The sequence below is a fragment of the Mycobacterium sp. NTMscope_MAC_12 genome, assembly GCF_976985675.1.
In genome coordinates this window covers 3,096,941-3,154,611 of record NZ_CDRJYY010000001.1, presented here as the reverse complement: position 1 = coordinate 3,154,611, position 57,671 = coordinate 3,096,941, and the positions used below count along the sequence as shown (strand labels likewise).

Annotated in this window: 22 protein-coding genes, 1 pseudogene and 1 riboswitch (2 of these 24 running past the window's edge); of the genes and pseudogenes, 18 read left to right on the top strand and 5 right to left on the bottom strand. The window is 69.4% G+C overall.

What is annotated here, in order from left to right; all coding sequences use genetic code 11:
• The 9 genes from AC0KS4_RS14275 to AC0KS4_RS14235 all read left to right on the top strand — a co-directional run.
• Positions 1-1,193: the final stretch of a non-ribosomal peptide synthetase gene (locus AC0KS4_RS14275; protein WP_238956207.1), read on the top strand. It extends 9,082 nt beyond the left edge of the window; 1,193 of the gene's 10,275 nt are visible here — the last part of the coding sequence; the start codon falls outside the window, past its left edge; its stop codon occupies positions 1,191-1,193.
• A 20-nt stretch (positions 1,194-1,213) separates the two neighbouring features.
• Positions 1,214-8,848: a non-ribosomal peptide synthetase gene (locus AC0KS4_RS14270; RefSeq protein ID WP_425326356.1), complete on the top strand. Its 7,635-nt coding sequence runs from the start codon at positions 1,214-1,216 to the stop codon at positions 8,846-8,848.
• 587 nt (positions 8,849-9,435) lie between these two features.
• Complete coding sequence (locus tag AC0KS4_RS14265; RefSeq protein ID WP_338341718.1) at positions 9,436-34,215, top strand: non-ribosomal peptide synthetase; 24,780 nt, start codon at positions 9,436-9,438, stop codon at positions 34,213-34,215.
• 122 nt (positions 34,216-34,337) lie between these two features.
• Positions 34,338-34,907 carry a carboxymuconolactone decarboxylase family protein gene (locus AC0KS4_RS14260; RefSeq protein WP_225327582.1) on the top strand — a complete coding sequence of 190 codons (570 nt, stop codon included), beginning with the start codon at positions 34,338-34,340 and terminating at the stop codon, positions 34,905-34,907.
• A gap of 75 nt (positions 34,908-34,982) precedes the next feature.
• Positions 34,983-36,107, top strand: coding sequence for an NAD(P)H-dependent flavin oxidoreductase (locus tag AC0KS4_RS14255; RefSeq protein WP_225327583.1), 1,125 nt, complete (start codon positions 34,983-34,985; stop codon positions 36,105-36,107).
• 80 nt (positions 36,108-36,187) lie between these two features.
• Positions 36,188-36,371, top strand: a riboswitch (M-box (ykoK) riboswitch).
• Positions 36,372-36,658: 287 nt separating this feature from the next.
• Positions 36,659-36,901 (top strand): Rv1535 family protein, encoded by a 243-nt coding sequence (locus tag AC0KS4_RS14250; RefSeq protein ID WP_225327584.1) that lies wholly within the window; start codon positions 36,659-36,661, stop codon positions 36,899-36,901.
• 276 nt (positions 36,902-37,177) lie between these two features.
• On the top strand, positions 37,178-40,294 hold the full coding sequence (ileS, locus tag AC0KS4_RS14245; protein WP_238956205.1) for an isoleucine--tRNA ligase: 3,117 nt from the start codon (positions 37,178-37,180) through the stop codon (positions 40,292-40,294).
• A gap of 101 nt (positions 40,295-40,395) precedes the next feature.
• On the top strand, positions 40,396-41,262 hold the full coding sequence (locus AC0KS4_RS14240; protein ID WP_238956204.1) for a DUF559 domain-containing protein: 867 nt from the start codon (positions 40,396-40,398) through the stop codon (positions 41,260-41,262).
• A 113-nt stretch (positions 41,263-41,375) separates the two neighbouring features.
• Positions 41,376-42,785: a DNA polymerase IV gene (locus AC0KS4_RS14235; RefSeq protein ID WP_238956203.1), complete on the top strand. Its 1,410-nt coding sequence runs from the start codon at positions 41,376-41,378 to the stop codon at positions 42,783-42,785.
• On the opposite strand, the gene AC0KS4_RS14230 is transcribed toward AC0KS4_RS14235, so the two are convergent.
• On the bottom strand, positions 42,750-43,676 hold the full coding sequence (locus AC0KS4_RS14230) for an asparaginase (protein ID WP_238956202.1): 927 nt from the start codon (positions 43,674-43,676) through the stop codon (positions 42,750-42,752). The two genes, AC0KS4_RS14235 and AC0KS4_RS14230, sit on opposite strands and share 36 nt — an antisense overlap.
• A gap of 70 nt (positions 43,677-43,746) precedes the next feature.
• Here AC0KS4_RS14230 and lspA point away from each other — a divergent pair, with 70 nt between their 5' ends.
• The 3 genes and pseudogenes from lspA to AC0KS4_RS14215 all read left to right on the top strand — a co-directional run.
• Entirely contained in the window at positions 43,747-44,361 is a 615-nt protein-coding gene (gene lspA, locus AC0KS4_RS14225) for a signal peptidase II (protein WP_238956201.1), read from the top strand.
• On the top strand, positions 44,354-45,280 hold the full coding sequence (locus tag AC0KS4_RS14220) for an RluA family pseudouridine synthase (protein ID WP_238956200.1): 927 nt from the start codon (positions 44,354-44,356) through the stop codon (positions 45,278-45,280). Before lspA ends, AC0KS4_RS14220 begins: the two co-directional genes overlap by 8 nt.
• A gap of 157 nt (positions 45,281-45,437) precedes the next feature.
• Positions 45,438-45,621, top strand: a pseudogene (locus AC0KS4_RS14215) (gamma-glutamyl-gamma-aminobutyrate hydrolase family protein); the annotation flags it as partial.
• Here the strand turns inward: AC0KS4_RS14215 and AC0KS4_RS14210 are convergent.
• The gene (locus AC0KS4_RS14210; protein WP_238956199.1) at positions 45,602-46,360 is read right to left on the bottom strand and encodes a class I SAM-dependent methyltransferase; all 759 of its coding nucleotides are present in this window, start codon (positions 46,358-46,360) and stop codon (positions 45,602-45,604) included. The pseudogene AC0KS4_RS14215 and the gene AC0KS4_RS14210 sit on opposite strands and share 20 nt — an antisense overlap.
• A gap of 45 nt (positions 46,361-46,405) precedes the next feature.
• A complete protein-coding gene (locus AC0KS4_RS14205) occupies positions 46,406-46,813 on the bottom strand; it encodes a group I truncated hemoglobin (RefSeq protein WP_225327592.1) in 408 nt (135 codons plus the stop codon).
• A gap of 221 nt (positions 46,814-47,034) precedes the next feature.
• Here AC0KS4_RS14205 and AC0KS4_RS14200 point away from each other — a divergent pair, with 221 nt between their 5' ends.
• The 4 genes from AC0KS4_RS14200 (at position 47,035) to dnaE (ending at position 53,051) form a co-directional block, all read left to right on the top strand.
• Positions 47,035-48,075, top strand: a complete 1,041-nt coding sequence (locus tag AC0KS4_RS14200) for an SDR family NAD(P)-dependent oxidoreductase (RefSeq protein ID WP_225327593.1) — start codon at positions 47,035-47,037, stop codon at positions 48,073-48,075.
• Between the two features lie 3 nt (positions 48,076-48,078).
• The gene (locus AC0KS4_RS14195; protein WP_238956198.1) at positions 48,079-48,882 is read left to right on the top strand and encodes an SDR family NAD(P)-dependent oxidoreductase; all 804 of its coding nucleotides are present in this window, start codon (positions 48,079-48,081) and stop codon (positions 48,880-48,882) included.
• 82 nt (positions 48,883-48,964) lie between these two features.
• The gene (locus AC0KS4_RS14190; protein ID WP_238956197.1) at positions 48,965-49,396 is read left to right on the top strand and encodes a type II toxin-antitoxin system Rv0910 family toxin; all 432 of its coding nucleotides are present in this window, start codon (positions 48,965-48,967) and stop codon (positions 49,394-49,396) included.
• Positions 49,397-49,517: 121 nt separating this feature from the next.
• On the top strand, positions 49,518-53,051 hold the full coding sequence (gene dnaE / locus AC0KS4_RS14185) for a DNA polymerase III subunit alpha (protein WP_238956196.1): 3,534 nt from the start codon (positions 49,518-49,520) through the stop codon (positions 53,049-53,051).
• Between the two features lie 99 nt (positions 53,052-53,150).
• Here dnaE and AC0KS4_RS14180 read toward each other — a convergent pair whose 3' ends face one another.
• Entirely contained in the window at positions 53,151-53,687 is a 537-nt protein-coding gene (locus tag AC0KS4_RS14180; RefSeq protein ID WP_238956195.1) for a MarR family winged helix-turn-helix transcriptional regulator, read from the bottom strand.
• Positions 53,688-53,772: 85 nt separating this feature from the next.
• On the opposite strand from AC0KS4_RS14180, the gene AC0KS4_RS14175 reads away from it, so the two are divergent.
• Positions 53,773-54,903, top strand: a complete 1,131-nt coding sequence (locus tag AC0KS4_RS14175) for a spirocyclase AveC family protein (RefSeq protein WP_238956194.1) — start codon at positions 53,773-53,775, stop codon at positions 54,901-54,903.
• A gap of 161 nt (positions 54,904-55,064) precedes the next feature.
• Here the strand turns inward: AC0KS4_RS14175 and AC0KS4_RS14170 are convergent, their stop codons facing one another.
• The gene (locus AC0KS4_RS14170) at positions 55,065-56,708 is read right to left on the bottom strand and encodes a GMC family oxidoreductase (RefSeq protein ID WP_238956193.1); all 1,644 of its coding nucleotides are present in this window, start codon (positions 56,706-56,708) and stop codon (positions 55,065-55,067) included.
• A 421-nt stretch (positions 56,709-57,129) separates the two neighbouring features.
• Here AC0KS4_RS14170 and AC0KS4_RS14165 point away from each other — a divergent pair, with 421 nt between their 5' ends.
• On the top strand, positions 57,130-57,671 hold the start of the coding sequence (locus tag AC0KS4_RS14165) for an MCE family protein (protein WP_225330618.1). Its footprint extends 661 nt past the window's final position; the window shows 542 of its 1,203 coding nt (coding positions 1-542); the start codon lies at positions 57,130-57,132; its stop codon lies beyond the right edge, outside the window.

Sequence of the window (57,671 nt, the reverse complement as noted above, 5' to 3'; positions counted from 1 at the left end):
ACTCCGAAGACCTCTACGCCGTGCAGCTCGACATCTCGGTGAGCGGCGCCATCGACCCCGAGCGGCTGCGCGAGGCCGTGCGGACCGTCATCACCCGCCACCCCAACGTGGTGGCCCGGTTCAGCGAGGACTTCGGCGAGCCGGTGCAGATCATGGCGGCCGCCCCGGATCTGGCCTGGCAATACGTCGAGCTGGACTCCGGCACCGGCTTGGACCAACAAGACGAGCAGATCGAGGCGCTCTCGGCCGCCGAACGCGTCGCCGTCTGCGACCTGGCGGGCAAGGCGCCGTTCCGGGCCGCGCTGATCCGCACCGGCGACGACAGCTACCGGTTCGTGCTCACCAACCACCACATCGTGCTCGACGGCTGGTCCAAGCCCGTCCTGCTGCAGGAGATCTTCGCCAGCTACTTCGGGGTGCGGCTGCCCGCGCCGGTGCCCTACCGCAGCTTCATCACCTGGCTGTCCGAGCAGGACCGCGCCGCCGCCCAGGCGGCCTGGCGCGAGGTGCTGGCCGGGTTCGACACCCCCACGCTGGTGGGTCCGTCGGGCCGGATGGGCCTCGGCCCGCGCGGCGTCGCCGAGTTCCAGGTGTCCGCGGAGACCAGCCGCCTGCTCGGCGAACTGGCCCGCTCGTGCCGCACGACCGTCAGCACCGTGCTGCAGGCGGCCTGGGCGCAGCTGCTGATGTGGCTGACCGGCCAGCACGATGTGGTGTTCGGCACGGCGGTTTCGGGTCGGCCGACCGAATTGGCCGGTGCGGAGTCCATGGTCGGCCTGCTGATCAACACCGTGCCGGTGCGGGCGACCATCGGCGCCGAAACCACCATCGCCGACCTGCTTGACCAGCTACAACGCACCTATACCAGCACCCTCGACCACCAGCATCTGGCGCTCAATGAAATCCATCGTGTAACGGGACACGACCAAATATTCGACACAATGTTCGTGTACGAGAACTATCCCCTCGATACTGCCGCGCTATCGGCCGTGGACGAGTTAACTATTAGGGGATTCACGAATCGGGAATACAACCATTACCCGCTTTCGGTGCAAGCCGTGCCGGGCCATGAAATTGGTCTTCGCGTCGAGTTCGATACCGACGTCTTCGGCGAGGCGAGGATCGAGAAGCTGGTCGAGCGTTTCAAGCGGGTGCTGGAAGCCATGACCGTGGACTTGGAGGAGCAGTCATGACCGTCGGTGCGGGACGGCGATTGTTGTCGATTGATCTACTGGATGGCGGCGAGCACGACCGACTCGACGAGTGGGGTAACCGGGCGATATTGACCAAGCCGGTCAAGGCGCCGGCGTCCATTTCCGAAATGTTTGCGACCCAGGTGACGCGCACCCCCCAGGCGACGGCGCTGAGTTTCGAGGGTCGCTCGATGACGTACCTGGAACTCGATGAGGCCGCCAACCGGCTGGCGCACCTGCTGGCCGAGCAGGGCGCGGGCCCGGGCGAGTGCGTGGCGCTGCTGTTCTCCCGCTCGGCCGAGGCCATCATCTCGATCCTGGCGGTGCTGAAGACCGGCGCCGCATACCTGCCGATCGACCCCGCCCTGCCGGCGGCCCGCATGGAATTCATGCTCGGCGACGCCACGCCGATCGCCGCGGTCACCACCGCCAGCCTCCGCACCCGGCTGGAGGGCTTCGACCTGCCGGTCATCGACGTCGACGAGGCCGCGGCGTACAGCCAGCCCAGTAGCGCGCTGCCGGGGCCGGAGCCCGAGGACATCGCCTACATGATCTACACCTCGGGGACCACGGGCGTCCCCAAGGGGGTGGCCGTCACGCACCGCAACGTGACCGAATTCCTGAAGACCCTGCACGCCAAGCTGCCGTCCGGCTCGGGCCAGGTGTGGTCGCAGTGGCACTCGCTGGTGTTCGACGTCTCGGTGTGGGAGATCTGGGGCGCCCTGCTGCACGGCGGGCGCCTGGTCGTCGTCCCCGAATCGGTCGCGGCCTCGCCCGACGACCTGCACGACCTGCTGGTCGCCGAGAAGGTCACCGTGCTGAGCCAGACCCCCTCCGCGGTGGGGATGCTCTCGCCCGAGGGCCTGGACTCGACGGCGCTGGTGGTGGCCGGCGAGGCCTGCCCCGCCGAGGTCGTCGACCGGTGGGCGCCCGGACGCGTGATGATCAACGCCTACGGCCCGACCGAGGCCACCGTCTACGCCGCGATGAGCGCGCCGCTGGCGGGGGATTCGGGCGCGCCGCCGATCGGATCGCCGGTGCCCGGCGCGGCGCTGTTCGTCCTGGACAAGTGGCTGCGGCCCGCGCCCGAGGGCGTGGTCGGCGAGTTGTACGTGGCCGGCCGCGGCGTGGCCACCGGCTACGCGCGCCGCTCCGGCCTGACGGCGTCGCGCTTCGTGGCCTGCCCCTTCGGCGGCCCCGGGGCGCGGATGTACCGCACCGGCGACCTGGTGCGCTGGGGCGCCGACGGGCAGCTGCAATACCTGGGCCGCGCCGACGAGCAGGTCAAGATCCGCGGCTACCGCATCGAACTCGGCGAGATCCAGTCGGCCCTGGCCGCGCTGGACGGGGTGGACCAGGCCGCGGTGATCGCCCGTGAGGACCGTCCCGGCGACAAGCGCCTCGTCGGCTACATCACCGGCACCGCCGACCCGGCGGAGCTGCGCACCCAGCTGGGCAAGCGGCTGCCCGCCTACATGGTCCCCGCCGCGGTGGTGGTGCTCGAGGCGCTGCCGCTGACGGTCAACGGCAAGCTCGACAAGCGCGCCCTGCCCGCGCCGGAGTACCACAAGCGCGCCGGTGAGTATCGCGCCCCGTCCAACCACACCGAGGAGATCCTGGCCGGCATCTACGCCCAGGTGCTGGGCGTGGAACGCGTCGGCGTCGACGACTCCTTCTTCGACCTCGGCGGCGACAGCATCCTGTCGATGCAGGTGGTGGCCCGAGCCCGCGCCGCCGGCGTGATGTGCCGGCCCCGCGACGTGTTCGTCGAGCAGACCGTGGCCCGGCTGGCCCGCGTGGCCACCGACCGCGACGACGAGGAGGACGTGGTCGACGAGGGGATCGGCCCCGTGGTGGCCACCCCCATCATGCGGTGGCTGCAAACCGTTGACGGCCCGATCGACGACTTCAACCAGACCATGGTGCTGGCGGCGCCCGCGGGCGTCACCGCCGACGACGTGGCCGTGGTGCTACAGGCCCTGCTGGACCGCCACCCCATGCTGCGGCTGCGCGTCGAGGACGACGGCTCCGGCGGCTGGAACCTGCAGGCGCCCGACCCGGGCTCGGTGCAGGCCGGCGACTGCCTGCAGTCGGTCGACGCGCTGAGCGACGCGACGCTCGTCGAGGCGCGGTCGCGGCTGAACCCGGGCGCCGGTGTGATGGTGAGCGCCGTATGGACAAGCGAGACAAGCCAATTGGCGTTGATCATCCACCACGTGGCCGTCGACGGTGTGTCGTGGCGGACCCTGATCGAGGACCTCAACATCGCCTGGGCGCAGCACCACAGCGGCCAGCCGGTGGCGCTGCCCGTGGGCGGGACCTCGTTCGCCCGGTGGTCGTCGCTGCTCGCCGAGCACGCGCAGAGCCCGGCCGTCGTCGAGCAGGCCGACGCCTGGCGCGAGGTGGTGTCCACCCCGGCCGTGCTGCCGGCGGTGCGACCCGAGGAGGACACCTACCAGACGGCCGAGCAGTTGTCGGTGTCCCTGGACGTCGAGACCACCCGGCTGTTGCTGGGTGAGGTGCCCGCGGCGTTCCACGCCGGGGTGCAAGACATCCTGTTGATCGCGTTCGGGATGGCCTGGACGGAATTCCTCGGTTCCAAGGCTGCTGGCACCCCGATCGGCATCGACGTCGAGGGCCACGGGCGCCAGGAAGAGCTGGGACCGCACGTCGACCTGTCGCGCACCGTCGGCTGGTTCACCACCAAGTACCCGGTGGCGCTGACCATCGACGGCCTGGACTGGGCCGGCGTCGTCGGCGGTGACGACGCGCTGGGCGCGATCGTCAAGGCCGCCAAGGAGCAGCTGCGCGCGCTGCCCGACGGGCTGACCTACGGCCTGCTGCGCTACCTGAACCCCGACATCGAGCTGGGTGGATCCGACCCGGTGATCGGCTTCAACTACCTGGGACGGCTCGGCGCGGCCGCGGACCTGCCCGGCGAGCTGTGGCGGCTCAGCCCCGACAGCCTGTCGCTCAGTGGCGCCGCCGCGGCGGTGGCGATGCCGCTCATGCACACCGTCGACCTCAACGCCGGCACCATGGACACCGAGGACGGCCCGCACCTGCACGCCAACTGGACGTGGGCGGCTTCGGCGATGGACCGCGAGCAGATCAGCCGGCTCAGCCAGCTGTGGTTCGAGGCCCTGGCCGGAATCTGCGCCCACGTGCAAGGCGGTGGCGGCGGGCTGACCCCGTCCGACATCGCGCCGGCGCGCCTGAACCAGAAACAGATCGACGAGCTGAGCAAGCAGCACCAGATCGCCGACATCCTGCCGCTGACCCCGCTGCAGCAGGGCCTGCTCTTCCACGCCAGCTTCGCCCAAGACCCGGGCGACGACGTCTACGCGGTGCAGCTCGGCATCACCGTGACCGGCGCCCTGGATTCGCACCGGCTGCACGAGGCGGTGCACACCGTGGTGAACCGCCACCCCAACCTGGCGGCCCGGTTCTGCCCGCAGTTCGGCGAGCCCGTGCAGGTGATCCCGGCCGACCCGGTCATGGCGTGGCGCTACATCCAGCTGGGCCCCGAAGACCTCGACCCCGAAAAACGGGTCGAGGAGCTGTGCGCCGCCGAGCGCGCCGCGGTGAGCGACCTGGCCAACCGGCCGGCGTTCCGGGCCGCGCTGATCCGCACCGCGGACAACCGCTACCGGTTCGTGCTCACCAACCACCACATCGTGATGGACGGCTGGTCGCTGCCCATCCTGCTGCGCGAGATCCTGGCCAACTACTACGGCGACCAGCTGCCCGCGCCCGCGACCTACCGCAGCTACCTCACCTGGCTGGCCGGCCAGGACCGCACCGCCGCGCAGGCCGCGTGGCGCGAGGTGCTCGACGGCTTCGAGGCGCCCACCCTGGTGGGCCCGGCGGGCCGGATGCGCCTCGGCCGGCGGGCCGTGGAGTCCTACCGGCTCTCCGCGGAGACCACCCGCGCCCTGGGCGAGCTGGCCCGCTCCTGCCACACCACCGTCAACACCGTGCTGCAGGCGGGTTGGGCGCAACTGCTGATGCGGCTCACCGGCCAGCATGACGTGGCGTTCGGCACCGCCGTCTCGGGCCGGCCCGCCGACCTGGCCGGCGCCGAATCGATGGTGGGCCTGCTAATCAACACCGTCCCGGTGCGCGCCAACATCGACGCGGAGACGACCGTCGCCGACGTGTTGGAGCAGCTGCAGCAGCACCACAACGACACCCTCGAACACGAGCATCTGGCGCTGAGCGAGATCCACCGCGTGACCGGTCACGACGCGCTGTTCGACACCCTGTTCCTGTACGAGAACTACCCGATCGACACCAGCGTGCCGCTGGGCTTCCACGAGTTGGCCATCACCGATGTCACCAACCGCGAGTACAACCACTACCCGCTGTCGGTGATGGCGCTCCCGGGCCGCGAACTGGGCCTGCGCGTCGAATACGACACCGACGTGTTCGACGCGGCCGGCATCGAGAAGATGACCGAGAGGTTCCAGCGGGTGCTCTCGGAGATGACCGTCGATCCCACCCGACGGCTGATGGCGCTCGACGTGGTCGACGAGGCCGAGCACGAGCTGCTCGACGCGTGGGGCAACCGGCCCGTGCTGAGCCAGCCGGCGACCGGCAAGTCGATCCCGGGGTTGTTCGCCGCGCAGGTGGCCCGCACCCCGGACGCGGCGGCGCTGACCTTCGAGGGCCGCTCGATGACCTATCGGGAGCTCGACGAGGCCGCAAACCGGTTGGCGCACTTGCTGATCGAAGAGGGCGCGGGCCCCGGCGAGCGCGTCGCGCTGCTGTTCTCCCGGTCGGCCGACGCGATCGTCTCGATCCTCGCGGTCCTCAAGACGGGGGCGGCGTACCTGCCCATCGACCCGGCGCTGCCCTCCGCGCGGATCGAGTTCCTGCTCACCGACGCCGAGCCGGTCGCCGTGATCACCACGACGGGCCTGCGGTCGCGGCTGGAGGGCTGCCGCCCGACGGTCATCGACGTCGACGACCCGGCGCTGGACACCCAGCCCAGCGCGGCGCTGCCGATCCCGTCGTCGGACAACATCGCCTACCTCATCTACACGTCGGGCACCACCGGCGTCCCCAAGGGCGTGGCCGTCACCCATGACAACGCCACCCAGCTGGTGGAGTCGCTGCACGCCGAGCTGCCGGAGGCGGGGGTGTGGGCGCAGTGGCACTCCCTGGTGTTCGACGTGTCGGTGCACGAGATCTGGGGCGCGCTGCTGCACGGCGGCCGGCTGGTCGTGGTGCCCGAATCGGTCGCGGCCTCCCCGGACGAGCTGCACGCGCTGCTGGTCTCCGAAGGCGTCACCGTGCTGAGCCAGACCCCGTCGGCGGTCGGCATGCTCTCGCCGGAGGGCCTGGACTCGACGGCGTTGGTGGTGGCCGGTGAGGCCTGCCCGGTCGAGGTCGTCGACCGGTGGGCGACGGGCCGCGTGATGATCAACGCCTACGGCCCGACCGAGGCCACGGTGTACGCGGCGATGAGCGCGCCGCTGCAGGCCGGGGCGGGGTCCGCGCCGATCGGTTCGCCGGTGCCGCGGGCCGCGCTGTTCGTGCTGGACCGGTGGCTGCGCCCGGCGCCCGAGGGCGTCGTCGGCGAGCTGTACATCGCCGGTCACGGTGTGGCGACGGGATATTCGCGGCGGTCCGGCCTGACGGCGTCGCGGTTCGTGGCCTGCCCGTTCGGCGGCCCGGGCGCGCGGATGTACCGCACCGGCGACCTGGTCCGGTGGGGCCACGACGGCCAGCTCGAGTACCTCGGCCGCGCCGACGAACAGGTCAAGATCCGCGGCTACCGCATCGAACTCGGCGAGGTGCAGGCGGCCCTGGCCGGGCTGGACGGCGTCGAGCAGGCGGCCGTGATCGCCCGCGAGGACCGTCCCGGCGACAAGCGGCTGGTGGGTTACATCACCGGCACCGCCGACCCGGTCGGCATCCGCATCCAGCTGGCCGACCGGCTGCCGGCCTACATGGTGCCGGCCGCGGTCGTCGTGCTCGACGCGCTGCCGCTGACGGTCAACGGCAAGCTCGACAAGCGCGCCCTGCCCGCACCGGAATACCAGAAGCGCGGCGGCGAGTACGTCGCCCCGTCCAACCCCACCGAAGAGACCGTCGCCGGCATCTTCGCCCGGGTCCTCGGGATGGAACGTGTCTCGGTCGAGGACTCCTTCTTCGAGCTCGGCGGCGACTCGCTGTCGGCGATGCGGGTGATCGCCGAGATCAACACCGCCGTGGACGGCGCCCTGTCGGTCCGCACGCTGTTCGACTCGCAGTCCATCCGGGGCCTGGCCCAGCGGATCACCAGCGGCTCCGGCACCGAGAACGCGGCGGGCCCCGGCTTCGCGGCGGTGCACGGCGCCGACGCGACCGAGGTGTACGCCCGCGACCTCACGCTGGACAAGTTCATCGACGCGACGACGCTGGCCGCCGTGCCGTCGCTGCGCGCACCGAGCTCCGAGGTGCGGACGGTCCTGCTGACCGGCGCCACCGGTTTCCTGGGTCGCTACCTCGCGCTGGAATGGCTCGAGCAGCTGGAACAGGTTGAGGGCAAGCTGATCTGCCTGGTGCGGGCCCGCACGGATGAAGAGGCGAGGACTCGCCTCGAGAAGACCTTCGACAGCGGTGACCCCGAATTGCTGCGGCACTTCCGGGAACTGGCCGAAGACCACCTGCAGGTGGTCGCCGGCGACAAGGGCCAGGCCAACCTGGGCCTGGACGAACAGACCTGGCAGCAGCTGGCCGACACCGTCGACCTGATCGTCGACTCCGCGGCCGTCGTCAACGGTGTGCTGCCCTACAACGAGCTGTTCACGCCCAACGTCGGGGGTACGGCCGAGCTGATCCGGTTGGCGCTCACCACGAAGATGAAGCCGTACGCGTACGTGTCGACTTCGGACGTGGGGCGCCAGATCGAGCCGTCGGCGTTCACCGAGGACGCCGACATCCGGGTCATCAGCGCCACCCGCGTCATCGACGGCAGCTACGCCAACGGCTACGGCAACAGCAAGTGGGCGGGCGAGGTGCTGCTGCGCGAGGCCCACGACCTGTGCGGCCTGCCGGTCTCGGTGTTCCGCTCCGACATGATCCTGGCCGACACCAGCTACGCCGGCCAGCTCAACGTGGCGGACATCTTCACCCGGATGATCCTGAGCATCGTGGCCACCGGCTGCGCGCCCAAGTCGTTCTATCAGCTCGACGCCGACGGCAAGCGGCAGTGCGCGCACTTCGACGGGCTGCCCGTCGAGTTCGTCGCCGAGGCGATCGCCAAGCTGGGCGCCCAGGTGATGGAGGGGTTCGAGACCTACCACGTGATGAACCCGCACGACGACGGCATCGGGCTCGACGAATACGTCGACTGGCTCATCGACGCCGGCTACCCGATCGAGCGCGTCGGCGACTTCGGGGAGTGGCTGCAGCGCTTCGAGACCGGCCTGCGCGGCCTGCCGGAACGGCAGCGGCAGAACTCGGTCCTGCAGATGCTGCTGTTGCTGCTGCGCGACCCGAAGAACCTGCAACCCGCCGAGCCGGCCCGCGGCGCGTTCGCGCCGACCGAGCGGTTCCGCGCCGCCGTGCAGGAAGCGAAAGTCGGTCCGGACAACGACATCCCGCACGTGAGCGCGCCGGTGATCGTCAAGTACGTCACCGATCTGCAACTGCTCGGCCTGCTCTAACCCGTCGAGGAACTCCAGCGCGGCGCGGTCCCTACGGACCGCGCCGCGCTGCTGTATGCGCAATGCCTGTTGTGGTCCGACGGCGCGCCGCCTATCACGCGCCGATAACGGTCGCCGCCGCAATGGGCGCCATTAGAACGGCTGAACACCGCGAACCAATCAATACTGTATGTAGCCGGACTACCCTCAATCAGTACTAGAGGTATCTTAAGTGAGGCGATTGACAGGTCTAGTCTACGATTTTGGGTAATTCACAGGACATTAAGTTTGGATAAACCTGGACTACCGGGGTTCTCGTCTACTAGCCTTCCCAACTGTTGCACTCATGTCGACTACGAGAATTTTCGGGGTCGGTGAGCGTCGGCGTTCGATAGCGACACCCGCCGGCTTCGTCGTCTCGGTCGACGACGAACTGCAACGACGGTCGCGGTCGGTCTTTGCCGACGCTCCACCCGATTGCTCGGTGGGGCGCCGGGAAGCAGGTCGCGCCGGCGCGGGGACAACGAGCGGAAGCGGACCGGGCTTCCGTGCGAGCGGTACCAGACAACCGGGGGGTTGAAAGGAAGACCCTGTGGTTGGGGCGTGGGATGCAGCTTGATCCTCAAGCACTTCCGCTGACGCGCGGACAGCTGGACATCTGGCTGGCGCGCGAAACCGGTCACTCCGACACCGAGTGGCAGCTGGGGCTGTTCGTGCGGATCGACGGCATGGTCCAGCGCGACGCCCTGCAGTGGGCGATCCGGCAAGCGGTGCGGGAAGCCGAACCGGCCAGGGCCGCCTTCTTCGAGGTGGACGGCCAGGTTTTCCAGCGGGCGGTCGACTACCCGAACGTCGAGCTGACTTTTGATGACTTGCGCGACGATGCCGATCCCGTGCAGGAAGCGCGCCGGCGAGCGTTGGCGATCCAGCGCACGCCCATGCCGCTCACCGGGCCGCTGTTTCGGTTCGTCCTGTTCCAGACCGGGCGCACCGAGTTCTTCTTGTTCGCCTGCTGCCACCACATCGTCATCGACGGGACCGGCGTCGCGCTGGTCGGCCATCGCATCGCCTCGATCTACTCCGCGATCGTGTCCGCCGGGCCCATTCCCACGGCCGTCTTCGGCTCCTTGCAGGAGCTGATCGACTGCGAAGCGCAGTACGAACGGTCCGGCGACTACCGGGACGACGAGGCGTATTGGACGGCGAACCTTCCCCCGGACAGCCACGGGCACCATCGGCCGCCCGGGGGAGCCGCGGAGCGCGACCCGTGGCCGTCCGCCCCGACGGCCCTGGACCCCGCGGTGCTGCGCCGGGTACACCGGTTCTGCGAGGCGTGGGGGGTGTCGGTGACCTCGGTCATCACCGCCGCGTGCGCCCTGCTGGTGCGCGGCTGGTCCGCCGGGGGCCCCGACGTCGTGCTCGATTTCCCGGTCAGCCGGCGCGTGCGTCCGGAGCAGAAGACGCTTCCCGGGATGGTCGCCGGCGTGGTGCCGCTGGTGTTGAGCGTCTCGCCGCAGTCCACGGTCGCCGCGTTCTGCAAACACGTCGAGACACGAATCGACGAAGCGATCCAGCACCAGCGCTTCCCGGTGCACGCGCTGGAGCGCAAGGTCCGGGGCCTGACGCAACCGCCCGAACGGGTCAGCGTCAACTTCATCCCGTCGGCGTTCACGCTGCCCTTCGGCGGTGTCATGGCGTCGGCGTCGTACACGAACTCCGGTCAGGCGGACGGCTTCGGGCTCATCTTCTCCGGCGACGGCGACGACCTCGTCCTCAGCACGGCGGGCATGTGGGAACCGTGGGCCCACCTCGACGCCGCCGACCTGGCGGGACGGCTGCAACAGCTCTTGGTGGCGATGACCGCCGATCCGACCCGGCGGCTGCTGTCCCTGGACGCCGTCGATGCCGACGAGCGCGCCCGGCTCGGCGAATGGGGCAACGCGTCCGCGTTGGGCCGGCCGGCGGCGCCGGTGTCGGTGGTCGAGCTGTTCGCCGTGCAGGCGGCGCGGTCCCCGGATGCGGTGGCGTTGAGCTTCGGGAATCGGTCGATGACGTATCGGGAGCTCGACGAGGCCGCCAACCGGTTGGCGCACGTGCTGGCCGGTCGTGGGGTGGGTCCGGGTGCGTTTGTGGCGCTGGTGTTTTCGCGCTCGGCCGAGGCGATCGTGGCGATCTTGGCGGTGCTCAAGTCCGGGGCGGCGTATCTGCCGATCGATCCGGCGCTGCCGGCGGCCCGCGTCGAGTTCATGCTCACCGATGCCGCGCCGCGGGCCGCGGTCACCACCGCGGCGCTGGCGCACTTGCTGGACGGCTTCGATGTGATGGTCATCGACGTCGCCGACCCGGCGGTGGCGAGCGCGCCCGGCACGGCGCCCCCGGCACCGGCCCCGACCGATCTGGCCCACCTGATCTACACCTCGGGGACCACGGGCGTGCCCAAAGGTGTTGCGGTGACGCAGCATAACGTGGCGCAGTTGTTTGATGACCTGCGGATCGGGTTCGCGTTGTCGGGCGAGCAGGTGTGGACGCAGTTCCATTCCTATGCGTTCGACTTCTCGGTGTGGGAGATCTGGGGTGCGCTGCTGCACGGCGGGCGACTGGTGGTCGTGCCGGATGCGGTGGCCCGCTCGCCAGAAGAGTTCCACGCGTTGTTGGTCGACGAGGGCGTCACGGTGCTGACCCAGACGCCGTCGGCGGTCGGAATGCTTGCCACCGAGGGGTTGGACGCCACGGCGTTGGTGATCGGGGCCGAGCCGTGCCCGCCCGAGCTGGTGGATCGCTGGGCGCCGGGCCGGACGATGGTCAATGTCTACGGCCCGACCGAGACCACCATGTGGGCGTGCAAGAGCGCGCCGTTGCGGGCGGGGTCGGGGTTCCCGCCGATCGGAGCGCCGGTGACCCGCGCGGCGTTTTTCGTGCTCGACGAGTGGTTGCGTCCGGTGCCGGCCGGGGTGGTCGGTGAGCTGTACCTGGCCGGCCAGGGCGTCGGCGTCGGCTATTGGCGCCGCCCGGGTCTGACCGCGGCGCGGTTCATGGCGTGCCCGTTCGGCGAACCCGGAACGCGCATGTACCGCACCGGCGACCTCGTCCGCTGGGGCACCGACGGGCAGTTGCAGTATCTGGGGCGCGCCGACGAGCAGGTTAAGGTTCGTGGGTATCGGATCGAATTGGGGGAAATCCGCGCCGCGCTGCTCGATGTGGAGGGCGTTGAACGCGCGGCGGTGCTCGTCCGTGAAGATCGTGCCGGCGATAAGCGTCTCGTCGGCTATGTGACAGGAGCCGTCGACCCGGCCGATATTCGGGCCCGGTTGGGTCGGCGGCTCCCCACCTACCTGGTGCCGTCGGCGGTGGTGGTGCTCGACGCGTTGCCGCTGACGGTCAACGGCAAGCTCGACGTCCGGGCCCTGCCCGCGCCGGACTACCAGGGCGGCAACGGATATCGCGCTCCGGAAAACGCCATCGAGGAAATCCTGGCCGGCATCTTCGCCCAGGTCCTCGGTGTCGAACGTGTCGGGATCGACGACTCCTTCTTCCACCTCGGCGGCGACTCGCTGTCGGCGATGCGGTTGGTGTCCGCGGTCAACACCGGCCTCGACGCCCACCTCGGGGTGCGGGCGCTGTTCGAGTCGCCCACGGTCGCCGAGCTGGCGCCGCAGGTGTGCGGCGGGGGAAGCAAGCTCGCGCGGGTGGTGGCGGCCGAGCGGCCGGCCGTGGTGCCGTTGTCGTTCGCGCAATCCCGGCTCTGGTTTCTCGACCAGCTGCACGGGCCGTCGCCGGTGCACAACATGGCGGTCGCACTGCGGCTGCGCGGCCCCCTGGCCACCGACGCGATGGGCACCGCCCTGGGCGACGTGGTGGCCCGCCACGAAAGCCTGCGCACGGTGTTCGTCGTCGCCGAGGGCACCCCCCAGCAGGTGGTGCTCCCGGCCGATAGGGCCGAGGTCGGTTGGGAGGTCATCGACGCCGCCGGGTGGCCGGTAAGCCGGCTGAGCGTGGCCATCGAGACGGTCGCGTGTCACCGATTCGATCTGTCCAACGAGATCCCTTTGCGGGCAAAGCTTTTCCGGCTCGCCGAGGACGACCATGTGTTGGTGGCGGTGGCCCACCATATCGCCGCGGACGGGTGGTCGCTGACCCCGCTGGTGCGCGACCTCGGGGCGGCCTACGTGCGCAGGTCCAGCGGGCAGGCCCCGGATTGGGCGCCGCTGCCGGTGCAATACGTCGATTACACGCTGTGGCAACGCGCCCAATTCGGTGACCTCGACGATCCGGGCAGCCCCATCGCCGCGCAGCTCAGGTACTGGCGGGACGCGCTGGCCGGGATGCCCGAACGCCTTGAATTGCCGACCGATCGCCCCTATCCGTTGGTCGCCGACCACCGCGGGGCCCGCATCGATGTGGAGTGGCCGGCCGAATTGCAGCACCAGGTCGCCGAGGTGGCGCGGGCCCACAACGCGACCACCTTCATGGTCGTCCAGGCCGCCCTGGCCCTGCTGCTGGCCAAGATGAGTGCGAGTTCCGATGTGGCGGTGGGGTTTCCGATCGCCGGCCGCGGCGATCCCGCGCTCGATGACGTGGTCGGTTTTTTCGTCAACACCCTGGTCCTGCGGGTCGACCTGGGCGGCGACCCGACCGTCGCCGACCTGGTGTCCCGGGTTCGCCAACGCAGCCTGGCGGCCTACGAGCACCAGGACGTGCCCTTCGAAGTGCTGGTGGACCGCCTCCATCCCACCCGCAACCTGGCCCATCATCCGCTGGTCCAGGTGGTGTTGGCCTGGCAGAACCTGCCCTGGCAGCACGACGGGCCCGCCGCCGGGCTGGAGCTGGGGGATGTGCGGGTCACCCCGCTGCCGGTCGACACCCAGGTCGCGCGCATGGATCTGGTGTGGTCGCTGGCCGAACGGTGGGACGAGGATGGCCGGCCCGCCGGCGTCGGCGGCATGGTGGAGTTCCGCACCGACGTGTTCGACGCGGACAGCATCGAGACGTTGATCGAGCGGCTGCGCCGGGTGCTGGCGGCGATGACCGCCGCTCCCGCGCAACGGCTTTCGTCGATCGATCTGCTCGATGCCGCCGAGCACGCGCGGCTCGACGACATCGGCAACCGGGCGGTGTTGGCCGTGCCGTCGATGTCCCTGGTGTCGATTCCGGCGTTGTTTGCCGCGCAGGTCGCCCGCGCCCCGGGGGCGGTGGCGATCACCTGCGGCGGGCGGTCGTTCAGCTACCGCGACGTGTACGAGGCCACAAATCGATTGGCGCACTTGCTCGTTGGGCAGGGCGCGGGCCCGGGCCGGCGGGTGGCGGTGGCGATGCCGCGGTCGGCCGAGGCGATCGTGGCGATCCTGGCGGTGCTCAAGACCGGGGCGGCCTATGTGCCGATCGACCCGAGCGTGCCCGCGGCGCGGCTGCAGTTCGTGCTTGGCGATTCCGCCCCGATCGCGGCGGTGACCACCGCCGAGGTGCGCCCGCAGCTGGACGGGTTCGCCGGGCGGATCATTGAGATCGACGACCCCGCCGTGCGCACCCAACCGGCCACCGGCCTGCCGGTGCCGGAGGCGGACAGCATCGCCTACATCATCTACACCTCGGGCTCGACGGGCGTTCCCAAGGGGGTGGCGGTCACCCACCGCAATGTCACCCAGCTGCTGGAGTCCATCGATGCCCAACTCGATGTCGGGCAGGTCTGGACCCAGTGCCATTCCCTGGCTTTCGACTTCTCGGTGTGGGAGATCTTCGGCGCCCTCCTGCATGGCGGGCGCCTGGTCGTCGTACCCGATGACGTCGTTCGATCACCAGAAGACTTGCACGCCTTGCTGGTTGCCGAGAACGTCAACGTGTTGAGCCAGACCCCGTCGGCGTTTTATGCGCTGCAGAGCGCCGATGCGTTGGCGCCGGAGCTCGGTGAGCAGTTGAAGTTGCAGACGGTGGTGTTCGGTGGGGAAGCCCTTGAGCCGCGCCGGTTGTCGACGTGGCTGCATCGTCATCCCGGGCTGCCGCGGATGATCAACATGTACGGCATCACCGAGACCACGGTGCACGCCTCGTTCCGCGAGATCCTCGGCGGCGACGTCGGCAGCAACGTCAGCCCGATCGGGGTGCCGCTGGCCAACCTCGGTTTCTTCGTGCTCGACGGCTGGCTGCGGCCGGTGCCCGTCGGGGTGGTGGGCGAGTTGTACGTCGCCGGCGGCGGATTGGCCACCGGCTACGTGGGCAGCCCCGGGCTGTCGGCAACACGATTCGTGGCCTGCCCGTTCGGTGGGTACGGCGCGCGGATGTATCGCACCGGGGATGTGGTGCGGTGGAGCAGCTCTAGTTTCGGTGACGGGCAATTGGAATACCGCGGCCGCGCGGACGAACAGGTCAAGATCCGCGGCTACCGCATCGAGTTGGGCGAGATCCGCGCCGCGCTGGCCGACGTCGAGGGCGTCGAGCAGGCGGCGGTGATCGCCCGCGAGGATCGTGCCGGCGAGAAGCGCCTCGTCGGCTATGTGACCGGAGTCGCTGACCCTTCCGAGATTCGGGCCCGGTTGGGTCAGCGGCTCCCCACGTACATGGTGCCGTCGGCGGTGGTGGTGCTCGACGCGCTGCCGTTGACGGTCAACGGCAAGCTCGACACCCGCGCCCTGCCGGCGCCGGAATACTCCGACGTCGACCGCTACCGGGCGCCGGCGAGCGCCATCGAGGAGATCCTGGCCGGCATTTACGCCCAGGTCCTGGGCGTCGAGCGCGTCGGGGTTGACGACTCCTTCTTCGACCTCGGCGGCGACTCGCTGTCGGCGATGCGTCTGATCGCGGCCGTGAATACCGGTCTGAATGGCGGGGTTTCGGTGCGGGCGTTGTTCGAGGCGCCCACGGTGGCGCAGTTGGCTCCGCGCCTCGACGGCGGCGCGCAGCGGCTTTCGCGGGTGGTGGCGGGCGAGCGGCCGGCGGTGGTGCCGTTGTCGTTTGCGCAGTCGCGGTTGTGGTTCATCGATCAGCTGCAGGGGCCCTCGCCGATGTACAACATGGCGGCCGCGCTGCGGCTGCGCGGGCCGCTGGACACCGGCGCGCTGCGTGCCGCGCTCATCGACGTGGTGGCCCGCCACGAGAGTTTGCGCACGGTGTTTGCCGTGTCCGACGGGACGCCACAGCAGGTGGTGATACCCGCCGAGGGGGTCGATATCGGGTGGGACGTAATAGATGCCGCCGGCTGGTCGCCGGCACAGGTAAAGGAGGCCGTTGATGCCGCAGCCGGTTATGCATTTGATCTGTCAGCCGAAATACCCTTTCAGGCACAACTTTTCCAACTCGCCGAAGACGAGCATGTGCTGGTGGCGGTGGTCCATCATATTGCTGCGGATGGTTGGTCGCTGAATCCTCTGGTACACGACCTCGGCGTCGCCTACGCCGGCCGCTGCGCCGGACGGGCACCGCAATGGTCGCCGCTGGCGGTGCAGTACGTGGACTACACGCTGTGGCAGCGAGCCCAATTCGGTGACCTCGACGACCCGGGCAGCCCCATCGTCGGGCAGCTCGCGTATTGGGAGCGGACCCTGGCGGGGCTGCCCGAGCGGGTCGAGTTGCCGACGGACCGGCCGTACCCGTCGGTGGCCGATTACCGCGGCGCCAGCGTGGACATCGACTGGCCGGCCGAGTTGCAGCAACACATTCGCGCGGTGGCGCGGGCGCACCACGCCACCGATTTCATGGTGGTGGAGGCGGCGTTGGCGGTGCTGCTAAGCAAGATCACCGCGACTTCCGATGTGGCGGTGGGCTTTCCGATCGCCGGGCGGCACGATCCCGCTTTGGACGAGCTGGTGGGCTTCTTCGTCAATACGTTGGTGCTGCGGGTCGATCTGGCCGGCGATCCCAGCGTTGCCGACGTCTTGGCCCGGGTGCGACGGCGCAGCCTGGAGGCCTACGAAAATCAGGACGTGCCGTTCGAGGTGCTGGTGGAGCGGCTCAACCCCACTCGCTCCCTGACGCATCATCCGCTGACGCAGGTGATGTTGGCCTGGCAGGGCAACGATCCCGCCGAGCTGAACCTGGGTGAGCTGCAGATCACCGCCGTCCCGGTCCAGACCCGCACCGCGCGTACGGATTTGACGTTCTCCCTGTTCGAGCGCTGGAGCGGAGACGGCCGCCCCGCGGGGATTGGCGGCGCCGTCGAGTTCCGCACCGACCTGTTCGACGTCGCAACCGTTCACGCGCTGACCGAACGGTTGCGGCGGGTGTTGGTCGCCGTGACCGCCGACCCGGGCCGCAGACTCTCCTCGATCGACGTGCTTGACGACGACGAGCGCGCCCAACTCGACGAGTGGGGCAACCGTTCGGCGTCGGGCCGGGCGGCGCCGGGAGCGTCGATTCCGGCGCTCTTCGGCGCGTGGGTAAAACGGGTGCCGCACGCGGTGGCGATCAGTTGCGGCGGACGTTCGTGGACCTATGAGCACGTGGAATCGGACGCGAACCGACTGGCGCACCTGCTGATTGGGCGGGGCGTGCGCCGGGGCCACCGCGTGGGCGTGTTGCTGGAGCGCTCGCCCGAGGCCGTGATCGCGATCCTGGGGGTGCTGAAGACGGGCGCGGCCTACGTGCCGATGGACCCGGCGGTGCCGACGGCGCGGATCGGCTTCATGGTCGCCGACGCCGGCATGCGCGTCGTGGTGACCAGCGGCGAGTTGCGTTCTCGGCTGGGCGAATTCGGCGGGGTCGTCGTCGAGGTCGACGACCCGGGCCTGGCGGCCCATCCGGCGACGGCGGTGACCGGCGTGGGCCCGGCGGCCGACGACATCGCGCACGTCATCTACACCTCGGGCACCACGGGCACGCCCAAGGGGGTGGCGGTCAGTCACGCGAACGTGACGCAGCTGTTCGGCTCACTGGACGCCGGAGTGGAACTGGGGCCGGAACATGTATGGAGCCAGTGCCATTCGCTGGCGTTCGACTTCTCGGTGTGGGAGATCTGGGGGGCGCTGCTGCACGGCGGCCGCCTGGTGGTGGTGCCCGATTCCGTGGCCCGTTCGCCGGAAGAGTTGCACGCCACGCTGATCGGCGAGCGCGTCACGGTGTTGACGCAGACGCCGACGGCGCTGGGGATGCTGTCGCCGCAGGGCCTGGAGGCGGTCACGCTGGTGGTGGGGGCCGAGCCGTGTCCGGGAGAGCTGGTGGATCGCTGGGCGCCCGGCCGGGTGATGCTCAACGTGTACGGCCCGACGGAGACCACCATGTGGGTGTCGCACAGTGCGCCCCTGACGGCGGGGCCGGCGCGGTCCGAGCCACCGGCGATCGGGTCGCCGGTGGCCGGGGCGGCGCTTTTCGTGCTGGACGCGTACTTGCGTCCGGTGCCCGCCGGGGTGGTGGGGGAGTTGTACGTGGCCGGCGCCGGGGTGGGCGCCGGCTATCTGGGCCGGGCGGGCCTGACCGCGTCACGTTTTGTGGCGTGCCCGTTCGGCGGGCGCGGGACACGCATGTATCGCACCGGCGACATGGTCCGGTGGAGCGGCTCTAGTTTCGGCGACGGGCAGTTGCACTACGTGGGCCGCGCCGACGAGCAGGTCAAGGTTCGGGGCTATCGCATCGAGCTGGGCGAAATCCGCTCTGCGCTGGCCGAATTGGAGGGCATTGAGCAAGCCGCGGTGATTGCCCGCGAGGATCGTGCCGGCGAGAAGCGCCTCGTCGGCTATGTGACCGGAGCCGCTGACCCCGCCGATATTCGGGCCCGGTTGGGTCAGCGGCTCCCCACCTACATGGTGCCGTCGGCGGTGGTGGTGCTCGACGCAATACCGTTGACGGTCAACGGCAAGCTCGACACCCGCGCCCTGCCCGCGCCGGAGTACCGGGACGTCGACCGATACCGCGCGCCGGACAACGCGCTCGAGGAGGCCCTGGCCGGCATCTACGCCCGGGTGCTCGGCGTCGAGCGCGTCGGGGTCGAGGACTCCTTCTTCGACCTCGGCGGCGACTCCCTGTCCGCGATGCGTCTGATCACCGCGATCAACGCCGACCTGGACGCCGGGCTGACGGTCCGATCCGTGTTCGAGGCCCCCACCGTCGCACAGCTGGCGACGCGGGTCGAGGCGGGCGCCCGCCGGGCCGGAGGGTTGGTGGCCGGCGAGCGGCCGGCGCTGGTGCCGTTGTCGTTCGCCCAGTCCCGCCTGTGGTTCATCGAGCAGCTGCAGGGGCCGTCGCCGTTGTACAACATGGCGGTCGCCCTGCGGCTGCGCGGGCGCCTGGACACCGACGCGATGGGGGCCGCGCTGGACGACGTGGTGGCCCGCCACGAAAGCCTGCGGACGCTCTTCCCCGCGCCCGAGGGCGCCCCCCACCAGGTGGTGGTGCCCGCCGAGCGGGCCGACGTCAACTGGCAGGTCGTCGACGCGACGCGGTGGCCCGCGTCCTGGCTGGCGGAGGCCACCCAGGACGCGGCGCGCTACACCTTCGACCTGGCCACCGAAATCCCGGTGCGGGCATGGCTTTTCCACACCGGCGAGGACGAACACGTGTTGGTGGCCGTGGTCCATCACATCGCCGCGGACGGATGGTCGCTGACCCCGCTGGTGCGCGACCTGGGGGCGGCCTACGCCAGCCGGTGTTCGGGGCGGGCCCCGGAGTGGTCGCCGCTGCCGGTGCAGTACGTCGATTACACGCTGTGGCAACGCGCTCAGTTCGGCGACCTCGACGACCCCGACAGCCCGATCGCGGCGCAACTGAACTACTGGGAGCGGGCCCTGGCCGGGCTTCCGGAACGCGTTGAGCTGCCCACGGATCGGCCCTATCCGCTGGTGGCCGACTATCGCGGGTCCAGTGTCGACGTCCAGTGGCCGGCCGCCCTGCAGCACCAGGTCGCCCAGCTCGCGCGGGCACACAACGCAACGAGCTTCATGGTCGTGCAGGCGGCCCTGGCGGTGCTGTTGTCCGCCTTGAGCGTGAGTTCCGATGTGGCCGTGGGATTCCCGATCGCCGGACGGCGCGACCCGGCCCTGGACGAGGTGGTCGGGTTCTTCGTCAACACCCTGGTTCTGCGGGTCGACCTCAGCGGTGACCCCAGCGTCACCGAGCTGCTGGCCCGGGTGCGACGGCGCAGCCTGGAGGCCTACGAACACCAGGACGTGCCGTTCGAGGTGCTGGTGGAACGGCTCAACCCCACCCGCACAATGGCGCATCATCCGCTCGTGCAGGTCATGCTGGCCTGGCAGAACAATGATCCCGTCGACATGAGCCTCGGCGACGTGCGGGTGACGCCGCTGCCGCTGGAAACCCAGGTCGCCCGCATGGATTTGGTGTGGTCGCTGGCCGAACAATGGGACGAGGACGGCGAGCCCGCCGGCATCGGCGGAACGGTGGAATTCCGCACCGACGTCTTCGACGCGGCCAGCATCGAGACGCTCGTCGCGCGGCTGCGGCAGGTGTTGGCCGCCATGACCGCCGACCCCGCCCGACCGCTGTCATCGATCGACCTGCTGGGCGCCGACGAGCACGCGCGTCTCGACGCGATGGGCAACCGCGCCGTGCTGAGCCGTCCCGCCACCGGACGCGCGTCGATTCCGGCGTTGTTCGCCGCGCAGGTCGCGCGGGCGCCCGACGCGGTCGCCATCACCTGCGGCGCGCGGTCGTGGCCCTACCGCGAACTGTACGAAACCACTAACCGGTTGGCGCACAAGCTGATTGGCCGTGGCGCGGGCCCGGGCCAGCGGGTGGCGGTGGTGCTCCCACGGTCGGCCGAGGCGATCGTGGCGATCCTGGCGGTGCTCAAGACCGGGGCGGCTTATGTACCGATCGACCCCGCGCTGCCGGCCGCCCGCATCGACTTCATGCTCACCGACGCCGCGCCGATCGCGGCGATCAGCACGACCGAACTCCGCCCCCGCCTGGGTGATCCCGAACTCGTCATCGATGTCGACGACCCCACCGTGGCCGTCCAACCCGCCACCGGATTACCGGACCCGTCGCCCGACGACATCGCGTACGTCATGTACACCTCCGGAACCACCGGTGCGCCCAAGGGGGTGGCGGTCACGCACCACAACGTCACCCAACTGTTGCGGTCGGTCGACGCCCAACTGGGCCTGGGGCAGGTGTGGAGCCACTGTCACTCCCTGGCCTTCGACTTCTCGGTCTGGGAAATCTTCGGCGCACTGCTGCGCGGCGGGCGCCTGGTCGTCGTACCCGACGACATCGTCCGCTCGCCGGAAGACCTGCACGCCTTGCTGATTGCCGAACGCGTCACCGTGTTGAGCCAGACCCCCTCGGCGGTGGCGGCGCTCTCGCCGCACGGACTGGAATCGGTGGCGCTGGTCGTCGGCGGTGAGCCGTGCCCGGTCGAGGTGATGGATCGGTGGGCCCCCGGGCGGGTGATGGTCAATCAATACGGACCCACCGAGACCACGATGTATGCGGCCATGACGGCGCCGCTGACGGCGGGCCGCGCTCCGGTGCCGATCGGTTCGCCGGTGCCCGGGGCCGCCCTGTTCGTGTTGGATCCGTGGTTGCGCGCGGTGCCGCCCGGCGTGGTCGGTGAGCTCTACATCGCCGGCCGCGGCGTCGCCGCGGGTTATCTGGGCCGGGCGGCGTTGACGGCGTCGCGGTTCGTGGCGTGTCCGTTTGGCGGGAACGGGACGCGGATGTACCGCACCGGGGACGTGGTGCGGTGGGGCGACGATGGTCAGCTGGAGTACCTAGGGCGCGCGGACGAGCAGGTCAAGATTCGCGGGCACCGCATCGAGCTGGGCGAAATCCGTTCCGCGCTGGCTGAATTGGACGGCGTCGAGCAGGCCGTGGTGGTCGCCCGGGGAGACCACCCCGCGGCGCGGCTGGTGGGCTATGTGACCGGGGCGGTCGACCCGTCCGGGCTACGGGCGCGGCTCGCCGAGCGGCTGCCGTCCTACATGGTCCCGTCGGCGGTGGTGGCGCTGGACGCGTTGCCGTTGACGGCCAACGGCAAGCTCGACACTCGCGCCCTGCCGGAACCGGAATACCCGGTGAGCCGGTACCGGGCGCCGTCCGACGCGATCGAGGAGATCCTGGCCGGCATCTACGCGCAGGTGCTGGGCGTGGAGCGCGTCGGTGTGGATGATTCGTTCTTCGACCTGGGTGGGGACAGCATCCTGTCGATGCAGGTGGTGTCCCGGGCGCGGGCGGCCGGTGTAATGTGCCGTCCCCGGGATGTTTTCGTCGAGCAGACGGTGGCGGGGCTGGCGCGGGTCGTCATGCTGGCCACGGGCGAGGACGACGTAGTCGACGAGGGGATCGGGCCGGTGGTGGCCACCCCGATCATGCGGTGGCTGCAGGACATCGACGGGCCGGTCGAGCAGTTCAACCAGACCATGGTGCTGGCCGCGCCCGCCGGGGTGAGCCAGGCCGACGTCGTGGCGGTGCTGCAGGCGTTGCTGGATCGCCATCCGATGCTGCGGCTCTGCATCGACGACGACGGTGCCGGCGGCTGGGACTTGCACGTCCCTGAGCCGGGTGCGGTGGATGCCCGGGCCTGCCTGCGCACCGTCGACGTGCTCTCGGAGGCGGCGCTGATGCGGGCCCGGTCGCGGCTGAACCCGGGCGCCGGCGTGATGCTGTGCGCGGTATGGGCAAGCGCGACAAACCAATTGGCGTTGATCGTCCACCACCTGGCCGTCGACGGCGTGTCGTGGCGGACCCTGATCGAGGACCTCAACATAGCCTGGGCCCAACATCGCCGCGGCCAGCCCATCGAGCTGCCCGCGCCGGGCACCTCGTTCGCCCGCTGGTCGTCGCTGCTGGCCGAGCACGCGAAGGACCCGGCGGTGACCGAGCAGGCGGACGCGTGGCGACGGATCGCCGAGACGCCGCCCGCGCTGCCGCCGACGCAGCCGTGGGACACGTACGAGTCGGCCGGGCAGTTGTCGGCGTCGCTGGACGCAGAGACGACCCGCCAGCTGCTGGGAGAGGCGCCCGCCGCGTTTCACGCCGGGGTACAAGACATCCTGCTGATCGCCTTCGGCCTGGCGTTCACCGAGTTCCTGGGGTCCGTGGGGACCGTGACGCCGGTCGGCATCGACGTCGAGGGTCACGGCCGCAGCGAGGACCTGGCCCCGCACGCGGACCTGTCGCGCACCGTGGGGTGGTTCACAGCGAAGTACCCCGTCGTCCTGAACGTCCACGGGCTGGACTGGGCCCGCGTGGTCGCGGGTGAGGCCGCGCTGGGCGCGGCGATCAAGGCCGCCAAGGAGCAACTGCGCGCCCAGCCCGACGGCCTCACCTACGGGCTGTTGCGTTACCTGAATCCCGAAGTGGGCCTGGGCGTTCCGGACCCGGCCATCGGGTTCAACTACCTGGGCCGCCTCGGCGCGGCGTCCACCGAACTGTCCGACGAGCTATGGCGACTCAGCCCGAACAGTCTCGCGCTGAGCGCCGCGACCGCGGCGGTGGCCCTGCCGCTGCCGCACACGCTGGAACTCAACGCCGGCACCATGGACACCGAGGCCGGCCCGCACCTGCACGCCAACTGGACGTGGGCGTCCTCGGCGCTGACCCACGAACAGGTGAACCTGTTGAGCCAGTTGTGGTTTGACGCGCTGGCCGGAATCTGCGCGCACGTGCGCCGTGGCGGCGGCGGGTTGACCCCGTCGGACATCGCCCCGGCACGCCTCACCCAGCAGCAGATCGACGACCTCGAACGGCGCTACGACGTCGCCGATGTCTTGCCGCTGACCCCGCTGCAGCAGGGACTGCTCTTTCATTCGACGACGCAACCCGACGGTGACGTGTACGCCGTCCAGCTGAACATCACGCTGCGCGGCGCGCTCGACCCGCAGCGGCTGCACCGCGCCGTGCAGACCGTCGTCGCACGCCACCCCAACCTCGCGGCCCGGTTCTGTTCCGACTTCGGCGACCCGGTGCAGATCATCCCGGCGGACCCCGAAATCGCCTACCGGAACGTCGGACTCGACGGCCCTGACATCGATGACATCGATGACCAAGTAAGGCGGATCTCCGCTTCGGAACGCGCCGCGGTGCGAGACCTCGCCGGCCAACCGCCCTTGCGGGCCACGCTGGTGCGCACCGCGGACGACGAGTTCCGGTTCGTGCTCACCGTCCACCACATCGTGATGGACGGCTGGTCGCTCCCGATCCTGCTGCAAGAAATCTTCGCCGGCTATCACGGGTCCCGGCTACCCGCGCCGGCGCCCTACCGCCGCTTCGTCACCTGGCTCGCGGAGCGCGACGCCCCGGCCGCCCGCGCGGCCTGGCGCGCGCTGCTCGACGGTTTCGACACCCCCACCCTGGTGGCGCCGCCGGGCCGCGCAGAACTCGGGCCGCGGGGAGTCGCCGTCCTGCAGCTCTCCGCCGAAACCACCGGCGCGCTCGGCGAACTCGCCCGCTCCCGTCGCACCACGCTGAACACCGTGCTGCAGGCCGCCTGGGCGCAGCTGCTGATGTCGCTCACCGGCCGGCGCGACGTCGCCTTCGGCACCGCCGTGTCCGGCCGGCCGGCCGACCTGCCCGGCGCCGAATCCATGGTGGGCCTGCTGATCAACACCGTGCCGGTGCGCGCCCACGCCACCGCCGCGACGACCGTCGCCGAATTTCTGGACCGGTTGCAGCGCGCCCACAACGACACCGTGGAGCACCAGCACCTGGCGCTGAACGACATCCACCGCAGCACCGGGCACGACCAGCTCTTCGACACGTTGCTGGTGTACGAGAACTATCCGATCAACGCCGCGGCGCTCTCGGCGGCCGAGGACTTGACCGCCACCGTATTCACCAGCCACGACTACAATCACTACCCGCTGTCGCTGCAAGCCATGCCGGGCGACGAATTGCGCCTGCGCATCGAGTTCGACACCGACGTGTTCGACCCGGCCGCCGCCGACGCCCTGCTCGAGCGGTTGCACCGGCTCCTTGCGGCCATGCCCACCGATCCGGCCCGCCGGTTGCTGGCACTGGATCTGCTCGACGCGCCGGAGCGTGCCCGGCTACACCTGTGGGGCAACCGGGCGGTGCTGACCGAGCGACCGCGCGCCCCGCTATCGCTGCCGGCCGTGTTCGCCGCGCAAGTGGCCCGCGTTCCCGAGGCGGGAGCGGTCACCTTCGAGGGCCGCTCGATGACATACCGCGAACTCGACGAGGCATCGAATCGACTGGCGCACACGCTGATCGAGCGCGGGGCCGCGCCGGGGGAGTGCGTGGCGCTGCTGTTCCCCCGCTCGGCCGAGGCCATCGTGGCGATCCTCGCGGTGCTCAAGACGGGGGCGGCCTACCTGCCGATCGACCCGGCCCTGCCCGCGACGCGCATCGAGTTCGTGCTCGGCGACGCCGCCCCGGTGGCCGCGGTCACGACCGCCGACCTGCGGGCCCGGCTGGACGGATTCGACCTACCGGTCATCGATGCCGGCGACGCCGCCCGCACCGGCTCCACCGCCCCGTTGCCGACGCCCGCGCCCGAGAACATCGCCTACCTCATCTACACCTCGGGGACGACCGGCGTCCCGAAAGGCGTTGCGGTCACCCACCATAACGTCACCCAGTTGCTGGAATCCCTGCGCGCGCCGCTGCCCGGGGCGGGGGTGTGGTCGCAATGCCACTCGTACGGCTTCGACGTCTCGGTGCAGGAGATCTGGGGCGCGCTGGGCGGCGGTGGCCGGTTGGTGGTGGTGCCCGAGTCGGTGACACGCTCGCCGGACGAGCTGCACGCCCTGCTGGCCGCCGAGCGGGTCAGCGTGCTGAGCCACACCCCGTCGGCGCTGACCGCGCTGTCACCGCGAAAGCTGCACTCGGCGTTGATCATCGGCGGCGAGCCCTGCCCGGCCGCGCTCGCGGACCAATGGGCCCCGGGCCGGGTGATGATCAACGCCTACGGCCCGACGGAAACCACCGTGGACGCGGTGCTCAGCGCGCCGCTGTCCGCGGGCGCCGGGCGGCCGCCACTGGGGTCGCCGGTCGCCGGGGCCGCGCTGTTCGTGCTGGACGACTGGCTGCGGCCGGTACCCGCCGGCGCGATCGGCGAGCTGTACGTGGCGGGGCGCGGCGTCGCGGTCGGGTATGCGCGCCGCGCCGGTTTGACGGCATCGCGGTTCGTGGCCTGCCCGTTCGGTGCGGCCGGTGCGCGCATGTACCGCACCGGCGACCTGGTGCGCTGGGGACCCAACGGCAAGCTGCACTACGTCACCCGCGCCGACCACCAGGTCAAAATTCGTGGCCACCGCATCGAACTGGGCGAAATCCACACGGCGCTGGCCGAATTGGACGGGGCCGGGCAGGTCGCCGTGATCGCCCGCGAGGACCAGCCCGGCGATAAGCGGCTCGTCGGCTACATCACCGGCACCGCCGACCCCGCCGGGCTCCGCACCCTGCTGGCCGAACGGCTACCCGGCCACATGGTGCCGGCCGCGGTGGTGGCGATCGAGGCATTGCCGCTGACACCCAACGGCAAGCTCGACACCGGCGCCCTGCCGGCACCCGAATACACCGCCGGTCGGTATCGGGCCCCGTCCACGCCCACCGAGGAGATCTTGGCGGACATCTATGCCCAGGTGCTGGGCCTCGAACGGGTCGGCGTGGACGACTCCTTCTTCGACCTGGGCGGGGATTCGCTGTCGGCGATGCGGGTGATCGCGGCGATCAACACCGGCCTCGACGCGCGCCTCGGCGTCCGAACGCTGTTCGAAGCGCCCACGATTGGTCAGCTGGCCGCGCGCGTCAGCGCGGGCGGCGCCCGCCGCGCCGGCGTGGTGGCAGCCGAGCGGCCGGCGGTGGTGCCGCTGTCGTTCGCTCAATCGCGGCTGTGGTTCATCGATCAGCTGCACGGGCCGTCGCCGGTGTACAACATGGCGGCGGCGTTGCGCCTCACCGGACGCCTGGACGTCGGCGCGCTGGGCGCCGCGCTGCGCGACGTGGTGGCGCGGCACGAGACTCTGCGGACGGTGTTCGCCGCCACCGAGGGCATACCGCAGCAGGTGGTGCTGCCGCCCGACCGGGCCGACGTCACATGGCAGACCGTCGACGCCACCGACTGGTCACCGGCCCGACTGGAGGGCGCCATCGGCGACGCGGCCCGGCACACCTTCGAGCTTGCGACCGAAATCCCGTTGCGGGCAATGCTTTTCCGGGTGGGCGACGAGGAGCACGTGCTGGTGGCCGTGGTGCACCACATCGCCGCCGACGGCTGGTCGCTGACCCCGCTCGTCCGCGACCTGGCCCTCGCCTATGCCAGCCGGACGGCCGGGGACGCCCCGGGCTGGGAGCCGCTGCCGGTGCAGTACGTCGACTACACGCTGTGGCAGCGCGCCCAGTTCGGCGATCTGGAAGACCCGGACAGCCCCATCGCCGCCCAGCTGGCGTACTGGGAGGAGGCGCTGGCCGGACTGCCCGAACGGCTGGAGCTGCCCACCGACCGCCCGTACCCCGTGGTGGCCGACTACCGCGGCGCCAGCGTGGCCGTGGATTGGCCCGCGGAGTTGCAGCAACGCGTGCGGGCGGTGGCGAGCGCACACAACGCGACGAGCTTCATGGTGGTGCAGGCCGCCCTCGCCGTCCTGCTGGCCAAGGTCAGCGCGAGTTCCGATGTGGCCGTGGGCTTCCCGATCGCCGGTCGGCGCGACCCCGCCCTCGACGACGTCGTCGGCTTCTTCGTCAACACCCTGGTGCTGCGCGTCGACCTCGGCGGTGACCCCTCGACGACCGAACTACTGGCCCGGGTGCGCCAACGCAGCCTGGCCGCCTACGAACATCAGGATGTGCCGTTCGAGGTCCTCGTCGAACGGCTCAACCCCACCCGCAGCCTCGCGCACCATCCGCTGGTGCAGGTCATGCTGGCCTGGCAGAACGACGAACCCACCGACCTGAGCCTCGGCGATGTGCGCGTCACCGCACTGCCGGTCGACACCCGCACCGCCCGTACCGACTTGGCCTGGTCGCTGGCCGAACGGTGGACCGCCGAGGGCCGACCGGCCGGCATCGGCGGCGCCGTGGAATTCCGCACCGACGTCTTCGACACCGCCACCGTCGAAGCGCTGATCACCCGCCTGCATCGGGTCCTGACGGCCATGACCGCCGACCCCGCCCGGCGGCTGTCGTCGATCGACGTGCTCGGCGCCGACGAGCACGCCCGCCTCGACGCGATCGGCAACCGCGCGGCGCTGGATGGCCCGTCGCGCCCGCCGGTGTCCATCCCCGCGCTGTTCGCCGCCCAAGTCGCGCGTAGCCCCCAGGCGGTGGCGCTGACCGCCACGGACCGCTCGATGACCTACCGCGAACTCGACGTCTCCGCAAACCGACTGGCGCACTTGCTCCTTGAGCGGGGCGCCGGGCCGGGGCAGTGCGTGGCGGTGCTGATGGAACGCTCGGCCGCCGCGGTCACCGCGATCGTGGCGGTCCTGAAGACGGGGGCCGCCTACCTGCCGATCGACCCGGCGACACCGGACGCCCGGCTCGCGTTCATGCTGACCGACGCCGCACCGATCGCCGCCATCACCACCACGGACCTTCGAGACCGGCTGGACGGGTTCGACGGAGCGGTCATCGACGCCGACGAACCCGCCGTGCACACCCGGCCCGCCACCGCCCTCCCGGCCCCGGACCACGAGAACATCGCCTACGTCATCTACACCTCCGGCACGACCGGCACCCCCAAGGGCGTGGCGGTCACCCACCACAACGTCACCCAGCTGCTCGGCTCGTTGCGCGAGATTGTGGCGCCGGCGACATGGAGCCAGTGCCATTCGCTGGCCTTCGACTTCTCGGTGTGGGAGATCTTCGGCGCGCTGCTGGGCGGCGCGCGGCTGTTGATCGTGCCCGACGAGGTGGTGCGCTCGCCGGAAGACCTGCACGCCTTGCTGATTGCCGAGAACGTCAGCGTCCTGAGCCAGACCCCGTCGGCGTTCTCGGCGCTGCAGAGCGCGGACCGCGCCCAGTCGGGCCCACGGCTCAACGTCCAGACCCTCGTGTTCGGCGGCGAAGCGCTGATTCCGCAGCGGCTGGCGAAATGGCTCGACAACCATCCCGGACGCCCGCGCGTGATCAACATGTACGGCATCACCGAGACGACGGTGCACGCCTCCTACCGGGAAATCGTCGACAGCGACGTCGACGCGACCGCGAGCCCCATCGGAATGCCGTTGGCGCATCTGGGATTTTTCGTGCTGGACGCGTGGCTGCGGCCGGTGCCCGCCGGCGTGACGGGCGAGCTGTACATCGCCGGCTCCGGCGTGGCCGCGGGATACCTCGGCCGGGCCGGTCTTACGGCGTCGCGGTTCGTGGCCTGTCCGTTCGGCGCGGCCGGCGCGCGCATGTATCGCACCGGGGACCTGGTGCGTTGGAGCCCGGGCGGGCAGCTGCACTATCTCGGTCGCGCCGACGAACAGGTCAAGATCCGGGGCTACCGCATCGAGCTCGGCGAGATCCAGTCGGCGCTCACCGAATTGGACGGCGTCAAGCAGGCGGCGGTCGTCGCCCGCGAGGACCGGCCCGGCGACCGGCGGCTCGTCGGCTACGTCACCGGCACCGCCGACCCGGTCGACATCCGCGACCGGCTGACCGAGCGGCTGCCGGCCTACATGGTCCCGGCCACGGTGCTCGCCGTCGACGCAATGCCGTTGACGCCCAACGGGAAACTCGACACCCGCGCGCTGCCCGCGCCCGACTACTCGCGCTGGTCCCAGGGCTCCGATCAGTACCGCGCCCCGACCACCGCCGTCGAGCAGGCGCTGGCCGCCATCTACGCCCACGTCCTGGGCGTCGAGGGTGTCGGGATCGACGACTCCTTCTTCGACCTCGGTGGGGATTCACTGTCGGCCATGCGGCTGGTCGCGGAGGTCAACGCCGGCCTCGACGTCCACCTCGGCGTGCGAGCGTTGTTCGAAGCGCCCACCATTCGCCGATTGGCGGCACGCCTGGGTACCGACGGCGGCGGACGCGCACCGCTGGTGGCCGGCGAGCGGCCGGAGATGGTGCCCCTGTCGTTCGCCCAGTCACGGTTGTGGTTCATCGGCCAATTGCACGGGCCCTCACCAGTGCACAACATGGCGATCGCCTTGCGGCTCGACGGGCGCCTCGACGCCGAGGCGTTCGGCGCGGCGCTGGCCGACGTGATGGCCCGCCACGAGAGCCTGCGGACGATGTTCCCGGCGCGCGAGGGAATACCGCGGCAGCTGGTCGTCGGCGTGGACGAGGCCGATTGCGGCTGGCAGATCAGCGACGCGCGCGGGTGGTCGACTGCCCGGCTGGGCAACGCCGTCGAGACCCTGGTGGGTCACCGGTTCGACCTGGCCACCGAAATTCCGTTGCGGGCAATGCTTTTCCGGGTGAGCGAAGACGAACACCTACTGGTGGCCGTGGTGCACCACATCGCCGCCGACGGGTGGTCGCTCACCCCGCTGGTCCGCGACCTGGGGGAGGCCTACGCCAGCCGCTCGGCCGGGTGCGCCCCGGACTGGGCGCCGCTGCCGGTGCAGTACGTCGACTACACGCTGTGGCAGCGCGCTCAGTTCGGCGAACTCCAGGATCCGCACAGCCTGATCGCCGGGCAGGTGCGGTATTGGGAACACACCCTGGCGGGTATGCCCGAGCGGCTCGAATTGCCCACGGACCGGCCCTATCCGTTGGTGGCCGATTTCCGCGGCGCCAGCGTGGCCGTGGATTGGCCCGCGGAGTTGCAGCAGCGCGTGCGCGCGGTGGCCAACGCGCACAACGCGACGAGCTTCATGGTGGTGCAGGCCGCGCTGGCGGTGCTGCTGGCCAAGATCAGCGCGAGTTCCGATGTGGCCGTGGGCTTCCCGATCGCCGGGCGGCGTGACCCGGCCCTCGACGATGTCGTCGGCTTCTTCGTCAACACCCTGGTGCTGCGCGTCGACCTGGCCGGTGACCCCAGCATCGCCGAGGTGCTGGCCCACGTCCGCGCGCGCAGCCTGGCCGCCTACGAGCATCAGGACGTGCCGTTCGAGGTCCTCGTCGAACGGCTCAACCCCACCCGCAACCTCGCGCACCACCCGCTGGTGCAGGTCATGCTCGCCTGGCAGAACACCGACTCCGCCGACCTGAGCCTCGGCGATGTGCGCGTCACCCCGCTGCCGGTCGACACCCGCACCGCCCGCATGGATCTCGCGTGGTCGCTGGCCGAGCGCTGGAGCGCCGACGGCCGGCCCGAGGGGATCGGCGGCGCCGTGGAATTCCGCACCGACGTCTTCGACACCGAGACCATCGAAGCGCTGGTCACCCGCCTGCATCGCGTGCTGACGGCCATCACGGACGACCCCACCCGGCGGTTGTCGTCGATCGACGTGCTCGGCGCCGACGAGCACGCCCGCCTCGCTGCGATCGGCAACCGGGCGGCGCTGGATGGCCCGTCGCGCCCGGCGGTGTCGATCCCGGCGGTGTTCGCCGAGCACGTCGCGCGCACCCCCGAAGCGGTGGCCATCACCCACGGTGCGGATTCGTGGACCTACCGCGAACTCGACGAGGCCGCAAACCAGTTGGCGCACTTGTTGCTTGACCACGGAGCGGGGCCGGGGCAGTGCGTGGCGCTGCTCGCCGAGCGCTCGGCGCGGGCCGTCGTCGCGATCCTCGCGGTGCTCAAAACCGGGGCCGCGTACGTCCCGATCGACCCGGGCCTGCCCGCCGCCCGGATCGACTTCATGCTCGCCGACGCCGCACCGGCGGCGGTGATCACCACCGCCGAACACCGCTCGCGCCTCGACGATTTCGCCGTGCTCGTCATCGACCTCGATGACCCGGCGATCCAGCACCGGCCCACCACGCCGTTGCCGGCGCCGGCGCCGCACCACCTCGCCTACACGATCTACACCTCGGGCACCACCGGAGTCCCCAAGGGCGTGGCCGTCACCCATCGCAACGCCACGCAACTGTTCGCCTCCCTGGGCGCGTCCGGTCTGCCCGCGGGGCCCGGGCGGGTGTGGAGCCACTGCCATTCCCTGGCCTTCGACTTCTCGGTGTGGGAGATCTTCGGCGCGCTGCTGCACGGCGGGCGGGTGCTCGTCGTACCCGACGAGGTCGTGCGCTCCCCGAAAGACCTGCACGCCTTGCTCGTTGCCGAAGGCGTCGACATGCTGACCCAGACGCCGTCCGAGGTGGCGATGCTCTCACCGCGGGGCCTGGACTCGGCGGTGCTGGCGGTCGCGGGTGAGGCCTGCCCGGTCGAGGTGGTGCAGCGGTGGGCGTCCGGGCGGGTGATGGTCAACGTCTACGGCCCCACCGAGATCACGATCGTCGCGGCCGTCAGCGCCCCGCTCACACCGGGACCCGACGCGCCGCCGATCGGTTCGCCGGTGTCCGGGGCCGCGTTGTTCGTGCTCGACGGATGCCTGCAGCCGGTGCCTGCGGGCGTGGTCGGCGAGCTGTACGTGGCCGGTGGCGGCGTGTCGGCCGGCTACCTGGGCCGGCCCGGTTTGACCGCGTCGCGGTTTGTCGCGTGTCCGTTCGGTGGGGACGGGGCGCGCATGTATCGCACCGGGGACCTGGCGTGGTGGGGCTCCGACGGGCAGCTGCGCTACGTCGGTCGCGCCGACGAGCAGGTCAAGATCCGCGGGTATCGCATCGAACTCGGCGAAATCCAGGCCGCGCTGGCCGCACTGGACGGGGTCGAGCAGGCGCTGGTGATCGCCCGCGAGGACCGCCCCGGCGACAAACGGCTGGTCGGCTACATCACCGGCACCGCCAACCCCCCCGAGCTGCGCACCCAGCTGGCCGAGCGCCTGCCCGCCTACATGGTGCCGGCCGCGGTGGTCGTGCTCGACGCGCTGCCGCTGACGCCCGGCGGCAAACTCGACACCCGCGCCCTGCCCGCCCCCGACTACCAGGGCGGCGACGACTACCTCGCGCCGGCCACCGCGGTCGAGGAGATCCTGGCCTGGCTCTACGCCCAGGTGCTGGGTCTGGAGCGGGTAGGGGTGCAGGAGTCGTTCTTCGACCTGGGCGGGGATTCCCTGTCGGCCATGCGCCTGGTCGCCGCGATCTACAACGCCCTCGACATCCACCTGCCCGTCCGCGCCGTCTTCGAGGCGCCGTCGGTGCGCAGCCTGAGCCAGCAGCTCAACCGCGATCCCGGTGCGGCGGAAGGCCATCGGGCCGACTTCGCCTCGGTGCACGGCCGCGACGCCACCGAGGTGTACGCCTGCGACCTCACGCTGGACAAGTTCATCGACGCCCCGACGCTGGCCGCCGCGCCGGCGCTGCCGGGCCCGAGCTCCGAGGTGCGCACGGTCCTGTTGACCGGGGCCACCGGCTTCCTCGGTCGTTACCTGGTGCTGCAATGGCTCGAACGGCTGGAACTGGCCGACGGCAAGCTGATCTGCCTGGTGCGGGCCACCTCCGACGAGGACGCGCGGCGCCGGCTCGAGAGGACCTTCGACCCCCCGGGTTGTGCGGGCGACCCCGCCCTGCGGCGCTATTTCGACGAACTCGCCGCCGACCACCTCGAGGTCATCGCCGGCGACAAGGGCCAGGCCAACCTCGGCCTGGACGAACAGACGTGGCAGCGGCTGGCCGACACCGTCGACCTGATCGTCGACTCCGCGGCCGTGGTCAACGGCGTGCTGCCCTACAGCGAGCTGTTCGCCCCCAACGTCGCGGGCACCGCCGAGCTGATCCGGCTGGCGCTCACCACCAAACTCAAGCCGTACACGTATGTCTCGACGGCCAACGTGGGCGACCAGATCGAGCCGTCGGCGTTCACCGAGGACGCCGACGTCCGCGTCGCCGGCCCGATCCGCACGATCGACGGCAGCTACGGCAACGGCTACGGCAACAGCAAGTGGGCCGGCGAGGTGCTGCTGCGCGAGGCCCACGACCTGTGCGCGCTGCCCGTCGGGGTGTTTCGCTGCGACATGATCCTGGCCGACACCACCTACGCGGGCCAGCTCAACCTGTCGGACATGTTCACCCGGCTGCTGTTCAGCGTCGTCGCCAGCGGCGTCGCGCCGGCCTCGTTCTACAAGCTCGACTCCCGCGGCAACCGGCAACGCGCGCACTTCGACGCCCTGCCCGTCGAGTTCGTCGCCGAGTCGATCACCACGCTGGGCGCCCAGGTGGGCCGCGAATCCGCGGCGGGGTTCGAGACCTACCACGTGATGAACCCGCACGACGACGGCATCGGGCTCGACGAGTACGTCGACTGGGTGATCGAGGCCGGCTACCCGATCGAGCGGGTCGACGACTTCGGGGAGTGGCTGCACCGGATGGAAACCGCGCTGCGCGCCCTGCCGGAGCGCCAGCGCCACCAGTCGGTGCTGCAGCTGTTGCAGTTGCGCAACGCGCAGCACGTGCCGCCGGCCGACCCGGCGCGCGGCTGCCTGGGGCCGACCGAGCGCTTCCGGGCCGCGGTGCAGGAAGCCAAAATCGGCCCCGACAACGACATCCCGCACATCAGCGCGGCGGTGATCGTCAAATACGTGACCGACCTGCAGCTGCTCGGTCTGCTCTGAAACACCTTGGCCGGTAGCGTGTTTCGCTGCCGCGGCCCGAAGCCGTCGTCGCCGCCCGTCCCGCTGGCTACCATGACCGGTAGACCGCGACGGTCCCGCCGCAGGAGAGGAGTGCTCATCCGATGACAACAGCGCGCCTGCCCAAACTGCCACTGGACGAAGCCAAAGCCGCCGCGGACGAAGCGGCCGTCCCCAATTACATGGCCGAACTGAGCATCTTCCAAGTGCTGCTCAACCATCCGCCGCTGGCGCGCGCCATCAACGACCTGCTCGCCACCATGCTCTGGCACGGCGCCCTCGACGCGCGGCTGCGCGAGCTGGTGATCATGAGGATCGGCTGGCTGACCGCCTGCGACTACGAATGGACGCAGCACTGGCGCGTCGCGTCCCGGCTCGGCGTCCCGGGCGACGACCTGCTCGGCGTGCGAGAGTGGCGGAACCACTCGGGGTTTGGGCCCACCGAGCGGGCCGTGCTGGCGGCCACCGACGACGTGGTGCGCGACGGCGCGGTCAGCGCCGCGAGCTGGGCGGCATGCGAGCGCGAATTCAACGGCGACACAACGGTTCTCGTCGAACTTGTCACGGTCATCGGCGCGTGGCGCATGGTCTCGTCCATCCTGCAGAGCCTCGAGGTGCCGCTGGAGGAGGGTGTGTCGAGCTGGCCTCCGGACGGCCGCCCGCCCGGGTCGTAGGGCCGCCGCCCCGGCGTGAATTGCTCAGGGCCGTAAGCGATTGACTTATCAAGGGAGAACTCTTAGCGTCGGGCAATGAGAACCAGGGTCGCCGAGATGCTCGGTGTCGAATTCCCGATCTGCGCCTTCAGCCATTGCCGCGACGTGGTGGCCGCGGTGACGAATGCGGGCGGGTTCGGCGTCCTGGGTGCCACCGCGCACAGCCCGGCGCGGCTGCGCAGCGAGTTGACCTGGATCGAGGAGCAGACCGGCGGCAAGCCCTACGGGGTCGACCTGCTGCTGCCGCCCAAATACGTCGGCGCCGAGCGGGGCGGGATCGACCCCGCCCAGACCCGGACTCTGCTGCCCGACGAGCACCGCGCGTTCGTCGACAACCTGCTGGCCCGCTACGGGGTGACGGCGCCCGCCGGGGAAGCCCGCGCGTCCGCGGGCGGTTTGAACATCTCGCCCAAGAGCTACCAGCCGCTGCTCGACGTGGCCTTCGCGCACAACATCCGGCTGATCGCCAGCGCGCTCGGCCCGCCCCCGGCGGACCTCGTCGAACGCGCCCACGACCAGGACGTGCTGGTGGCCGCGTTGGCCGGCACCACCCGCCACGCGCAGCGGCATGCCGCCGCCGGCGTCGACCTGATCGTCGCGCAGGGCACCGAGGCCGGCGGCCACACCGGCGAGGTGGCGACCATGGTGCTGGTGCCGGAGGTCGTCGACGCCGTCGCGCCGGTGCCCGTGCTCGCCGCCGGCGGGATCGCCCGCGGCCGCCAGATTGCGGCGGCGCTGGCTTTGGGCGCCGAGGGCGTGTGGTGCGGGTCGGTCTGGCTGACCACTGAGGAGGCCGAGACGGTGCCCGTGGTCAAGGAGAAGTTCCTGGCCGCCACGTCCTCGGACACGGTGCGGTCGCGCTCGATGACCGGCAAGCCGGCGCGGATGCTGCGCACCGCCTGGACCGAGGAGTGGGACCGCCCGGAGAACCCGGACCCGCTGGGCATGCCGTTGCAGACCGCGCTGATCACCGAGCCGCAGGTGCGCATCAACTCCGCGGCCGCCCACGACGGCGCCAAGGCGCGTGAGCTGGCGACTTACTTCGTCGGGCAGGTGGTGGGCTCGCTCGATCGGGTCCGCCCGACGCGCTCGGTGGTACTCGACATGGTCGACGAGTTCATCGACACGATCGGCCGGCTCGACGGCCTGGTCGAGAAGTGACCCGGCCGGTCGGTAACGAATCGCGGACACGCTATCCAGGGATTTGACCGCGTCAGACCGCTCGTGCATTATCGGTCGGGTAAGCACCTCGTTAGGTGAGGCGTCTACACGAATACAGGCCACTGACCCCGAACGTCGAAAGACGCCCCGGGTCAGGACAGCTCCTCCCGGCTTAAGGGTTGAGCCCAGGTGGCTTCCGGTTTGGATTGTTTTCCAGCCAGGACACGTCGTGTGGTGCCGAAGCTCTGACGAGAGGGGTGCGGATCTCCGGCGGTCGTCGGATTCTGCTCCTTTTGCTGCGCCTAGATCGCATGCGACCCCGCATGCGTCGCGACCGCGAGGAGGTGAGGGACACATGAGTTCTAGCGATAGTCCGGATCGAAGTCCGAACCCTGTTTCGTCCCGATCCGTTCTCCGGCGCGACCTTCTCGGCTGAGTCGTCGCACACGCTAAGTGCTTATCCGCCAAGCGTTCTGAGATCGGAACCGACCCGGGACGGGACACGTCAGTCCTTTTTGGTCCCCGTTGGCATTCTCCTCTAGGAGTCGATCATGACCGCAGCTCTCTACGACGAAGTCGTCACCGTCGCGCCCGCCCGCACCCTGACGGTGGTTCCCGACGTCACCGAAATCCAGGTTCCCGAGCCCGTGGAAGAGCCGCGCCGCAGCGATTACCCGCTCTTCGGCCCGGGCGGCGACCCGCTGGTCAACGGGGCCTGCCGGTTGCTGAGCATTCCGCTGCGGCACGTGTACGCGGCGCTGTGGCGGGTGGGTGTGCTCGAGGTTCGGGCCTGACAGTCCGACCGCGAGACTGTAACTGCCGACGGGTTCACTCGGCGTTTGCGTCGGTAGTTGCAGTCTCGCGATAAGATTTACTGGCGTCGATCCGGCCATCACCGGGGAGCCTTCGGAAGAACAGCCGACCGGCTCAGTAGAACCGAACGGGTAGGCCCGTCACAGCCTTTTCAATGAGCGGCCGCGCGAAAGCGCGGCAAGCGGGGTGGTACCGCGGCGCTCGCGCAGCCAGCGCGTCGTCGTCCCCAGGCCTGAGACTGGCACAGGAGACGACGTTTGACCGAGCACACATACCCGAAGCCGGCCGGCGGGGCGCCCGACTTCCCGGCCCTCGAGCTCGAGGTGCTGGACTACTGGGCCCGCGACGACACCTTCCGCGCCAGCATCGCCCGCCGCGACGGCGCCGAAGAATATGTGTTCTACGACGGGCCGCCGTTCGCCAACGGCCTGCCGCATTACGGGCACCTGCTCACCGGTTACGTCAAGGACATCGTCCCGCGATACCGCACCATGCGCGGCTACAAGGTGGAGCGCCGGTTCGGCTGGGACACCCACGGCCTGCCGGCCGAACTCGAGGTCGAGCGCCAGTTGGGCATCACCGACAAGTCCCAGATCGATGACATGGGCATCGCCGCCTTCAACGACGCCTGCCGCGCCTCGGTGCTGCGCTACACCGACGAGTGGCGGGCCTACGTCACCCGCCAGGCGCGCTGGGTCGATTTCGACAACGACTACAAGACGCTGGACCTGCCGTATATGGAGTCGGTGATCTGGGCGTTCAAACAGCTCTGGGACAAAGGCCTGGCCTACGAGGGCTACCGGGTGTTGCCCTATTGCTGGCGCGACGAAACCCCACTGTCCAACCACGAATTGCGGATGGACGACGACGTCTACCAGAGCCGGCAGGACCCCGCGCTCACCGTCGGCTTCCGGGTGGTGGGCGGCGACCTGGACGGGGCTTTCTTGTTGGTCTGGACGACCACGCCGTGGACCCTGCCGTCCAACCTCGCCGTCGCGGTCAATCCCGACGTGACGTACGTCGAGGTGCGTTCCGAGGGCAGGCGTTTCGTGCTGGCCGAGGCCCGGCTGGCCGCCTACGCGCGCGAGCTGGGTAACGAGCCCGAGGTGCTCAGTACTTTTCGGGGTGCCGACCTGCTCGGCACGCGGTACCTGCCGCCGTTCCCGTATTTCTCGGACACCCCCAACGCATTTCGGGTCCTGCCGGGCGAGTTCGTCACCACCGAGGACGGCACCGGCATCGTGCACATGGCGCCGGCCTACGGCGAGGACGACATGGTCGTCGCGGACGCCGCCGGCATCGCCGCGGTCACCCCGGTCGATTCCAAGGGACGTTTCGACGCCACCGTCCCGGATTACCAGGGGCAGCACGTCTTTGACGCCAACCCGCACATCATCCGCGACCTGAAGAACGGCAGCGGTCCCGCCGCGGCCAACGGGGCGGTGCTGCTGCGCCACGAAACCTACGAGCACCCCTACCCGCACTGCTGGCGGTGCCGCAATCCGCTGATCTACCGGGCGGTGTCGTCGTGGTTCGTCGCCGTCACCGAATTCCGCGACCGCATGGTGGAACTCAACCAGCAGATCACCTGGTACCCCGAGCACGTCAAGGACGGCCAGTTCGGGAAGTGGCTGCAGGGCGCCCGCGACTGGTCGATCTCGCGAAACCGTTACTGGGGCACCCCGATTCCGGTGTGGAAGTCCGACGATCCCGCCTACCCTCGCATCGACGTGTACGGCAGCCTCGACGAGCTGGAGCGCGACTTCGGGGTGCGGCCCACCAACCTGCACCGGCCCTTCATCGACGAGCTGACGCGGCCCAATCCCGACGACCCGACCGGGCGTTCGGTGATGCGGCGTATTCCCGACGTGCTCGACGTGTGGTTCGACTCCGGGTCGATGCCCTACGCCCAGGTGCACTACCCGTTCGAGAACTCCGACTGGTTCGACACGCACTACCCGGGCGACTTCATCGTCGAGTACATCGGGCAGACCCGCGGCTGGTTCTACACGTTGCACGTGCTGGCCACCGCGCTGTTCGACCGGCCCTCCTTCAAAACCTGTGTGGCCCACGGCATCGTGCTGGGCTCCGACGGCCAGAAGATGAGCAAGTCGCTGCGCAACTATCCCGACGTGTCCGAGGTGTTCGACCGCGACGGCTCCGACGCCATGCGCTGGTTCCTGATGGCCTCGCCGATCCTGCGCGGCGGCAACCTCATCGTCACCGAGCAAGCCATCCGCGAGGGCGTGCGCCAGGTGCTGCTGCCGTTGTGGAACGCCTACAGCTTCCTCGCGCTCTACGCGCCGAAAGTCGGTACCTGGCGCACCGATTCGACCCAGGTGCTGGACCGCTACATCCTGGCCAAGCTCGCCGAACTGCGCGACGACCTGACCCGCGAGATGGACCGATGTGACATCTCGCGCGCCTGCGAGCAGCTGCGCCAATTCACCGAGGCGTTGACGAACTGGTATGTGCGACGGTCGCGTTCGCGGTTCTGGACCGAGGACGTCGACGCCATCGACACCCTGCACACCGTGCTGGAGGTGACGGCGCGGCTGGCCGCGCCGCTGCTGCCCTCGGTGACCGAGGTCGTCTGGCGCGGCCTAACTTCTGAGCGGTCGGTGCACCTGACCGATTGGCCGCAGGCGGGGGAGGTGCCTGCCGACCCGGACCTGGTCGCCGCGATGGATCAGGTTCGCGACGTGTGCTCGGCCGCCTCGTCGTTGCGCAAGGCCAAGAAGCTGCGGGTGCGGTTGCCGCTTCCGAAACTGACTGTGGCCGTGGAGAATCCGCATCGTCTGGAGCCGTTCGCCGACCTGATCGCCGACGAGCTCAACGTCAAGAGCGTCGAGCTGACCGACGCGATCGACACCTACGGCCGGTTCGAGCTCACCGTCAACGCGCGGGTGGCCGGGCCGCGGCTGGGCAAGGATGTGCAGGCCGCGATCAAGGCGGTCAAGGCGGGGGAGGGCGTCGTCAACGACGACGGCACCCTGACCGCCGGCCCCGCGGTGCTGCAGCCCGGCGAATACAGCTCGCGGCTGGTCGCCGCCGACCCGGAATTCACCGCGGCCCTGCCCGACGGCGCGGGCCTGGTGGTGCTGGACGGCACCGTCACACCGGAACTCGAAGCCGAGGGCTGGGCCAAGGATCGGATCCGCGAGTTGCAGGAGCTGCGCAAGTCGACGGGCTTGGATGTCTCCGATCGCATCAGCGTGGTGATGTCGGTGCCCGCCGAGCGCGCCGACTGGGCGCAGGCGCACCGCGACCTCATCGCGGGGGAGATACTCGCCACGAGTTTTCAATTTGCCGAGTCGGTACCGGACGCCGTCGCTATCGGCGACGGCGTGCGGGTGAGCATCGCCAAGGCCTGATCCTTTTGGCCCGCGAAACTGTATTCCACGACGCGTTTCGCGAAGAGGTGTCGGTAGTTGCAGTCTCGCGGCGTGTCAGGGGGCCGTGGCAGCCTCCGCCCATGGGCGAGGGGCAACTGTTTGTGGGCACAGAGGCGCTGAGCGCGGGCGCGTTGACGGAACGTGAGCTCCGACGCTCCTGCACCCGCGTCTACCGCAATGTGTACCAACGCCGCGGCAGCGAACTGACCGCCCGCGATCGCGCGATCGCGGCGTGGCTGTGGTCGGGGAAAGACGCGGTCGTGGCCGGCAACTCCGCGGCAGCACTGCTCGGCGCCGAGTGGATCGATGCCCACGCGCCCGCCGAGTTGGTGTGCGATCGCACGCGCCCCCCGTCGTTGATCATTACTCGTAACGACGTGCTGCGGCCAGAGGAGGTGACCGCGGTCGACGGCGTGCCGGTCACGTCGCCCGCCCGTACCGCGTTCGACCTTGGTCGTCGATCCGCGGGGTTGACGGTCGCGGTGATCCGAATGGATGCCCTGGCTCGCGCCACGGGTGTTGCCGCCAAGGGCGTGTACCCCCTGCTGAAGACCCACCGCGGCGCTCGCGGCATGAAGCAGCTGCGCCGAGCACTGCCGCTCATCGATGCCGGTGCCGAATCTCCACAAGAGACCAGGACAAGACTCGTGCTGGTGCACGGGGGCTTGCCGAGGCCGCAGACGCAGATCATCGTGCGCAACGTCTGGGGTGCGGTGCTGGCCAGGATCGACATGGGTTGGGAGGAGTGGCTCGTCGGGGTGGAATACGACGGCCCGCAGCACTGGACGGATGCGCGCATCCGCGCCAATGACATCGAGCGCACCGCCGAACTGGAGCGACGGGGATGGCGGCTGGTCCGCGTCGGCGCCGACTTGCTACGCCACCGGCCCGACGTCGTGGTGGAGCGGGCCCGGACCGCCCTGCTTTCCGCGGGCTGCCGCTTGTGACCGCGAGACTGTAGCTGGCGACGCGTTCCTCGAGAAGACCCGTCGCTAAGTCCAGGCTCGCGGCTCGCTCTGCCTTGGCCTCGCGGCGTCGGGCGGGCCCTAGCATCTGCAGGATGGGGTCGCGTTGGGTCTTGCACCTGGACATGGACGCGTTCTTCGCTTCCGTCGAGCAGCTCACCCGACCGACCCTGCGCGGTCGGCCGGTGCTGGTCGGCGGTTTGGGCGGGCGCGGCGTCGTGGCCGGCGCCAGCTACGAGGCCCGCGTGTTCGGCGCCCGGTCGGCCATGCCCATGCATCAGGCCCGCCGGCTGGTCGGCGCCGGCGCGGTGGTGTTGCCGCCGCGCGGCGTGGTGTACGGGGTGGCCAGCCGGCGGGTCTTCGACACCATTCGCGCCGTGGTGCCCGTCGTCGAGCAACTCTCCTTCGACGAGGGATTCGGCGAACCCGCGCAGCTGGCCGGGGCGTCCGCGGCCGACGTCGAGGCGTTCTGCGAGGACCTGCGCCGACGGGTTCGTGACCAGACCGGGCTGATCGCCTCGGTCGGCGCGGGCTCGGGCAAGCAGATCGCCAAGATCGCCTCAGGCCTGGCCAAGCCCGACGGGATCCGCGTGGTCCGCCGCGACGAAGAACGGCCGCTGCTCGGCGGATTGCCGGTGCGCCGACTGTGGGGGATCGGCCCGGTCGCCGAGGAGAAATTGCACCGCCTCGGCATCGAGACCATCGGGGAGCTGGCCGCGCTGACCGACGCCGAGGCGGCCAACATCCTGGGCGCCACCATCGGACCGGCGCTGCACCGGCTGGCCCTCGGCGTCGACGACCGCCCGGTAGCCGAGCGCGCCGAAGCCAAACAGATCAGCTCCGAGTCGACCTTCGCCGTCGACCTGACCAGCCTGGAACAGCTGCGGGAGGCGATCGAACCGATCGCCGAGCACGCCCATCACCGGCTGCTGCGCGACGGCCGCGGCGCGCGCACCGTCACGGTCAAGCTGAAGAAATCCGACATGAGCACGCTGACCCGGTCCGCGACGCTGCCCTACGCCACCACCGAGGTCGCCGCGCTGGTCGGCGTGGCCCGGCGGCTGTTGCTCGATCCGCGCGAGATCGGGCCCATTCGCCTTCTCGGCGTGGGGTTTTCGGGGTTGAGCGACGTGCGCCAGGAGTCGCTGTTCCCCGATTTGGAACTGCCGCAGCCGCAACCGGATTCGTCTTCGGTCGAAACCGCGACCGAGGCGATGTTCACCAAGGGGCCCCCAACAGGAGAGGCGGACGGCTGGCGGGTGGGCGATGACGTCCTACACCGCGAGCTTGGGCACGGGTGGGTGCAAGGCGCGGGCCACGGCGTGGTCACCGCCCGGTTCGAAACCCGCGCCTCCGGCCCGGGCCCGGCCCGGACGTTTCCCGCTGGCAGCGGCGAGCTGTCCCGCGCCAATCCGGTCGATTCGCTGGACTGGCCGGACTACGTCGGCGAGCTGCAGGCCGACGCCGTGTCAGCCCCACCGGCCGATGACGTCGGCGACGGGTAGGCCGGCGGCCAGCGCGGCGATCAGCAAAACGCGCGCCTGAGACGGCCGCAGCCTGGGCACCATCACCGCCCCGGCCGCCGCCATGTCATGCCCGGGGCCGTAGCTCGCGCCGACCCGCCCGCCGGGGACCCGGGTGGACACCGCGACGACGATCCCGTCGCCGCAGTGCCGGCGCACCGCGTCGACCACCGCGCGCCCGGCGTTACCCGAGCCCAACGCCTCGAGCACCACGCCCCGCGCCCCGGCAGCCACGCAGGCGTCGAGCGCCACCGCGTCGCCGCCGAGGTAGGCGGCGACGATGTCGACCCGCGGCGCCGAGCCGGCCCGCAGGTCGCCCACGTACGGCCGGGTCTTCGGCCCGGTGAGCGTCACGTCGCCGGCGACGGTGCCGAGGACCTGACCGGTGAACCCGCTCAGGTCCTCGGCGGCCACCTTGTACATGCCCAGCGGCTGCAGCACCCGGCCCGCAAAACACATCACCACGCCCAGGCCGCGGGCGGCGGGGCTGGCCGCCACGGCCAGGGCGTCACGCACGTTTGCCGGACCGTCCGCGTCGGGCGCGTCGGCGCTGCGCATCGCGCCGGTCAACACGACCGGCGCGTCGCCGCCGTAGGTGAGCTCGAGCCACAGGGCGCTTTCCTCCATGGTGTCGGTGCCATGCAGGACCACCACCCCGTCGGCGCCGCCGTCGACCGCGGCCGTCACCGCGTCGCGGATCCGGTCCCAATCGGCCAGCGTCAGCTCCGAGCTGTCGACGGCCAGCAGGTCGACGACGTCGACGTCGAATCCGGACGTCAGGTCGGCCGCGCCGTAGGCCGGGCGATGCACCCCGTCGGCGCCGGTGGCGGTCGATATCGTGCCCCCGGTGGCGATCACGGTGAGGCGGGCCATGGTCGAATCATTGCGCATCGCCGCCGCGGACGTCGCTCGCCCGCGCGGGGCGGTAGGGGATGATGAGAGAGTGCCTGAAGAACCAACGGGATCGACTGAGCGGGTGACCTCGGCCGACAAGCCTGAGGACGCCGCGGCGACCGACCCGCAGCGGCCGCGTGAGCCTGCTCCACGACGGCTGCGCCTGCTGCTGTCGGTCGCGGCGATCGTCCTGGCCCTCGACATCGTCACCAAGGTGCTCGCCGTCAAGCTGCTGCCTCCCGGCCAGCCGGTGCCCATCATCGGCGACACGGTGACCTGGACCCTGGTGCGCAATTCGGGCGCCGCGTTCTCGATGGCGACCGGGTACACGTGGATGCTGACCCTGATCGCGACGGGCGTGGTGGTCGGCATCTTCTGGATGGGCCGACGGCTGGTGTCGCCCTGGTGGGCGGTGGGCCTGGGATTGATCCTCGGCGGCGCGATGGGCAACCTGGTCGACCGCTTCTTCCGCGCCCCCGGCCCGCTGCGCGGCCACGTCGTCGACTTCCTCTCGGTCGGTTGGTGGCCGGTGTTCAATGTTGCCGACCCCTCGGTGGTCGGCGGCGCCATCCTGCTGGTGGTGCTGTCGATCTTCGGCTTCGACTTCGACTCAGTCGGGCGGCGCAAGGCCGACGGGGACACCGGGGACAGCCCGGGTGAGTGACCGCTCGATGCCGGTCCCGGAGGGACTGGCGGGCATGCGCGTCGACGCCGGGCTGGCCCGCCTGCTGGGACTCTCGCGCAGCGCGGCGGCGGCCCTGGCCGAAGACGGCGGCGTCGAACTGGACGGGGTGCAGGCCGGCAAGTCCGATCGGCTGACCGGCGGCGCGTGGCTGCAGGTGCGCCTGCCCGAGCCGCCGGCGCCGTTGCAGAACACGCCGGTCGACATCGAGGGCATGACGATCCTGTATTCCGACGACGACATCGTCGCGGTCGACAAACCGGCCGCGGTGGCCGCGCACGCGTCGGTGGGCTGGAGCGGGCCCACGGTGCTCGGCGGCCTGGCCGCCGCCGGATACCGGATCACCACCTCCGGTGTGCCCGAGCGGCAGGGCATCGTGCATCGGCTCGACGTCGGCACCTCCGGGGTGATGGTGGTGGCGCTGTCCGAGCGCGCCTACACGCTGCTCAAGCGGGCGTTCAAACAGCGCACCGTCGACAAGCGCTATCACGCGCTGGTGCAGGGACATCCGGATCCGTCCAGCGGCACCATCGACGCGCCGATCGGGCGCCACCGCGGCGGTGAGTGGAAGTTCGCGGTCACCAAGGACGGCCGGCACAGCCTCACCCACTACGACACCGTGGAGGCCTTCGTCGCCGCCAGCCTGCTCGACGTGCACCTGGAAACCGGGCGCACCCACCAGATCCGGGTGCATTTCTCCGCGCTGCACCACCCGTGCTGCGGTGACCTGGTCTACGGCGCCGATCCCAAGCTCGCGAAAAGGCTTGGGCTGGAACGTCAATGGCTGCACGCCCGCTCGCTGTCGCTCGCCCACCCCGCCGACGGGCGGCGGATGGAGATCGTCAGCCCCTACCCGCCCGACCTGCAGCACGCGCTGGACGTGCTGCGCCACGAGGGCTGACTCAGTCTGATGGTCTCGCGACCCGCTGCACCCGGCTTCGCCGCGCTTGCGATCGCTCAGTCTGATGGTCGCGACCCGCTGCGCCCGGCTTCGCCGCGCTTGCGATCGCTCAGTCTGATGGTCGCGACCCGCTGCGCCCGGCTTCGCCGCGCTTGCGATCGCTCAGTCTGATGGTCGCGACCCGCTGCGCCCGGCTTCGCCGCGCTTGCGATCGCTCAGTCTGATGGTCGCGACCCGCTGCGCCCGGCTTCGCCGCGCTTGCGATCGCTCAGTCTGATGGTCGCGACCCGCTGCGCCCGGCTTCGCCGCGCTTGCGATCGCTCAGCTGGGCTTGCGGGCCTCGACGAGCAACCGCACGGAGTCGGTGACGAACGGCCCGTCGGATTCGATGCGCTCGTGCAGGGCGGCCAGCCGGTCGCGGTAGCGCTGCACGGTGAAGTCGGGCACCGTCCAGATCACCTTGCGCAGGAAGTAGACGACGGCGCCGATGTCGAAGAACTCGGCGCGCATCCGTTCCATGCGCAGATCGACGATCTGCAGCCCGGAGGCCTCGGCCTGCGCGCGCACGGCGTCGGGGTGAAACTCGGCCCATTTCTCCGGCTGCGGCCCGATGAAGTACTCGACCAGCTCGGCCATCGAGGCGGGGCCGATGTGCTGTGCGAAGTACGTGCCGCCCGGGCGGAGCACCCGAAAGATCTCGGTCCACCAGATGGACGTCGGATGACGCGTGGTCACCAGGTCGAACGCGTCGTCGGCAAACGGCAGCGGCGGCTCATCGCGAGTCGCGACGACCACCACGCCCAGCGGATGCAGGCGTTGCGTGGCCAGGGCCGCATTGGGAGGCCACGTCTCGATGGCCGCCATGGTGGGCGGGAAGGGGGCGGCGCCGGCCAGCACCTCCCCGCCGCCGGTGTGAATGTCCAGCGCGGCCGACACGGTCGCGAGTCGTTGGCTCAGCAGGCGTTGGTAGCCCCACGACGGGCGTTCCTCGGTCGCCCGGCCGTCCAGCCACGAGAAATCCCAGCCGTCGACCGGGGCGGCCTCCGCCTCCGCGATCAGGTCGTCAAATGTGCGCCGCATGTCAGCATGCTAGGCACCGTTCGCGCCGTATGGCAGGTCCGCGGCTCAGACCGTCGCCTTGGCGTCGCCCGTGGCGATCTCGGGCGCCAACGGCGCGATCGCACCGAGGATCTCGGTCACCGTCTCGGGCGGCACCCCGGCGGCGGCCAGCGCATCGGCCAAATGCCCGGCCACCAAACCGAAGTGGTGCATGCTGATGCCGCGGCCCTGATGCACCTGCTTCATCGGTGCCCCGGTGTAGGGCTCCGGGCCGCCCAACGCGGCGGCGAAGAACTCGACCTGTTTGCCCTTGAGGCGGTTCATGTTCGTGCCGGTGAAGAACCCGCACAGTTCGTCATCGCCAAGCACCCGGACGTAGAAGTCGTCGACCACGACCTCGATCGCCTCGTGCCCGCCGATCCGCTCATAGATGGTGACCGGTCCGGCTTTGCGGAAGCGCGCCAGCATTTTCATGAATCCGATTGGAGCATCCCGGCGTTGCCCGCCGGTTAGTGGGCGATCACGCCCGGATTGCTTTGTGTAACAAGCGGATTGCCCACCGGTGACGTTGGTCGTGGGTAAACGGTGAGAGGGCGCCGCGCGTCACATGACCGCAATCGGCATCCTGGCGGGGGGTTGATGACCTAGGTTGGCGGTATGACGCACGTCACATCACTGTCCGGGAGCGAACGCCGATGAACCTTGGCGACTTGACGAACTTGGTGGAGAACTCGCTGGGGAGCCTGGTGGAAAAGCCGCTGGCGACGGTGTCTCACCTCGTCAACACCCCGAACTCGGCAGGCCGGTATCGGCCGTTCTATCTGAGGAACCTGCTCGACGCGGTGCAGGGCCGCACGCTCAAGGAAGCCGTCCGCGACAAGACGATCCTGATCACCGGGGGATCGTCGGGCATCGGTGAGGCCGCCGCGAAGAAGATCGCCGAGGCCGGGGGGACCGTGGCGCTGGTCGCCCGCACCCGGGAAAACCTCGAGAAGGTCGCCGACGACATCAGCGGCGCCGGCGGGACCGCCCACGTCTACCCCTGCGACCTGACCGACATGGATGCCATCGCAGCGATGGCCGATCAGGTGCTCGACGAGCTCGGCGGCGTCGACATTTTGATCAACAATGCGGGGCGGTCGATTCGCCGTTCGCTGGAGCTGTCCTACGACCGCATTCACGACTATCAGCGGACCATGCAGCTGAACTACCTCGGCGCGGTCCAGCTGATCCTCAAGTTCATCCCCGGGATGCGCGAGCGGGGGTATGGGCACATCGTCAACGTCTCCTCGGTGGGTGTGCAGACGCGGGCTCCCCGCTTCGGGGCCTACATCGCCAGCAAGGCCGCGCTGGACAGCCTGTGCGACTCGCTGCAGGCCGAGACCGTGAACGACGACGTCAAGTTCACCACCGTGCACATGGCGCTGGTGCGCACGCCGATGATCAGCCCGACCACGCTGTATGACAAGTTCCCGGCGCTGACGCCCGAGCAGGCGGCCGGCGTGATCGCCGACGCGATCGTGCACCGGCCCCGTCGGGCCAGCTCACCGTTCGGCCAGTTCGCCGCCGTCGCCGATGCCGTCAACCCGGCGGTGATGGACCGGGTGCGCAACCGGGCGTTCGCCATGTTCGGCGACTCCAGCGCCGCCAAGGGCGACGAATCGACAACCGACACAACGGAATTCGACCGACGAAGCGAGACGTTTGTGCGGGCGACCCGAGGGATACATTGGTGAGACATGAGCCTTCCGAAACCTGACATCCAGACCACCGTCGTCATCACCGGCGCGTCCTCGGGCATCGGCGCCGAACTGGCCCGCGGCCTGGCCCGCCGCGGCTTCCCGCTGCTGCTGGTGGCGCGGCGCCGCGAGCGCCTCGACGAGCTGGCCAACGAGGTCGGCCAGGAATATTCCGTGGCCGTCGAGGTGCTGCCGCTGGATCTCGGCGACGGCGAGGGCCGCGCGAAGTTGGCTAAACGGCTGCGCGGCGAGCCGATCGCCGGGCTGTGCAACAGCGCCGGCTTCGGCACCAGCGGGGTCTTCCACGAATTGCCGGTGGAACGCGAGAGCGAAGAGGTCACCCTCAACGCGCTGGCGTTGATGGAACTCACCCACGCGGCCCTGCCGGGCATGGTCGAGCGCGGCGCCGGCGCGGTGATGAACATCGCGTCGATCGCGGGCTTTCAGCCGGTTCCCTACATGGCCGTCTATTCGGCCACCAAGGCCTTCGTGCAGACGTTCTCCGAAGCCATCCACGAGGAGCTACACGGCACCGGGGTGTCGGTCACCTGCCTGTGCCCGGGCCCGGTGCCCACCGAATGGGCGGAGATCGCCAACGCCGAGCGGTTCAGCATTCCGCTCGCGCAGGTCTCGCCGCGCGACGTGGCCGAGGCGGCGATCGACGGCATGGTCTCCGGCAGGCGGACGGTGGTGCCCGGCGTGGTTCCCAAGGTGGTCAGCACGGGCGGCCGGTTCGTGCCGCGCAGCCTGCTGTTGCCGGGCATCCGGATCGGCAACCGATTCCGCGGCGGTCCCAAGCACTGAGCGGGTCGCCGGGTCGGGGCCCGTCTCGGCATCAACGAGCGAGACCGCAGTGACGGATGAGGCCGGGCGCTAGGCTCATTCGGTGGCTGCCGTGGAGATGACCGCCGACGTACCGATGAGCCCCCAGCAGATGTGGGACCAGGTGTCCGACCTGTCGGACCTGGGCGACTGGCTGGTCATGCACGAGGGCTGGCGCAGCGAGCTGCCCGACGAGCTGGGCGAAGGCACCCAAGTCGTCGGCGTCGCCCGCGCCAAGGGCCTCCGCAACCGGGTGACCTGGACGGTGACCAAGTGGGACCCGCCGCACGAGGTCGCGATGTCGGGCTCCGGCAAAGGCGGCGCCAAATACGCCGTCTCGCTCACCGTGCGCCCCACCGGCGAGGGATCGACGCTGGGCCTGCGCCTGGAGCTGGGCGGTCGCCCGCTGTTCGGTCCGGTGGGCGCGGCGGCGGCACGCGCCGTCAAAGGCGACGTGCAGAAGTCGTTGAAAAACTTCGTCGAATTGTACGGATAACGCCTGTGGCGATCGCCAGCGCGGCGCAGCCGGGCGCGGCGGGTCGCCACCGAAATCATCCGTGACACACGCGGCGACACGCCCAACTCGTGTCGGTCGGCGGTCATAGACTGGCGTCCCTATGAACCACTCGTCCTTCGTGCACCTGCATAACCACACCGAGTATTCGATGTTGGACGGTGCCGCGAAGATCACGCCGATGCTCGCCGAGGTGGACCGGCTGCAAATGCCCGCGGTCGGGATGACCGACCACGGAAACATGTTCGGCGCCAGCGAGTTCTACAACGCCGCCGCCAAGGCGGGGATCAAGCCGATCATCGGCGTCGAGGCCTACATCGCGCCGGCGTCGCGCTTCGACACCCGGCGGATCCTGTGGGGTGACCCCGGCCAGAAGTCCGACGACGTGTCGGGTAGCGGCTCGTACACGCACCTGACCATGGTGGCCGAGAACGCCACCGGCCTGCGCAACCTGTTCAAGCTGACCTCACTGGCGTCGTTCGAGGGTCAGCTCGGCAAGTGGTCGCGAATGGACGCCGAGATCATCGCCGAGCACGCCGAGGGCATCATCGCCACCACCGGCTGCCCCTCGGGGGAGGTGCAGACCCGACTTCGCCTGGGCCACGACCGCGAGGCGCTGGAGTCGGCCGCCAAGTGGCGCGAGATCTTCGGCGCCGACAACTACTTCCTCGAGCTGATGGACCACGGGCTGTCCATCGAGCAGCGGGTCCGCGAAGGGCTGCTCGAGATCGGCCGCAAGCTGGGCATCCCGCCGCTGGCCACCAACGACTGCCACTACGTCACCCGCGACGCCGCCCACAACCACGAGGCGCTGTTGTGCGTGCAGACCGGCAAGACCCTCTCGGACCCCAACCGGTTCAAGTTCGACGGCGACGGCTACTACCTGAAGTCGGCCGCCGAGATGCGCCGGATCTGGGACGACGAGGTCCCCGGCGCCTGCGACTCCACCCTGCTCATCGCCGAGCGGGTGCAGCCCTACGACGAGGTCTGGGCGCCGCGCGACCGGATGCCGATCTTCCCGGTGCCCGAGGGGCACGACCAGGCGAGCTGGCTGCACCACGAGGTGATGGCCGGGCTGGCGCGCCGCTTCCCGTCCGGCGTCGGCCAGGACTACATCGACCGGGCCGAGTACGAGATCAAGGTCATCTGCGACAAGGGTTTCCCGTCGTACTTCCTGATCGTCGCCGACCTGATCAACTACGCCCGGTCTGTCGACATCCGGGTGGGGCCGGGGCGTGGTTCGGCGGCCGGCTCGCTGGTGGCCTACGCGCTGGGCATCACCAACATCGACCCCATTCCGCACGGCCTGCTGTTCGAGCGGTTCCTCAACCCGGAACGTCCGTCGGCGCCCGACATCGACATCGACTTCGACGACCGTCGTCGCGGCGAAATGGTGCGCTACGCCGCCGACAAGTGGGGCTCCGACCGCGTCGCGCAGGTCATCACCTTCGGCACCATCAAAACCAAAGCGGCCCTGAAGGACTCGGCGCGAATCCATTACGGCCAGCCCGGCTTCGCCATCGCCGACCGGATCACCAAGGCGCTGCCGCCGCCGATCATGGCGAAGGACATTCCGCTGTCGGGGATCACCGATCCCGCCCACGAGCGGTACAAGGAGGCCGCCGAGGTCCGCGGCCTGATCGAAACCGACCCCGACGTCCGCACCATCTACCAGACCGCCCGCGGCCTGGAAGGCCTGATCCGCAACGCCGGGGTGCACGCGTGCGCGGTGATCATGAGCAGCGAGCCGCTGACCGAGGCCATCCCGCTGTGGAAGCGCCCGCAGGACGGGGCCATCATCACCGGCTGGGACTACCCGTCGTGTGAGGCCATCGGCCTGCTGAAGATGGACTTCCTGGGCCTGCGCAACCTGACGATCATCGGCGACGCCCTGGATAACATCAAGGCCAACAGGGGAATTGACCTCGACCTGGAATCCGTGCCGCTCGACGACAAACCCACCTACGAGCTGCTGGGCCGCGGCGACACCCTGGGCGTGTTCCAGCTCGACGGCGGGCCGATGCGCGACCTGCTGCGCCGCATGCAGCCCACCGAGTTCAACGACATCGTCGCGGTGCTGGCGCTGTACCGCCCCGGGCCGATGGGCATGAACGCCCACAACGACTACGCCGACCGCAAGAACGGTCGCCAGCCGATCAAGCCGATCCACCCGGAGCTCGAGGAGCCGCTGCGCGAAATCCTCTCCGAGACTTACGGTTTGATCGTCTACCAAGAGCAGATCATGTTCATCGCCCAAAAGGTCGCCTCCTACACCATGGGCAAGGCCGACGCGTTGCGCAAGGCGATGGGCAAGAAGAAGCTCGAGGTGCTCGAGGCCGAGTACAAGGGCTTCTACGAGGGCATGACCGCCAACGGATTCTCCGAAAAAGCGGTGAAGGCGTTGTGGGACACCATCCTTCCCTTCGCCGGGTATGCGTTCAACAAATCGCACGCGGCCGGCTACGGCCTGGTCTCGTATTGGACCGCCTACCTGAAGGCCAACTATCCGGCCGAGTACATGGCCGGGCTGTTGACCTCGGTGGGCGACGACAAGGACAAGGCCGCCGTCTACCTGGCCGACTGCCGCAAGCTGGGCATCACGGTATTGCCGCCCGACGTCAACGAGTCGCTGGTGAACTTCGCCTCGGTTGGAACGGACATCCGCTTCGGGCTGGGCGCGGTGCGCAATGTCGGCGCCAACGTGGTGGGTTCGCTGATCGGCACCCGCAACGGCAAGGGCAAGTTCACCGACTTCTCGGACTACCTGAACAAGATCGACATCGCGGCCTGCAACAAGAAGGTCACCGAGTCGCTGATCAAGGCCGGCGCCTTCGACTCGCTCGGCCACGCCCGCAAGGGCCTGTTCCTGGTGCACACCGACGCGGTCGATTCGGTGCTGGGCACCAAGAAGGCCGAGGCGATCGGCCAATTCGACCTGTTCGGCGGCGACGACGGGTGCACCGAAGCGGTGTTCACCATCAAGGTGCCCGACGACGAGTGGGAGGACAAGCACAAGCTCGCGCTGGAGCGGGAGATGCTGGGCCTCTACGTGTCCGGGCATCCGCTCAACGGGGTGGCGCACCTGCTGGCCGCCCAGGTCGACACCCAGATCCCGGCCATCCTCGACGGCGACGTGCCCAACGAGACCCAGGTGCGGGTGGGCGGCATCCTCGCGTCGGTCAACCGGCGGGTCAACAAGAACGGGATGCCCTGGGCGTCAGCGCAATTGGAGGACCTCACCGGTGGCATCGAGGTGATGTTCTTCCCGCACGCGTACTCGAGCTACGGCGCCGACATCGCCGACGACACCGTCGTGCTGATCAACGCCAAGGTGGCCATCCGCGACGACCGCATCAGCCTGATCGCCAACGAGCTTGTGGTGCCGGACTTTTCCACCGCCCAGGTGAACCGGCCGATCGCCGTCAGCCTGCCCACCCGGCAGTGCACCATCGACAAGGTCAGCGCGCTCAAGCAGGTGCTGGCGCGGCACCCGGGCACCTCGCAGGTACACCTGCGGCTGATCAGCGGGGACCGGATCACCACGCTGGAACTCGATGCGTCGCTTCGGGTGACGCCGTCGCCGGCGTTGATGGGGGACCTCAAGGAGCTACTCGGCCCGGGCTGCCTAGGGGGCTAGCGGGTCGCGGTTCAGCGCCCCGCTCCGCCGCGAAGGTGCTCATATGTACGCGGTTTACGGCGTGTCGGTGTACAAACACGCGCGCTCGCGGGCTGACGGTTACGCGTCGTCGGTCTTCCGCAGCGGATTTGGAACTGGCGACTCCGAAACACCGCTGAGCTTGCGCAGCGTAACGATGCAGGCTTGGAGCTCTCTGAGAGTCACGCTGGCCGCCTTGGCCCGGAAGAACTCATGCAGCTGGCGCAACGACTCCTTTTGCAGGCGCATACCGCGCGGCGTCACCCGGATGCGGGTGACCCGCTTGTCGACATTCGATGCCGTCCGTCGCAACAGATCCGCGGCGGCGAGCTTGTCGATGTCCGCGGTGATGGTACTCGGCAGCACGTTGAGATATTCGCTCAGCGAGCTGGGGCGATCGAGCCCGGCGTGGACCAGAAAGATGATGCCCAGGGCGCGTTCAGAGATTCCATACTCATCGGCCACCGGCATGGTGAGGGTCGCAATCATACGTTGGACGTCCATCACCGCTCCAAGAAAGTCGACGATGTCGGCGTCGTCGGCAGGCCTAATGGCGTCGGTCACGACGCCATACGCTACCGCCTCGCCGTCTGACAGCGGCTCAAGATAATATTTCATTATATGAATAATCTGGGTTAATCTTCACCCGAGGCGATGTTCGCCTCACGCGTCACGAGGTCGCACGGATACGGCGAGGAGTGCAATGAAGCCATCAGTTCCTGTCGAGGAGCCCGCGACCGCCAGCCGGACCAAGCGCCCCCGTGCCGCTTCGTCCTGGCAGGTCCTACTCGGTTGGGTGATCGTGGCCGCGCTGGCGGTCGTCATTCTGGTGACCGCAGACAAGCACGGACCGGTGTCGACCGACAACGCGAATCCGGACGGCGTGGGCAAGCCGCCGCCGGTACAGCCACTGTTACACCCCTTCGACTGGCTTGCGTGCGGACAGATATTGGGCGCTCTGCTCGCCGCTGGCACAATCGTCGCGTCGGTTCTCGTCTGGAGGCGTCATCCCGGACACCCGGTCATACTTATGACCCTCGCTACCAGCACCCTGTTTTGGTGGGACCCGATCAACAACTGGGCAATCGGCCTGGTCTACAACCCAAATCTTTGGCACTTTCCCCGAAATTGGCCGTGGCTCAACATCTCTCCGATCATCGAACCGCTGACATCGTTCATTTACGCGCCCTATGTCCTCCTTCCCTACTTCCTGGCCATGCCCATCCTGCGGGCCATGCAACGCCGCAGCGATCCGGGAGCCCTCGTCTGGCGCCATCCGCTGATCTCAATAGCCGTGCTGACGTTCGTCATCGGCGCCATCTGGGACGCTGCTCAAGAGATCCTCCTGACCCAAGCCCAGTTCCTCACATACAGCCACGTCATCGAGTTCGGCTCGATCGACGCTGGCAAGAACAGCCAGTTCCCCCTGATGATGGCTAGCGCGCTCATCACGATTGTCATGATCCCGGCATCGATTCTGCTCTATCGCGACGACACCGGAAGATCCCAGGCCGAAAAGATTGCACAGCGACTGCGCCTGCATGCGAGCCGCCCCACGTTGGCTACCTTTCTGGTGATGGCGATCGTCGTGAATATTGCGATGATCACATTCAGCTCAACGTTTTGGTTGGTCCGTGCGACTGGCGCAGCGTCCACTGTCGCCTGCCCGTGGCCGTACCCACAGGCGAAGACCTGGGATCCGCGCGGCTACTACCAATCTCAAGGAGCCCCAGGGCCATTCACCGCCGGGAAGGCCAGTTCGTGGCAGATTGCGCAACCGGAAGGTCGACCAAGAGACATCGTGGTGCAGTCCGACCGCTGCAATTCCAAGTGAGCCCCGTGGCGCGAGGCCGGGAAACGGCGAAGGGGCTTTGCGGCAAGGGGTTTCGATTCTGGCGGGGATTCGGACGTGTTGGCGAACTCACCGCATGAGCACTGACGAATGCGTTCTACCCCCTGGGCGGTCCGCGACCGGCGCCCATCAACCGACGAGTATCAAGCGCCGATGATCAGTTCGGCGGCCCGTTCTCCGATCATCATCGCCGCGGCATTCGTATTCCCTCCGACGATGCTCGGCATGATCGATGCGTCGGCCACGCGTAGTCCCGCCACGCCCCGTACCCGTAGCGCGGGATCGACAACCGCGCGTTCGTCGGTGCCCATCCGGCACGTCCCGACCGGGTGATACACACCCGAAGCGTTTCGTCGCACGAATTCCGCGAGGTCGGCCCCATTCTGGCCGGAACCGGGCAACACCTCACGACCGACCTCGCGTGCGATCACCTTGTGTGCCAACGTCTCCCGAACCAGCTCCATACCGGCCACCAGGGTCGCCAGATCTCGGGGTTCGGCCAGGTAGTTGGGATCGATGAGGGGAGCGGTGAACGGATCTGTCGAGGCCAGGCGCACGGTTCCCCGGCTCTCCGGATAGATCATCGTCGGCATGAGCGTTAACGCCGGTGACGAATCGGCGGCCAAGTGCAGACCCGGCCTGTCCTGATTCTCGGGATAGCCCATCGGTAGGATGAACATCTGCAAGTCCGGGACGTCGGTGCCCCGCACTCCGCTGCCGACGAAGCCCACGGCCTCAAACAGGGTATGCGCCAGATACGTTGAGCGTGGACGCACGCATTCGCGGACCGCCGCTCCGGCGAAACTCAGTGGCGAGGAACTTCGCCCGCCGGATGCCCGGTAGCACATCGGCACGAACAGATGATCGTGCAGGTTGTCACCGACCGGCAGGTCGGCTATCACGGTGATTCCATGCTCACGCAAGTGGGCTGCAGGGCCGACGCCGGAGAGCATCAGCAGTCGCGGCGAACCAAAAGATCCGGCACTGACGATCACCTCGCTGCCCGCGTGCGCAGGAGCTGTCGGTCGCCGGTTGCGGCCCGTGACTAACTCCACTCCCACCGCCCGACCGTTTTCCACTATCACCCGGGTCGCGGTTGCGCCGGTGAGCACCCGCAGATTCGGCGGAGCGTCCCATAGGTATCCACGATCGGTGCCCACTCTTCGGCCGGCGCCCGCGCTCTGCTGAAGCGGCGCCACTCCGGCCTGCTGCGCACCGTTGTAGTCGTCGTTCATCCCGACGCCGGCGGTCGCCGCCAGCGCGACCATGTAGCTTTTGGTGACACTCGCCAGGCCGGTGGCCCGTTCCACCGCAATCGGGCCGTATCCGCCGCGCAGATCGCTGGGACCGTCCTCGAAACTCTCCATTCGCCGGAAGGAGGGCAGCACTTCGGAGAACCCCCAGCCCTTTGCCCCGTCCGCCGCCCAGTCGTCGTAGTTCTGCCGGTTTCCGCGTACAAACGCCATCCCGTTGATCACGCTGTCGCCGCCGAGTATCCGGCCGTGAGACTGGGGAAGCTTGCGGCCCTTCATATGTCGTTGCGGGACGCTATACGCCGGCCAGGTGACCAACCGCTGCAAGGCCGTAGCCGCGTGAATGGCCCCACACATGCCCGGGACCGTGACCAGCGGGCCGCGCCGCTGGCGTCCCGACTCGATCAGGGTGACCTCGGCGCCGGTGTCGGCGAGGCGCCGGGCGACGATCGCCCCTGCGCTACCGGACCCCACGACGACATAGTCGGCTGGCTCCGGCGCGGCGAGATCCTTCGTCGCCCGTGCTCGCTTCATTCAACACCTCCGTTGACACACACAGATTAACTTCATAATATGAAGTATCTGTTGACGCTAACACAGTCGACCCACGGATAGGCGCAATCATGTGGTCACGCTCAGACCTGACACCACTGTCGCCCTCGATCCGCCCACGCACAGGTCGCGGGAGCACGATTCCTCCTGTTGGCCGCGGAGGGCGAATCAATACTGTGTTTCGTCGATGGCATAACGAAATTTGGTCTGCTACAGATGTTTTCGAGACCACCCTAGGGGTGCGATCGAACTGAGATTACTGAAAGGCCAATAACTGATCTGAGGCGTCAGGTGTGAAACGCTCGATGGCCTGCGATCGGTATTCGTGCTTGATCGGGGCCCAACCGCAGACGGCCGATGGCGGCCAGGCCTGTCGCGCGATGAGGAATTGACGGGGGGTGCAGTGCTGCAAGAAAAGCGTCGACGTCGTGCGACCCGGGTCGCTGCGGTAATTGCCGCTGCGGCACTGTCAGCCTATTGCGTGTTTACGTACTTGGCTTACAGTGACGCATTCACTGACGTCGCAATGGTTACCGTGACTGCGCCCCGGGCGGGGCTGGTCATGGAACGCGATGCAAAGGTCAAGTATTTGGGTGTTCAGGTCGGCAAGGTGACGGGCATCCGATATGACGGCGAACACGCCGAGCTCATCCTTGCTGTTCGCCGTGACCAGCTAGCGTTCATCCCTTCGAATTCGACGGTCCGCATAGCCAGCACAACTGTATTCGGCGCCAAGTCCGTGGAGTTTCTTGAACCTGCCCACCCCGCGGCCGGCGCGGTGGCGGCGGGAGCGCGGTTCACGGCGGCTGCGGTGGCGGTAGAAGTCAATTCGTTGTTCGAGACGCTGCTCAACACTCTCCACAAGATCGATCCGGTGGCACTGAATGCGACACTGGCGGCACTCGGTGAAGGATTACGTGACAACGGAAACAACTTAGGTGCGTT

Coding starts and splice junctions, on each gene's coding strand:
- AC0KS4_RS14265 (WP_338341718.1), top strand. CDS start 9,436: ATGCAGCTTGATCCTCAAGCACTTCCGCTGACGCGCGGACAGCTGGAC.
- AC0KS4_RS14260 (WP_225327582.1), top strand. CDS start 34,338: ATGACAACAGCGCGCCTGCCCAAACTGCCACTGGACGAAGCCAAAGCC.
- AC0KS4_RS14255 (WP_225327583.1), top strand. CDS start 34,983: ATGAGAACCAGGGTCGCCGAGATGCTCGGTGTCGAATTCCCGATCTGC.
- AC0KS4_RS14250 (WP_225327584.1), top strand. CDS start 36,659: ATGACCGCAGCTCTCTACGACGAAGTCGTCACCGTCGCGCCCGCCCGC.
- AC0KS4_RS14240 (WP_238956204.1), top strand. CDS start 40,396: ATGGGCGAGGGGCAACTGTTTGTGGGCACAGAGGCGCTGAGCGCGGGC.
- AC0KS4_RS14235 (WP_238956203.1), top strand. CDS start 41,376: ATGGGGTCGCGTTGGGTCTTGCACCTGGACATGGACGCGTTCTTCGCT.
- AC0KS4_RS14230 (WP_238956202.1), bottom strand. CDS start 43,676: ATGGCCCGCCTCACCGTGATCGCCACCGGGGGCACGATATCGACCGCC.
- AC0KS4_RS14210 (WP_238956199.1), bottom strand. CDS start 46,360: ATGCGGCGCACATTTGACGACCTGATCGCGGAGGCGGAGGCCGCCCCG.
- AC0KS4_RS14205 (WP_225327592.1), bottom strand. CDS start 46,813: ATGAAAATGCTGGCGCGCTTCCGCAAAGCCGGACCGGTCACCATCTAT.
- AC0KS4_RS14200 (WP_225327593.1), top strand. CDS start 47,035: ATGAACCTTGGCGACTTGACGAACTTGGTGGAGAACTCGCTGGGGAGC.
- AC0KS4_RS14195 (WP_238956198.1), top strand. CDS start 48,079: ATGAGCCTTCCGAAACCTGACATCCAGACCACCGTCGTCATCACCGGC.
- dnaE (WP_238956196.1), top strand. CDS start 49,518: ATGAACCACTCGTCCTTCGTGCACCTGCATAACCACACCGAGTATTCG.
- AC0KS4_RS14180 (WP_238956195.1), bottom strand. CDS start 53,687: ATGAAATATTATCTTGAGCCGCTGTCAGACGGCGAGGCGGTAGCGTAT.
- AC0KS4_RS14175 (WP_238956194.1), top strand. CDS start 53,773: ATGAAGCCATCAGTTCCTGTCGAGGAGCCCGCGACCGCCAGCCGGACC.
- AC0KS4_RS14170 (WP_238956193.1), bottom strand. CDS start 56,708: ATGAAGCGAGCACGGGCGACGAAGGATCTCGCCGCGCCGGAGCCAGCC.